Here is a 55,763-nt window from a genome sequence, read left to right on the forward strand (position 1 = left end):
CTGTTTTATACCGTATTGATGCCGATGGTACTGCGGTAAAACGTGGGAGCGGCCGGTCGGTGCCAAATTTTATGCTAAAGCCCTGTTGTTTATTCAACAGGGCTTTTTGCTTTTATGCAAGCGGCGTTAAATCTAATGCTTTTTTTTGCTGATATTTATATCAAAGCAGCATCCGTCCTTATGAAAGCATTTCATTATATCGCCTACATATATTTATTGACACTAGCGGCGTGTACATCGAATTCTAAAAAGAATAATGGTTCACCGGGTGATTCTTTGCCAGAGTCTGTCAATTTGCGTGTTGATACCAGTATAATGTTTAAGGACACTTTCTTTATTAATAGGGCCACAGATTCTAAAGGACGGATTTTGCACGCTATTTACATTGATCCTAACAAAAATTCACGCGCTCATGACTGGATTTTTGATTGGAGCGACAATGATCAATCTAACCTTGAAAATTATCTTACCCAACTAAAAAAAGGTAAATACGCGCTAATTCATGTTGCTCTTGGACACTTCCCTGCAGACTGGAGGCCCGTTTATCAATATCGTGGCAAATATTATCTGTATGATCCGGCCGATGGGGCTAATAACAATACTATAAAAGTAACAGATTCCTTATTAATGCCCTATTATTTTGGTGACGGTTATACGCCTGTGGCAATGCAATCTTTCAAACGCAACAGTAGTAAATGGGTTACTATAAAAACCACGCATTATCCCGAAACAGAAGACACTGCATTCGGCGACGTTAATGTCTACAATATTGATCCGAAAACAGGTTTGTCGGTTTGGATCATAGGTGATGAGGCAGAATTAATGGTTCCGCGGCAAGGTGTAAATAATTATCCTGTTATTGTTAACCGCTCAGCCTTCCAGAAATACGATGAATTGGATTTTGATAAGATCGACGCTAAGAAACTCATCAGTAAATAAATCCTGACTAATCAAAAAGCCCCTCGATAACTCGAAGGGCTTCTATTTTTTCTTAGCAATCCAGTTATTGGTACTGAATATAAATAGGGTAAGGCTTTTTCTTTAATACTTCCTCTGGTGTCAACATGTGATGAGGCGCCTTTTTGATGTCGTTTTTGTAAAATAATTTGAAGCCGGTAAACTGTACAGGCTCGTTATGAATAAAATAGCGCCAGGTGCCTTCTTTCAGGTCGGGCTCACCCCAGCCGTCCATGTCCATTACCAACTGAACTTCGGGACGTAGTTTGATGTTCTGATAGTTAGTCAGCATCTTTTTAGTGAAGCGGTGAACGATCAAAATTTTAGGTGGCAGGTTGTATTTTCTAACCAAACCAGCCAAATACCCTGAAACATAGTTAACATCCGCAGCATCATAAGTACCGATCTTCCTGCCCGGCAGGCTGCCGTCCTTCATCGAGAATTCAGGATCCATACCAAAATGTACTTGCGGCATGCTTAAGTATTTCTCTAACAGTGGCAACTCTGTGTGTATATTGCTCAAAGCAACCTGTACGTCCAAAAATACAATAGCATGTGCCTTTTTTGCCAACACTAATACACTGTCTATTTGTTTAAACGGCATGCGGTTGCGGTATTTACCATCCTTGCCTGCACTACCGCTGGCTACCACTGCTATATAGTGTAAAGCCGGTTGTACCGGTGTCTGCGGATCGGCTTTTTGCCAGTTTTTAACTTCGCCTTTTAACTTGGCCAGCATTTCGTTTGGAGGCAGTTCGCCTAAAATGCCCATTTTTTTAGCATACAGGTTTCCATAAAAAGCAATTACGCGTTTAAATGGCAAAATGGCTCCAGGCAGCGGATAAGGCGCATTCTTAACAGGCCACTTACCGGTGGTGTCGCCATGAGCCAGCCGTTTCATTAATGAATCATATAACTTTTTATCTATCGGTGGATAAACTACTTTAGTGGTGGTGTCTTCGGCAGCAGTTTCAGCATTCTCGCCGGCAGTGGCTGCAGTCTTCGCTGTTGCCTTAGCTTCCGGCGCTCCGGGTTTACTTTGCGTGCAGTTAGAGAACAGCCCTAACGATGATAGCATTAATAGTGCAGATAAAAATATATTTTTCATTTAATAAGTTTGTTTGCTTGTTATTACAACGTTGTGAAGTATAGGCCAGGAGGTCTTATCCAAGCTGCAAAGTAACATGATTTAATTTACCCGATAAGCTAAAATTATCCACAAAATGCCTATTTGTGTTTATAAAATTTACCGAATACGCCTAATGGTAATTTAATGCCTGATGTTGCCTGTAAATAAAGTTCGCCTATCTCCAGATTTTCCACTTCAGGCAATGCGCTTTTAATGAGATTTTCGACTATAACTGCCGAAAAACCAAGCGAATAGGTATTCAATATCAGGAAATGTTCTTCGGGGTCAAGTAGTTGAACTACGTCTTGCATCATTTCATTGATATGATCTTCCAGCTTCCATTTTTCGCCATTGGGGCCATGTCCGTAAGCCGGCGGATCGAGGATAATGCCGTTATATTTCTTTCCGCGTTTTAGTTCGCGTTTTACAAATTTCAGCGCATCCTCAACTACCCACCGTATATCTTTCAGGCCGGATAACTCCTGATTCTCATTTCCCCAGGTAACTACCTGCCTGATAGAGTCTACATGCGTAGTATCGGCACCTGCGCCACGGGCAATTAATGATGCGCCGCCGGTATAAGCAAAAAGGTTAAGCACTTTTGCATTTGGCGTTTTAAATTTTTTTATGTTCTGTGAGATATAGTCCCAGTTAACAGCCTGTTCGGGAAAAATACCAACATGTTTAAACGAGGTAAGCGCCAACCTGAATTTAATGGCCGCCTCAGGGTTTTTATATTCGATATGCCAACGATCAGGAGTTGATGGGCTTTTCTTGATCCATTCGCCCGATGTAGCTGAGCGTCCTTTAAAGCGAATATGATGCAAACGCTGCCACTCAGATTGAGGCAAAATTTTATTCCAGACTGCCTGCGGCTCGGGTCGTATTAAAATCAAGTTGCCAAAGCGCTCCAATTTTTCAAAATCGCCGCAGTCAATCAGTTCGTAATCTTTCCAATAGGTGGGAGTAAGTAGTTGAATCATTGCTGTTTAGCGAATTTTATCAGTATAAGCTTGTAGCGCAAATATAGGCATTCAGCCCTACTTAATCAGGCTTTGGCCTTTACTATTTCTGAAAAAGCGTATCAGGCCACCGGGTAACATATTTGATAGAATAGCTAAAAAATTTTTATGCCAAAGAGATGATCTGTAATTTTATTTACCAATACAGATTTGTGTGAAAAAGATAACTACAAAAAACTTCAAGCTGCTTTTGCCGGCTTTACTGATAACTATAACTGCAACTGCACAAAAGTTACCCAAAGTTCAAACCGCAAGTGTGTTTGCACCTGCTGACATAAAAGTTGATGGCAAAACAACTGAATGGAACAATAAATTCCAGGCATTTAACCGCACTACCGAAGTATATTATACACTGTCAAACAGTGCTACCAAGTTGTATCTTACGGTGCAGTCCAACGAGCGCCGCATCATTAGAAAGATCATCTCAAATGGTGTTACGCTAACTATCGTGGCAGACCCTAAGCAGAATAAAAACGGCCTGGCGGTTACTTTCCCGGCTTACGGTAAAACCGAGCGGCCGCCTTATTATAATTTAAGAACCCCGTATGATGAAGTAAAGGACACAACCGTAAACAACGCTATGGCCGACTCTGTAATGAATACCTATAATGCTGATATGTCTTCAAGATTGAAAATTATAGGTGTAATTGGCGAGCCAACTATTCCCGACAGTACATTATCTGTATTTAATACAGAGGGTTTTAAGGCTGCGGCCAAATTTGATAAAAAGCTTACTTTTACCTTTGAGCTCGCGATACCGCTTAGTTACATCAAGTTTGCAGCCGATAAACCGGGCACTTTTAAATATACATTACAGGTAAATGGCCCTCCGGGCGAAGTTCAGAGCGACAATAACCGGCTATATTACATAGCAGGCGATGGTAGCCGGGTGAATATTGGGTATGCCGGGCCAGATAATCTTGGCTTTGCTAACCCGACAAGTTTTTCGGCAGAGTATACCCTGGCTAAGTAGTTTTTTGCCAATACAATTTGCGGCGATAGTATCGCAGATTTATCTGCGATAATTATTTGCTTATACTATCATATAGTAGTAAATTTAGTATAACTAATTATCTCCGCAATCGTGAAAATATCTAACTGTAAACTGTTCGGGCTAGTATTGCCGGCGCTGTTATTGTCGGCTTTTGCCAATGCTCAAAAATTACCCAATATCCAAAAAGGCGGTTTAAGGGCGCCTGCCAATATCAAAGTTGATGGCAAAGCCTCCGAGTGGAACAATGAGCTTCAGGCTTATAACCACGCTATACAAGCATCATATACGTTGTCAAATGACGATAATAAGCTGTATCTTACGGTAAGCTCAGACCATAAGGAGGTGATTAACAAAATGATCAATGGTGGGGTATCATTAATAATCAATAAGGTTAAAAGATCCGTATCAGGAGCAGCGTCTGTTACGTACCCCGTTTTTAATATCCAGGATGCACCGGTGATAAGTCTTAATACCATGTTTGATATAAAGACCGGCACACCCGACACCGATGCAAAAATGGATTCATTAGTTAAAGCAAGTAATTCGGCATTAAACAATAAAGCTAAATTTATCAGGCTGAGCGGCTTACAGGGTGATGAAGATACGTTGATATCGGTTTACAACAAAGACGGGATCAAAGGCCATAGTGCGTTTAATAATAAAAAAACTTACACGCTCGAAATGTCCATCAACCTAAAATTATTGGGCCTTTCCATTCAAGATCAATCGTCGTTTAATTATAACATCAGGTTTAATGAAACCAAGATAGATTTTGTGCCTGGTATATCCATTATGCGCAATGCCGACGGCACTGTCACGCAGATGGTTGTAAAAGACGCCAAGTTGGCCAACTCCTATATCAGCGCGTTAAATACTACCGACTGTTGGGGGGAATATACTCTGGTTAAATAGCCCGGAAAAAGAGGTACTTATAGCTTGGTGCGCGCCGCCTGCATAAATTTGCTGGCAAATACAAAGTCGTTCAATTCTTTGTTATCGGTTTTTGCAATTTCTTTATTGCTGCCTTCCCACCATTTTTCGCCGTTGTGCAAAAAAATAATATGTTCGCCTATCCCCATCACCGAGTTCATGTCATGCGTAACAACAACGGTGGTCATATTGTACTCCTGGGTAAGCTCATTGATCAGGTCGTCAATTAATATAGACGTTTTAGGGTCAAGCCCCGAGTTAGGTTCGTCGACAAACAAGTATTTAGGTTGCATGGATATAGCTCTTGCAATACCCACGCGTTTTTTCATTCCACCCGACAACTCAGCAGGATAAAGCTTGTTTTTTCCGGCCAGGTCAACGCGCTCAAGACAAAAGTTAGCGCGTTCCAGTTTTTCGGCATGCGATTGGCCGGTAAACAAGTTCAACGGAAACATAATGTTTTCTTCCACGGTCATTGAGTCAAACAAGGCCGAGTTTTGAAACAACATACCAATGTGCGTTCGGATTGGCACCCGCTGCTCAAAATCCATTTCGGTAAAGTTTTCATTGTCGAAGTATACGGCACCTTTGGTAGGTTCATGTAAACCGACTATACATTTAAGTAAAGTTGTTTTACCCGATCCGGACCCTCCTATAATAAGGTTATTTTTACCTTGCTCAAAACTGGCTGATATGCCTTTCAGTACTTCGTTTTCGCCAAATGTTTTATAGATATCCTTAATCTCGATCATAGCATCATACGGGTTATCACCAGATCGGCAAATAATATCATAACGCAGCTGTAAACCACGCCGCGGGTTGACGACTGGCCAACCTCAAGGGCGCCGCCCGAAGTATAAAAGCCTTGATAGGCACAAATAGACGCAATAATAAATCCGAAAACAACAGCTTTAACTAAGGCCACTTGAACAGTCAACCCATCAAAGCCGTCGCGTACACCAATGAGGTAATCATCAGGAGTAATATCGCCCGATAAAACACAAGCCAGATAGCCACCGCCTATACCAAGAGTAATAGACACAATAACCAGCAGTGGTATCATGCTCATGCTGGCAATAATTTTGGGCGATATCAGGTAGCCGGGAGCATTTACGCCCATGATCTCTAAAGCGTCAATTTGTTCGGTTACGCGCATGGTGCCTATCTGCGAGGCTATGCTCGAGCCTACACGGCCCGCCAATACCAGTGCGCAAATGGTTGGGCTAAATTCAAGAATGGTCGAGTCGCGCGCAATTTTTCCGGCAATACTCATAGACACCAGCGGGCTGCTTAACTGAAAGGCCACCTGTATGGTAGTTGCCGCACCGATGAATACAGAAATGATGGCAATAATACCTAACGACCCTAAACCAATAGAGACCATCTCGCGCATTACTTCATTCCAGTATACCCCAAATTTTTCAGGCCGGCGAAAGCTTAAACGCAATAAAAGTATGTACTTGCCTAAACTATTAAACATGCTATCATAAGTAAAACCGGGTTAAAAATACATTTACTTTTTGTAACCGATTGTTTTAAATGTAGTATTTTAACGGAATAAGGGGTTAATTGTTTAGAGCTTGTTCAAACACAACGTCGTGATGATAAGGATTCATAATGCCTGCTGCATCTTCCTCAAGATTAAAATTTATCGGAACGGTAAACGACACCCTTACAGGCTTGCCATCCTGAGTTCCGGGTTGCCATTTGGGCGACTTTTTTAGAACTCTTATGGCTTCGTTCTCAAGAATTCTACCGGGTGACCTAAAAACTTTAAAATCTGTAAGTGTGCCATCTTTTTCAACAACAAATGTGGCATACACACGCCCGGATAAGCCACGGTCTCTGGCTGCTGCCGGGTAGTGTAGATTCTTGCCCAAAAAATCGACAAAGGCCTGGAGCCCTCCTGGGAATTCTGGCATATGTTCTACCTTAACCTGTACTAATGTATCAGTTCCGGTTAATTTGAAATTAATAGGTAGTGTGAACACTACTCGTACCGGTTTATTATTTATTGAACCAGGTATCCAGCCAGCAAATTGTTTTATAACTTTTTCTGCGGCTTCTTTCATGGTTTCACTCGGGCCAGAAATAGCATGAATATTCGATGCATGTCCGTCTTTTTCAATTACAAATTGAACATAAACTTTACCCTCACGATGTTGTTGTATATCCTCAATAGGGTAGCGCAAACTAACACTCAAAAATTTCCTCATTTCAGCTATACCACCAGGAAATTGCGGCTTTATATCAACGTTGCCGACAAAAAAAGTGGAATCTGATCTGTTATATAGAGAATCGACTAAAACTGGACTAATATCTGAGTCAACATACACAATAACGTTAGGAACCATTTTACCTCTGGTATCGGCTTTAAAAACAAATTTAAAACCAATGCTGGTTTGAATTCGTACCGGCGTACCGTCGGCCGACCTACCGGCTCCCCAAGGTGCAGATAGTTGTACAACTCTGGTTACTTCGTCAGCTAATGCTTTACTAATAGTATGGGCAATTTTTATATGCGTAAGGGCACCATTTTTTTCAACAATCATAGTTAAATCAACTTCGCCTTCGATTTTATTTTTGAGATCCTCTTTTGGATACTCGAAATTATCTTCAACAAAATTTACAAAATTGAATCTGGCCCCACGATAAACAATGGTTCTTTCAAGCGCCGCATCTGCGTTATTAAAATACGGCATATTAGGTGCCAGCTTTTCAGCAGGTCCTGTTTTATCAAAACGCGCTTCCGCTGTTGAATCAACAATAGGTTGCCAATTACCAGATATTTCTCCGTCTTTTAGTTTTATCTGTTTAATAGCAGTTTTAAAATCATTGGTATATACTATTAGCTTGCCATTACCGTGTTTTGCCAGCACTGTACCCGTCGAATCTCTGCATTCAATGTAATTGTTGGCCACAGCATAGAAAAGATCTCTGATCAAATAAATATTACCATTAGGGAAATATTTAGTAGAAATGCCCTTTCTTGTTTTTGCATTATACCTGTATATCTCCTTAAACCCACCATTCATGTAAAATTCGGTAACATTGCTCTGTCTTTCTCCATCTTCGTTTTTATCAAAAAAACTTACTCTTGAACGTTTTCCATTCGAAAAAAAATCGGTGAACTCGCCTATAATTTCACCATCTTGATAGGTTACAATACGTTTTTTATTACCGTTGGGATAATAGCTGGTAGCCAAGCCTTCAAATCTATTAGATAAGGCCGGTGTTTTTAAAAAGGCTGTTAAACTTACGTTACCACCTTTATAGTATCCTATTATTGGATACAGCCCCCCATCTTTTTCACTTTTAGGCAAAATAAAAATAGAATGATCAGCAATTTCCTTTGAGGTCTCTATATCATTAATATCAAAATAATATTTAAGCGTATCAGATTTCGCGCTGTCTTGCGCCCGGACATTCTGAAGCATGCATATCCCCAGTAAAACAAGTAATAAGGTTCTAAACATCACTAATAAAACAAAGCTGAAGATAGTACCAAAAAATGTATTACACAAAACGCCACCCCATCCAAAGGCATTTTCACCGACTATTCGCCCCCATTCCCCGATTTCTGTGAGCGGTATATTTTAAATATATCTACTTTTAGATCATGAAAACTATTATGATCTGCAGTTAACACACCGAAACTGATACAGATCATGATAGCTTCAGCACCGCTAAAAAACAAATAATAGGGATGAAAAGTGCTTTAATAACCGGAGCAACTAAAGGCATGGGCCGGGCAATAGCAATAGCCTTTGCCACCGAGGGCGTCAACCTGGCTATAAACTCACGCAATGCGGATGATCTGGCAACTTTTAAAACAGAGCTGCTGCAGATCAATCCGGCTATAAAGATTTTTACTGCTGTAGCCGACGGCAGCAAACGCGAAGAGTTGTTGCAATTTGCAGAAGGCGCACGCCGGGAGCTAGGCCAAATATCTATCATCGTCAATAACCTGGGTATGTATAAATACTCCAAAATATTAGATGATGAACAAGGGCTGTTCGGCAAAATGATTGATACCAACCTGATGCCTGCCTATGAGCTTTACCGTTTTTTTGGTAAAGAGATGATAGCAACCGGCCGGGGTCATATCTTCAATATTTGCTCGGTGGCTTCATTGAATCCGGTGGTTGAGGCAGGCATTTACAGTGTAACAAAAGCAGCCTTGCTAAGTCTCACAAATACTATGAGGCTCGAAATGCAGGAGCACGGAATAAAAGTAACTGCCGTGATTCCGGGCTCAACATTAACCGACTCATGGAAGGGCCAACAGGTAGACAAAGACCTGATGGTTTTACCTGAAGACATAGCATCGGCAATTATTAATATATATAAAATGAGTGTCGGCGCCAATGTCGACCAAATCATTATTAAACCCGCAAAAGGGCAACTATAAACTGATTCAAAAATTAAGATTATGGAACGAAAATTAGAAAGAGACCAGCAGCACAAAATGATAGCAGGTGTATGCGCGGGCTTAGCAAATTATTTAAATATTGATGTCACTGTAATAAGGGCGATATTTCTGGTGTCGTTAGTGTTACATGGTTGTGGTATTCTACCCTATATCATCCTATGGATAGTTATGCCAAAAAGAATCGCTTATCCCTTTAATGCCCCGGGTTTTGACCCGACGGTAGACTATACCGTGCCGCCACAAACCGGACCGGTAGATTACATGGTACCCAACAGTCCGTTTAGTAATGCCGGCGATATGCCGTTTGCCCCTAAACGAAAGTCGAACGCAGGCATGGTAGTTGGCCTGGCGCTGGTAGCCTTTGGCACTTTTTTCCTGCTTGATAATTTCGACCTGCTGCCTAACTGGGAGTTTGACCGCCTTTGGCCACTAGTATTGATAGCACTTGGTGCTTTGCTGTTATTTTCGCGCAGAGAAGTTAAACCGTGGGAAAAGCCAGACTGGAACGCTGGTGACAAACCGGCAGCCGAAACAAAAACCGAAGATAAAACAGAGGATATTCCTCCAACTGAATAATCACAAAAAATTAAGATCATGAGAAACGATAAAATAATTCCGGGCGTAGTCCTGATATTAATAGGGACAGCATTTTTGCTGCACAACTATGGCGTAATTCACTTTCATTGGGGTAATTTTTTCCACCTGTGGCCAATATTCATTGTAATTGGCGGTATCAACCTGATATTTGCCAATAACAGATCTGCTTGGGCAACAACCCTAAAACTAGCGGTAATTATCGTAGGCTTTGGGCTGATTGTGTTTGGCAACTTTGGTCGCTATAATTCGCCTTTTCCGGCTTTCTCTTATTATGATGATGACGACTACGATGACAGCGGTAAAACCGGAGTAACTAAGGTTGAAGGAAACAGCGAATTTAATGCACCTTTTGCGGCAGACGCCAGAGTGGCAACCCTTAATATTAGCGGTGGCGGAACGGTATATCGTTTAAGCGATACTACCAGCCAATTGTTTAGCGCATCGACCAAAGAATTTAAAGGACGATACGTATTTACTCATTCTAACCAGGATTCTGTTTATACGCTGAACTTTAATATGCGCGGCCATCATGATTTAGATTTCAATTTTGATGACGACAATGATAAAGGCAAAGACACCAGCCGCACCAACTCGGCTACTTTTAGATTAAACCCAAACCCGGAGTGGAACATCAATGTTAAAACCGGGGCTACAAGTTTAGATTTCGACTTATCTAAATTTAAAATACGCTCGGTTAAACTGGCCGGCGGCGCAGCAGCATTCGACGTAAAATTGGGTCAGCCCCTGGCAATAACCAATGTAGATGTGGCCACGGGGATGTCTGACGTTACCATACGTGTGCCTGCAACTGCGGCCTGCCATATTAAAAGCAGTACCGGCTTGTCATCAACTACTTTTGACGGCTTCGCCAAAATGGCTGACAACACCTATGAAACTCCTGGTTTCAGTGCTGCAAAAAATAAGATGTTTATAAAGATCAGCGGCGGCATGGCCGATATTAAGGTTAAGAGATACTAATCTCTCAACCTTAATTGGTTTTTATAACATAGGTTTTAGCCCAGCTATCATACCACGCCTGACGATGCTCGCTAAAAAGCACGCTTAAAAAAGGTATCCAGATGGTAATAGATAATACCACGCCCAAATTGCGCAAGAAAGCGCGGGCGAAAGACAGGCGTTGCCCATCAATATCAACTACCATTAATCTTAATATCTTTTTGCCAAAGCTGCCTTTCAAACCGGTGGCCTCGCAGATAGTATTGTATACTAAGAAAGAGCCAAGCATCAGTAATGAAAGCTTTAACATTTCAGGCGGAACCGGGTCGCCGAATCGGTATGCTGCCGGTAATGCTACAATGCTGGTGCGCAAAATGATATTCGACAGCAGGATGTACCAGCCTACGTAATCAATAAAAAAAGCGCCCGCCCTTTTACCGAAGCCGGCTAAATTATCCACGGTAGGGAAGTAAATACCCTTGCTTTCAAAGTATTCGTTAAGCTCTGACAGCTCTGATGCATACTGAGTTTTGTCGTTCGAGGCAGTGATAACCTCGGTATGGATATCAATATCCATCTGCATGATCTCACTGAAAGTATATGGGCCTTTTTTCAGGCCGCGTTCAATTATGTAATATTCTTCGTTCATGTCGGTTACAAAAATACATCGAAAGGTAATAAATAGTGTTTATTGGCTGATACTTTTAATTTTTACCCGTATCTGCAACAACATATTCGTAATTTTGCGTCAGATTATTTTTTACCTGCATGGATGTTTCTGCTTTAAAATTATTGCCCGGCCGTTATTGTAACTCGTTAACAGAATATTCTCGTTTCGTTACCCGCGAGGTAATGATCGGCGATCTGGCTATGGGTGGCGATAATCCTATCCGTATACAAAGCATGACCACTACCGACACCATGGACACCATCGGTACGGTCGAGCAGTCCATCCGCATGATCAACGCCGGTTGCGAACTGGTTCGTATCACTGCCCCAAGCATTAAAGAAGCGCAAAACCTGGCTGAAATAAAGAAGCAACTGCGTCAGCGTGGTTATGATACGCCCTTGGTTGCCGACATTCATTTTACACCTAACGCTGCCGAGGTAGCGGCCCGCATAGTAGAAAAAGTGCGTGTTAACCCCGGCAACTATGCCGACAAAAAGAAATTTGACCAGATAGATTATACCGATGCAGAATACCGCGCCGAACTGGAGCGCATTTATCAAAAGTTTGCGCCGCTGGTCAAGGTGTGCAAAGAGTATGGCACCGCTATGCGCATTGGCACAAACCATGGATCTTTAAGCGACAGGATCATGAGCCGCTATGGCGATACGCCGCAGGGCATGGTTGAGTCGGCTATGGAGTTTATGCGGATGTGCGAGACGCTGAACTATTATAACCTGGTGATATCGATGAAGTCGAGTAATCCGCAGGTTATGGTGCAAGCTTATCGCTTGCTGGTTGAGACCATGGTAGCCGAAGGCATGAACTATCCGTTACACCTGGGTGTTACTGAAGCCGGTGATGGCGAAGATGGTCGTATTAAATCGGCTGTAGGAATAGGTACCTTGTTAGAGGACGGGCTTGGCGACACCGTCCGTGTGTCCCTGACCGAAGAACCTGAGGCCGAAGCACCGGTGGCTATTGCATTGGTGAACAGATATTCGGAGCGGAAAGCAGCCTCTCCCAAACCCTCACCGCAAGCGAGCGTTTTAAATAGTCAAGCCACTAAAGAGGCTTCCCAAACCGGGGGAGATGCAGAGGGAGCTTATCTCTACAAAAAACGCCAAACCTATGAGGCAAATGCCTTCATTGGCGGGCACATGGTGCCGCGTGTAGTAGTCGACCTATCGAAAGCCAATCTGAAGGACGCCGCTGTATTGAATGACGCAGGTTACATTTACGCTCCGATGCTGGATAAATACAACATGGCTGAGCAGTCGGTTGATTTTGTTTATTTTGGCGATGAATTGCCGTCGTTTAACCTGCCGTCTAACTTAAAACAACTTTATAATTATAATACCTGGAAAAAGCTGACCAGCAAAACGCTTTGTCACCCCGTATTTACTTTGCAGGAATTTATTGAGGCGGATGACCGATCGTCAGCCCTAAACCTGGTACGTTTAAAGCCCGCCGACATTGATTCGGATGCTTTTGGGTCATTGCCGTTCAGTAATTCACTGGTTTTTGTTTTGGAGACCGATGCACTGCATGGTATGGCCGATCAGCGCCAGTTTTTCTTTAAAATGGAAGAACTTGGACTTGATGTGCCCGTGATCATCAAACGAACATATGCATTTGAGACTGAAGACATAGAACTTCGGACTCAGAACTTACAGTTATACGCGGCAACAGATCTGGGCGCTTTACTGATAGATGGCTTCGGCGACGGTATATGGATCGACACGGTGCAGGTGGAAACCAAAGTCATCACCTCTACTGCTTTCGGTATTCTGCAAGCCACCCGGTCACGTATCTCAAAAACAGAATACATATCATGCCCCAGCTGCGGCCGAACATTGTTTGACCTAATGGTTACTACCCAAATGATCCGCAGCCGTACCAGCCATCTTAAAGGATTGAAAATCGGAATTATGGGCTGCATCGTAAACGGCCCGGGTGAAATGGCCGATGCCGATTACGGTTATGTGGGCTCGGGTACCGACAAGGTTACCCTTTACCGTGGTAAAGAAGCCGTTAAGAAAAACATCAGCGCAGCCAACGCGCTTGATGAACTGATTGGCATTATCCGTGAGGATGGCAATTGGATCGAGCCGGTAGAAGGGTAAGCCCTTTCTTATGGTCATATCGAACAATAGTGAGAGGTCTATGCACCGTCTTCGGATTTGTACATGTGCATAGATTTCTCCTCGTTCCTCGTCGTAATGACAGGGTTTTATAATTACCTTTAACCCATGTCAAACATCGTCTACATCGCAACCAGTATTGACGGCTATATCGCTGGCAAAGACGGGGATATCAAGTGGCTTATAGAGTTTCCTAATCCTGAAGGCAGTGACTATGGTTTTTCGGATTTTATCAAAGGCATCGACGCGCTCATTATGGGCCGGCATACCTTTGAAACGGTAAATGACTTTGATACGTGGATGTATCCGGTACCGGTATTTGTATTAAGTAATACCTTAACGGCATTGTCGGGCAAATGGGCCGCAAAAGCCGGATTAATAAAAGGCGACCTGAAAGATGTGCTATCTCAGCTAAATGCGCGCGGGATAAATAATATATATGTCGACGGTGGTAAAACCATTCAAAGCTTCCTGGCGCAGGACATGATCGACAAGCTGATCATTACTACCATCCCTATTGTTTTAGGCGGAGGGATACCCTTATTCGGCGATAGCGCTCAGCTTAAATTCAAACATGAATCAACAGATATCTATGCCGGCGGCCTGGTGAAAAACACTTTTATCCGCGACAGAGGAATTTAACCAACAGGCGCAAAATCGGCAAATAGTTTTCCGGTTTCGGGCAGGCGGTTTAATGGCGTGTAAGTAGATACTTCCGCATAATCGCGCCACATTTGCTGCACTTGCGGATGTTTGTGCGCAGTTTTCATAGCTTGTTCAGACTTCCACTCAAAAACTTCAACTATCGTTCCATCTTTGGTTTCTAATACAAATGATTCTTTATTAGTAATGAGCCCGGCTTGTCTTAAGCAGGGCGTGTGTTTCTTTATCAGCGCTCGTAGCGCTTGCTCTTTGCCAGGGTTCGGCTTATAGGCAACTATTGCTACTCGTTCCATATCTCCATCTAACTTTTTTGCAAATTACGAATTTTAAAGCTAAATCGTTGTTAAATTAATAATAAATTAATTAATTTGTTGCAATAATTTGCACTAAAAAGATGACTTTTATATCACAGATCATATTTTTCGGATGGTTTTATATCACTTAAATAAGCCATCCACCAATATGAATTATAGGGCCCGTTAACTTCGGTAGGCACGGCCGGTGCCGGCACAAACAAGTCAACATCTTTTTGTTGAGCGTAGGTCTGTAGCCTTTCAATAGGTTCAAACCAATCATGCAATGCCAGGTTAAAAGTCCCCCAGTGTATAGGCATCATTAGTTTGCCTTTCAGATCAAGAAATGCGTTCGACGCTTTGTCGGGCCCCATGTGGATGTCAGGCCAGTAATCGCCATAAGCGCCAATCTCCAGCATGGCTAAATCAAACGGACCAAAAGTTTTACCTATATTTTTAAAGCCGGGGAAATATCCCGAGTCGGCCCCGTAAAAAATATTGTGCTTAGGCCCCCTGATCACGAACGACGACCATAAAGTTTCATTCCTGCCCAAAATACCACGACCCGAAAAATGTCGAGCCGGCGTGGCGGTGATCACCATGTCATGATCAATCATTACGCTATCGCCCCAATCTAACTCGCTGATGTAATTTTTAACAATACCATACCTTTCCAGGTACCTGCCCACGCCCAACGAGCAGTAAAAGGGAATTGTGGTGCCTTTAAAAAAAGCTATAGTAGCCTTATCCAGATGGTCATAATGATCGTGCGAAATGATGATCGCATCCAGCGGCGGCAGGTCGCTTAATTTTATCGGCGGCTTAAAAAATCGCTTAGGCCCCATCAATTGCGTCATGGACACGCGCCGGCTCCAAACCGGGTCAGTTAAAATGGTGCGGCCGTCAATTTCAATCAATAAACTTGAATGCCCTACCCAGGTTATACGTAAGCCGGTTTTAGGCGGCGTTTGATAAACAGATACATCCGTTTTGAAAGGCCCCAATGTTTTTTTAGGGACAACTTCGGCTTTGTTGGTGGCATACGCTTTAAGCAGCGGAATAATATCGCCCGATTTAACTTCGCCGGTGGTTATAGTATTAAGGTATTTGCGCCCTTGTTTTTTGGATGGAGATATGCCCATGATTGGTATTAATGTAAATGCCGGCTATGGGGTTTAGCCTTTGGTTTAGTTATTTATTAAGAAATTCAATAGCCTGCTCACAAAAATCAAGTAAATGCGGCGGCAAGCTGTTTTTAGCATACGGATGCGTGCCGCCAAAGGTATGGTCGGCGCCTTTTATAACAGAAAGTCGCGCACTTGGTTGTGCTTTGTGCAATTCTTTTGCGTGGCTAAGGGGGACGGTCTTATCCTCGGTGCCATGTACAATAAGCCACGGCTGGGTAATTTGCATAGCCTTTGCTGGAATATCTAATCGACCCGGATTGCGCTCCAGGTCATCCAGCAAAGTCGATTTTAACGGCATCTGCTGGTTAGTGCGGCTATTAAGCATGTACATTACTCCTTGCAATCTCCATTGTTGTTCGGCAGTTTTTGGCCAGAGGTTATGAAAGTTGGATATAGATGCCATGGTCACCAGCTTTTTGACGCGCTTGTCCTCGGCTGTTTTAATGATATTGATGCCTCCGCCCATGCTGTGCCCTATCAAATAAACATGATGAGTGCGTGGTATAGCAGTGCCATTGCAGGCAAAATCTATTACCGTATTCAGGTCGTCAAGCTCAATGCTGAAGGTGTTATCAGCAAACGCTATCAGGTCGGTAAAGTCAACCGGGTTATCAGGTGTAGTGCCGTTGTGGCTAAAGTTAAATTTTAAAAAGCGATAGCCATTTTGCGCAAAATGCCGTGCAACCAGGTTGTGCGTTCCCCAGTCTTTAAAACCTTTAAAACCGTGGGAAAAGATAACCAGCGGTGCTGTTTTATGCCGGCTGTCATAGGTCAGGTCCATTAACATGGCTCTGCCTTTGCTGCCCGGTAAGGTAAAGTGTTCTTGTTTAATCATTGCAGATAGTCAATATTACCACAATAGGTTATAGCAACCAAATAATAGGCCATTTTTAGGCCGGCTTGTTACATTTTGTCTGCTCAAATAATTAACACAGCTTACAAATCATTCATCCCCTGGCAACCGGAGTACCAAGCGTAAACGTATCTGATTAAAGCGATTCAAAATAAAATTTCAAGAATTCGTGATAAATAACGGGATAATATGTGGAGCTGGGTATAAGGCAAAATGATACTAATGTAAGCTGCCGGATAAAAAGAATAATAAGCAAAGGTGAGTAAGTAACCGGAAATGAGATTGTTAAATAAAATCTTTTTGCCATTTTTATAATTTTGACGGCTGATTTATTGGTTAGGTTATGTTTTTTTTATTTAAACAGATGTTTAATTATAAACACGGTGTTTATTTATAAACATTCTAAATACAACTGTATGACAAAGTCTTGACAGATGATGTGGTTCAAGATGCTATTTTTGTTGGGTCAAATTTAAAATGCTTTGGAGTATTTAAAAGTAATAGCTTTTACGCACAAACAGATAGAACTGAAGGAACTGGGAAAGTTGGTTATCTGTGAGGAGAATTTAACGGATAAGCTTCACCTGGTTAAAGCCGAGTTTGGCATAGCTGAATTATTTTACGTTGCAACCTGTAACCGCGTTGAGTTTGTAATGATAACTGCGCAAGAGGTTGACAAAGCATTTGCCCAAAAATTTATTCAGACATTAAATATTGGTCTTTGCTCGCATCATACCGGTTTGTTTGTTGATGCGGCCTCTATTTACGAAGGACGTGAAGCACTGAACCACCTGCTGCGAATGTCCTGCTCTCTGGAAAGTCTCGTCGTCGGAGAGAAAGAGATCCTGGCTCAGCTGCGAAGAGCTTACGACAACTGCCGCGAGGCCGGCCTTACCGGCGATGGATTACGAATGTTCATGAACTGTGTCGTCAAAACAGCTAAAGAAGTTTACACACATACCAACATCTCCAAAAATCCAATTTCGGTAGTATCATTGGCCTACCGAAAGCTTAAAGACCTTAAGCTATGTTCAAATGCCCGCATCCTCATCGTCGGCGCAGGCGAAACCAACCAAAATATTTCCAAGTATCTTCAGAAACATAAATTCAGCAACTTTGCCGTGTTTAACCGCACACTGTCAAAAGCCCAAAAACTGGCTGCCGACCTGAGTGGGGAAGCGTTTACGCTTGATGCTTTAAAAACATACCACAAAGGCTTTGACGTACTCATTACCTGTACATCAGCAACCGAGCCTATTATCACGCCCGAGGTATATGCAGCGTTATTAAATGACTGCACCAATAAAAAAACCATAGTTGACCTGGCTATCCCTAATGATACCGCTCCTGAAGTTTTAGAGCAGTTCCCGGTCAATTTTATTGAAGTATGCTCATTAAACGAAGTTGCCAAACGTAACCTGCAGGAGCGTTACCAGGAGCTTACCCATGCCGAAGCGATCATTGAAGAAAACATTGCCGAGTTTTGCGTACAGCTTAAACAACGTAAAGTTGAACTGGCCATGCGCCAGGTTCCTGAAAAGATCAAAGAGATACGCAACACCGCGCTTAATACCGTGTTTGCCGACGAGGTACTTAACATGGATGCCCAATCGCGCGAGGTGTTGGAAAAAGTGATCAACTATATGGAGAAAAAATATATCAGTGTGCCAATGGTAATGGCTAAAGATATATTGATCAACAATAATTAAATTCCAATAAATTATATTTTGGCGTCTCGACGAAAGAAGAGATCTATACACATGCAATCATAGTTGTTAAAGCAGATGTATAGATATCTCGCTATCGTTCGATTTGACAGTTATCCGCCAATTATTTACTGAACGTAAAGACAACATAAGCTGTTTTACTGCCCAAAGCAACCGGTAATTTCAGCGTCATAGAACTGCCATCAACTTGTACAACATTTAGCTGATAGCCCTCGGCGATATTTTTGGCCTTGTCGCCCTGGTATATCTTTTTAAACTGAAATAACGGGTTGCTTTTGTCCTGGTCATTATAACTCCAGAATATACTTTGCGAGGTGCCATTAGCCAGAGTGTACATGCCGTTGCCGCTGTTGGTTAGCTTCCAGGTGCTGTTAAGAAAGGCTGCCGGCGGTGCCTGATCAAATATATTCTGTACCGCGCCGGGCAACAGGCCATCATACCTGATATTAGTTAATGTCCACGTGCCATTAATATGGCCATGTGCCGAACCCACCAGGCTTTTTGTAGTTGAGCAAGCCTGCAAAATAAATGTAAGTGCTAAAATGCTAAACGTAAGTTGTAAGATCTTTTTCATGATTGTTGTGTGTTTCGCTTAACTACATACATAAATCTTGCCAAAGAATAATTTGCGCTTATATACTGAACAGGAAAAGGCCGGTGCCCAGGTACCGGCCTTTTCCTGTTCAGTGCATTGCAAACTGCCCAACCTGGTAACTGCCTCCCGGCACGCGGAATGCAATATTGATACGGTTATAGGTATTAATAGTAGTCACGGCAAGTGTAAGGTCAACCAATTCTTCTTCGGTAAATTGCTGGCGGGCCTGCTCAAACACCTCGTCAGGCACATCGTTATTGTTCAATTTAGTTACCGCCTCGGCCCAGGCCAGGGCAGCGCGCTCGCGGTCTGTATACATTGGTCCTTCGCGCCAGGCAGCAAGCATGTACAGGCGTTGCTCGGTTTCGCCTTCGGCACGCAGGTCTTTCGAGTGCATATCCAGGCAATAAGCACAGCCATTTATTTGCGATACCCTGAAATTGATCAGATCTAAAAGCTTACGCTCAACCGGCGATTTTGCCAGATATGCACCTAATCCAAAAAGCGCTTTGATTGCGCCGCTTCCTTTTTCAAAAAAATTGATTCTTGCTTCCATTTTCTATTGATGTTTTTTAGAGCAATGACGACCGGAGAAAGGGGAATTGGACAAGGCGAGAAAAAAGATTTCAAATATATATATGCAGATGCTTTTGGTGCGTTCCCTACGGTAGGGCTGTACATTCAACGCCTGCGAGGCCTTAGGCGCATATTGTAAACCTATTTTAATACTAAATTAAAGGTGTAAATTCAATCCAGTATTAACGATTAAAAGTGTAAATTTTTTAGGGTGGAGCAAATCCGAAAATGACTTAAAAGTCATAAAAAGTGATCCAAGCTGATCCACTTTAAAAACGGCCACGCAATTAAAAACCTTATAATCAATAACTTGAATTTTTAGATTGATCCAACTGATCCAAAGTGATACACATTCGCGTGGATCAGTGCGCTCGCGTAGCGATGATAACGAATACCGGTTATTTATTAAGTCAAGGAAAATCGCAGTATAAATAATATTGAGTTTTGAATATCGTACATCAAATGTTTCCTTCATTATTTGATACCGGGACATCCGGTGTTCGATGTTAATACCAGGTTTAACTAAATGATATGGTTAATTTCTGATCTCTAACCGCTCGCTCATGCACTCAATCGCCCATGCACTCTTTTAAAGATCCGTCACTCAATTTTCATATCCTTAATTAAATCTATAACCATCGGCATAAAAAATTAAATTTGCGGTTGCAAATAGATTAACCTCTTGGAAAGAACATTAATAATAGGAACACGCGGAAGCGAATTGGCGCTATGGCAGGCTAATTTTGTAAAAGACAGCCTGGCGAAAGCGAATATCAACGCCGAGTTAAAGATCATCAAAACCCAGGGCGACCGTATCCTGAACCTAAGTTTCGATAAACTGGAGGGTAAGGGCTTTTTTACCAAAGAGCTGGAGGAGGAACTATTGGCAGGTACTATTGACCTTGCCGTACACAGCCACAAAGACCTGCCGACCGAGAACCCGCCGGGATTGATCATCGCCGCGGTGTCAGAGCGCGAAGACCCGTCGGAGTTGTTATTGATATTGAAAGATTGTGTGGATGTGAAGCAAAAGCTGTCTGTTAAATATGGCGCTATTGTAGGTACTTCGTCTAATAGGCGTAAGGCGCAGTTGCTGGCCTATCGCCCCGATTTAGAGATCGAGGATCTGCGTGGCAACGTGCCCACCCGCATCAATAAACTGCGCGAAGAAGAATACGACGCTATTATGCTGGCAAAGGCCGGTGTTAGCCGCCTGGGTATTGACCTGAGCGAGTTCCATGTGGAAGAACTGACCCCTAACGAAATTGTACCGGCGCCTGCACAAGGTGTACTGGCTATACAGATCCGCGAAAGCGACACTGAATTATACAAAGCGCTGCAAGTGCTGCATCATGCTGATGTAGCCGAAGAACTATCGGTTGAGCGTACGGTGTTGAAGCTGTTTGGCGGTGGTTGCCATTTGCCTTTGGGATGTTATTGCCGTAAGGACGATGGCGTGTTCCAGGTGTTTACCTCAAAAGCCGATGAGGGCGATCAGTTTCCTGACCGCGTTTTTTTAGAAGCTGACAATACCAACGGATTGGCGGAACAGGTAGTAACTAAATTCAACGCCGACCGTAAGTTGCCGGTAAGTGTATTTATCTCGCGCGAAGTGTCTGAGCAAAGTTATTTCAGACGCGCGCTTGAAAAACATAATATACAGATTGACGCCCGCTCGTTGATTCGGACTGTACCGGTAATCAATAAATTAGATTCTTATATATTAAAATATGTCGACTGGATATTCTTCTCGAGCAAGAATGCTGTAGAGTATTTCTTCCAGTTAAACCCGGCTTTGCCTAAAGATGTGAAGTTTGGCGTAATGGGGGCAGGCAGCGAAGAGATGCTGCGCCGTCAGGGCCACTTTGCCGACTTTACCGGTATAGGTAATGACTCTGCCGAAATTGCTGAAGAGTTTGCGAAGGTTGCTAATGGTGCACAGGTGTTGTTTCCCGGAGCAGAAGAGTCACTGCGAAGTGTACAAAAAGGGTTATCTGCGGATACTAAAGTGATAGATCTGGTGGTTTATGAAACGGTATTGGAAGATGAGGTAGAAGGGTCTGGAGCTGATGTGCTGGTGTTCACCAGCCCCTCAAACGTCGATGCTTATTTTGCCGAGAATTTACTTGACCCGTATCAGAAAGTTATCGCTATCGGTAAATCAACCGGTAAAAAATTTGAAGAAATGGGTGTTAAATACATGCTGCCTTTCTCGCCCGATGAAGTAGGGCTGGCCGAGGCGGTGTTTGGATTATAGATTGTTCGCTGGTTCATTAATTCAATGGCTCATTGGTATCGCTTCGTTTAGCTGCCAGGCCAAATAAACTAATGAACAGTGACTAATGAACAAAAAAATGTTACAAAGACCAAGAAGAAATCGCAAGAGCGAAGTGATCAGACAGATGGTGCAGGAGACGCATGTTAGTGCGGCCAACCTGATATTTCCGCTGTTTATTGTTGAGGGTGAAAATCAAAAAAGCGAGGTGGCTTCTATGCCGGGTATCTACCGCTACTCGATAGATAATTTACTGCGCGAGGTTGAGAGCTGCATGAATTTAGGCCTGAAAGCGTTTGATTTGTTCCCGAACATCAGCGAGGAATTTAAGGATAAATATGCGACGGAAAGTCACCGCGAAGAGGGTTTGTATCTGCGTGCTATACGAGAGGTGAAAAAACATTTCCCTGAGGCTTGCGTCGTTACCGACGTAGCAATGGACCCATACAGCAGCGATGGCCATGATGGTATTGTAGAGAACGGCCATATTTTAAATGACGAAACTTTAGAGATATTAGGCAAGATGTCGCTAGCGCAGGCGCAAGCCGGTGCCGATATCATTGCACCAAGCGATATGATGGATGGCCGTGTAGGCTACATCCGCAATGTTTTGGACGATAATGGTTTTACTAACGTGTCTATCATGTCATATTCGGCTAAATATGCCAGCGCGTTTTATGGCCCGTTTAGGGATGCCTTGAACTCTGCACCAAAGTTTGGCGATAAGAAAACTTACCAGATGAACCCGTCCAACCAGCGTGAAGCTTTAATTGAGGCGCGGCTGGACGAAGAAGAAGGGGCAGACTTTTTGATGGTAAAACCAGCATTAGCTTACCTTGACGTTATCAAACTGATAAAAGATGACACCGAACTACCGGTTGCAGCGTATAACGTTAGCGGCGAATATGCCATGCTAAAAGCTGCAGTACAGAAGGGCTGGTTAAACGAGCAACGCGCTGTAACCGAAGTGCTGACCAGCATTCGCCGGGCGGGTGCGACAGCGATATTAACGTATCACGCTAAAGAGGTATTGGAGAATAATTGGCTATAAGCCAACAGTCCATAGCCATGGTCAATAGTTCCATAGGCTTAATAAATTATAAAATAAACTATGGACCATGGATATGGTCTGTTGACTAAAGAGCATGTTAGACTCAATAAAAAAAATGTTTTCGGGCGAGGATGACCTGCCATTGAATACCACGGGTAAACCGGATATCAGCAGGGAAAAATCTGCCGAATTATATGCAAAGGCTAAGACGTTTTTTCCAGGCGGGGTTAACTCGCCGGTAAGGGCGTTTAAGTCGGTTTATGGGACGCCGTTGTTTATTAAGAAAGGCCATGGCAGCCATATTTGGGATGCGGATGACAACGAGTTTATTGACTTTTGCTGCTCATGGGGGCCCCTGATCCTGGGACATAATCATCCAAAAGTTAAGGATAAAGTTATTGATGCGATGCAAAACGGTATGTCGTTTGGCGCACCAACGGCATTAGAGAATGAATTGGCCGAGCTGATCCTTAAAAATAACAAGTACATCCAAAAGCTGCGTTTTGTAAGTTCGGGTACAGAGGCCGTGATGTCAGCTATCCGCCTGGCTCGTGGTTATACTAAACGCGATAAGATATTGAAGTTTGAGGGCTGCTATCATGGCCATTCAGATTCCTTATTGGTAAAGGCAGGCTCGGGCCTGGTAACTTTTGGCGAAACATCGTCAGCCGGCGTACCTAAATCATTTGCTGACGAAACGATTGTTATCGGCTTAAATGATACCGAAGCGCTGCAAAAAGCATTTGCCGAATTTAAAGATCAGATAGCGGCAGTTATTATTGAGCCTATTCCGGCAAACAATGGCTTGCTGCTGCAAACTAAAGAATACTTACAATCGCTGCGCGAAACTTGTACAGCTAACGGTACCTTGCTAATATTTGACGAGGTGATCTCAGGCTTCCGCATAGGGTTTGAAGGTGCCGCAGGTTATTACCAGATACAACCGGATATCATTACTTATGGAAAGATAATAGGTGGTGGTTTACCGGTGGGTATGTATGGTGCTTCTGCAGAGATCATGGGGCAAATTTCGCCCGATGGCGGGGTTTACCAGGCCGGCACGTTGTCAGGCAATCCGGTAGCTATGGCGGCGGGTGTTGCTCAACTAACCGAGTTATTGCGCATGGGCTTTTACAAAGATTTGCATAAGAAGACAGAAGAATTTACTGAAGCCATACAGCGTTTTGCTACTGCGCGTAGTTATAAGTTTAAGGTATTTAGTATTGGTTCGATATTCTGGTTCGCGTTTACCAGTCAGGAAACTATCAGTAAAGCAGATGATATTGACCCGGCCAGCATGGATAAATTCAAGGTTATGCACCGCGAGTTACTAAACCGGGGCATTTACATGGGCCCGTCTGGTTATGAAGTTGGCTTTATATCATCGGCCCATACCAAAATTGATCTGGAGAAAGCAAAAAGGGCTATATTTGATAGTCTTGATTTGGTATTTAAGAAATAGTCCCACCCGAACCCTCCCCGGTAGGGAGGTATAAATGATTAGGTGAAAGTTATTAACTTTAAAAAATAAATCTGAAAGTCTCCCCTGCCGGGGGAGATTTAGAGGGGCTGACCTATGAAACGCTCATTTGTAATCTTTTACGCACTAATAACATATGCGGTAGCAGAGTTAATATGGTGGGGGTATATGCTTATAAAATCACAGCCTGGCCGCACGGGTATGATTATGGGCGAAGGTATGGTGTTTGTGCTGGTTTTCCTGGTAGGCGCCATTTATCTGCATAAATCATTTAACCGTGAAAAAAAGCTGCAAGAGCAGAAGAAAAACTTCTTGTTGTCGGTTACGCATGAGTTAAAATCGCCGCTGGCATCCATTAAACTGATGCTGCAAACAATCCAGAAAAGAGACCTGAATAAAATGCAAATACTGGATTTTATTGATAAGGCCTTGCTTGACATTGAGCGTCTGGATGATATGGTGGAGAATATGTTGCTGGCGTCGAAGATAGAAAACCGGTCTTATTCTTTTCCAAAAGCACATTTTAGTTTGTCAGTTTTGGTAGATAGCATTGTTAACCGCTTACAAATAACCAAGTGTGACGGCAATCAGCAAATTATCAATGCCGAGATTGAACCTAAGATTGAGATCGATGGAGACAAATTCGCTTTAACATCAGTAGTAACTAACCTGATAGAGAATGCTATCAAGTATTCAAAGCCATGTGAGGCGGTTGATGTCAAACTATTTTCAAAAGATAGTAAGATATATCTGCAGGTGGCCGATCACGGTATTGGTATATCTGACGAAGAGAAACCCCGCATTTTCGATAAATTTTACCGCGTGGGCAGCGAAAATACCCGCAATACTAAAGGAACCGGCCTTGGCTTATATATTGTAAAACAAGTTTTAGATAAGCATGAGGCAAGCATCAGGGTAAAGGACAACCGCCCTGTGGGAAGCATATTTGAGGTTGTTTTTGCACTTACTTAAATTCACAACATAATGCCTGGTAGAAAAAGAATTTTATTGGCCGAAGATGAAGAACATCTTTTAGAAGCCATAAAGCTAAACCTTGAGTTAGAAGGGTACAAAGTATCAACTGCTAACAATGGCAAGAAAGCTTTGCAAATATTTAAAGAAGAGCGTTTTAACCTGGTTATACTGGACGTAATGATGCCTGAGATTGACGGTTTTGTGGTTGCAGAAACCATCAGACTTGAAAACTCAGAGGTGCCAATTATGTTCCTGACCGCTAAAAACACGAACGAGGACAAGATTGCCGGCCTTAAAAAAGGCGCCGATGATTATTTAACTAAACCTTTTAACCTGGAAGAATTGATCCTTCGTGTTAATAACCTGGTAAAACGCAGCCTGAAAGGCGACGAATTAAAAGAGTTTAACAGTTACAAGATTGGTGACAAAACCATTCATTTTAACTCATTCGAGTTGGTTAATGGCGATGGCAGCATTACCCCATTAACAAAAAAGGAAACCATGCTGTTGAAGCTGCTGATAGAGCGTAGAAATGATGCCGTATCGCGCGAACAGATATTGGAAACTGTATGGAACTATGATGTTTACCCGTCAACCCGTACCATTGATAACTTTATCCTGACTTTCCGTAAATACTTTGAGCCCGACCCCAAAAACCCGATCTATTTCCATTCGATTCGCGGCGTTGGCTATAAATTTACAGATCAGCACTAATTAATGTTTACCAATAGGGCTCGCATACTAGTTATAGGCGCTTTTGTTATTACGATGGCTTTAGCCATCAAATGGCATGTGTATGAGATCGCCGCTGTCGTCGGGTTGTTTATTTTAATGCTGATATGGGGTTATTTTAAAGAAGGCACCGTAATAATGGCAGCAAAAGCCTTCCATAACAAAAATTATGATAAGGCTGAATCGTTGTTGCAGCAAATAAGTAATCCAAACTGGTTAAGCAAGAAACGCCGTGGTTTTTATGAGTTTATTTACGGCGGAATATGCCTGCAAAGGCAGGATTTTAACGAGGCAGAAAAGCATTATGAGATTGCCGCATTATATCCGTTGCGATCAATAAATGACCATGTAGCAGCATTGGTGCATGTAGCTAATTTAAGCATTCGCCATAATGATTTTGAAAAGGCTAAGATTTTTTTATCTCTGGCTGATAAACACGAGGACAAGATAACCGCCAAAATGAAGGACGTAATTAAGCGTCTTCATCAGGAATTAGATTAAAAATAGAAAGACAACGTAGAGACACAAGGCGTTTCGTCTTTTAGGCATCCGATAAATAATTGCACAGATACACGATTGTATTGCGTATCTACATATATACAAAATGACCGATTCACTATTTATAAAAGCAGCATTTTCACAGAAAACCGAACGCCCACCCGTTTGGATGATGCGGCAGGCAGGCAGATTTATGCCGCAATACTGGGAAATTAAAAACAAATATAATTTCCTGGAGATGTGTAAAACACCAGAAATAGCAGCCGACGTAACCATGTTGCCGGTTGATCTGCTGGGAATAGATGCTGCGATTTTATTTTCGGACATACTGGTTACCGGCGAGGCTATGGGCGGCGACCTGAGTTTTGAACAAGGCGTTGGTCCACGGTTTGCTAATCCGGTGCGTACTCAAAAAGACGTCGACAACCTGAACACCGATTGTCTTGACAGGTTGCAGTATGTGGCCGATGCTATAAAAGTTATCCAGCAACGGCTGAGCGGCAGTATCCCGCTGATTGGTTTTGCGGGCGCACCGTTTACGGTGATGAGCTATTTAGTTGAGGGCGGATCGTCAAAAGATTTCAAGCTCACCAAATTGATGCTGCATAATGAGCCAAAACTGGCGCATCAACTGTTATCAAAAATAGCTACTGTTACTGCCGGTTATTTGAACCTGCAAATTGCTGCCGGTGTAAATGCTATACAAATATTTGACAGCTGGGCTCAGGCTTTAGCCTGGGATGATTATAAAGAATTTTCGCATCGTTACATTGCCGAGATCATTAGCAAACTGAATAGAAAAGATATTCCGGTTATTTCATTCTGCAAAGGCAGTTCAGTATTTGCGCCATTAATGGCCGAGACCAAACCTGATGTTATTTCTATCGACTGGAACGTTGATTTGCTTGATATCAAAAAGCGCTTGCCGCAAAATATTGCTGTACAAGGCAATCTCGATCCGCATATTTTATACGCTGATAAAAAAGTAATAAAAGAAAGAATCTACCGCTTGTTTGATCGCATGAGAGGAGAGAATGGCTTCATATTTAACCTGGGCCACGGCATTATGCCCGACATCCCGTTTGATAATGTAAAGTACGCGGTAGAAGTGATAAAACAATTTAAATACCAATAAACAAAAGAAGTTTTCATACTGAGGCTCTCGCTTGCCGTTTGAGTGCCTCAGGGTGTCACCCGTGGGTATTAAATTATAACATGTACCAATACGTATTAGCCATACATATCATCTTTGTAGTCTGCTGGATGGCAGGGCTGTTTTATATGGTGCGCCTGTTTATTTACCATACCGAAGCACAGGATAAACCCGAGCCGGCGCGTACTATCCTGTCTGAACAGTTCGGGATCATGGAACGCAAACTGTGGTGGATCATCACAACCCCATCTATGTACCTGGTTTTGGCTGCAGGTATCCTGATGCTTTACCTGATGCCGGCTTGGCTCCAAATGGGTTGGCTGCATATCAAACTTTTGTTTGTGGTGGGGTTGATTGCCTACCATTTCATCTGCCAAAACAAAATGAATCAGATGCGCAAAGGCATCTTCAAATGGACCTCAACCCAATTGCGCCTCTGGAATGAACTGGCTACTCTTATTCTTTTCGCCATAGTTTTCCTGGTGGTATTGAAAAACTCGCTTAACTGGATATTTGGTGTAGTAGGGATAATTGCCTTCTCCGTTGTATTGATGATGGCGGTTAAGATTTATAAGCGATTTAGGGAGAAAAGGTGATCACAATGCCGAAATCAAATCGCTAAATTCTGTTATGCGATCGAAATCTTTATCATCATGAAGAATGGCAATATTGTTTTTGGTCGCAATAAATAGCAATAAGACAATTATTAGGTTTACGTATAGTTATGCCATTTTTCTGAGGTCGCGATATAGTTTAGCAGCTTGCCGTGCGTAACCATAACCGTTCGATGGTAAATTAATAATATCGTTAAAATATTCGCTGATGTTTTGGTAGTCTGTATCAGATACTATTCCCTGCAAAACTTCCTGAACGATCGTCGGACAAGTAGCGACCAGTATATTATTGTTCTCTCTTAAAAAAACACTGGCCTTTGTTTCAATACCTTTAAATATATTAATCCAAACGGAGGTGTCGGCTAAAATAGTTTCCATTTACAAAAATGCCTTATCGTCAATCTCAACCTTCCCCCATAGGTCTATTAAATTTTTTTGACCATCAATACTTACCAACAATTGCAAAGCTTTTTCGATTAATGCCTTTTTTGTTTTAAGGTTGCTATATTTTTGAGCTTTTTGCATCAACTCATCATCTATTTCAATATTTGTTCTCATACACATAAAATTTAATAAATACACCAAACTACGTAATCCTACATTTATAGAATATCATTTTAAATATTTATCATCCCGTGCAACCATTTGTCCTTATTCGTCATCTTACCAATAAATGATGTTATTGAAACCTGCTTACACAATTGATGAACTAATAACCCGAAGCAAGGCGGGCGAACGTAAAGCTCAGGAGATGCTGTATAAGCAGTTTGCTTCAAAAATGCTGGGTGTTTGCATGCGCTACGCGACTGACAGGATGGAGGCTGAAGATATGTTGCAGAATGGCTTTATAAAAATCTTTAACAAGCTGGAAGATTATAGAGGTGAAGGCGCTTTTGAAGGGTGGGTAAGACGCATCATGATACATAGCTCAATAGAGTATTATCGTAAACATCATAAAATAATACAGGTGGTAGATATTGCCGAAATTAGCGATGTGCCGTCAGCTAACCCATCTGCAATGGCAAATATGAGTGCGCAGGAGTTGATGGTATTGATTAAACGGTTGTCGCCGGGATACCGTTTGGTGTTTAATTTGTATGCTATTGAAGGCTATTCGCATAAAGAAATCGCGGAAATTGCCGGCATAACAGAAGGTGCATCGAAATCACAATTGTCAAGGGCCCGCGCAATTTTGAGGGATTTGATTGTAAAAATGGAGGAGAAAAAATATGGATATGCAGGATAAGAATTTTGATAAAATATTCAGATCAAAACTTGAGGATTTTGAAGAGGAGCCGTCGCCAATGGTTTGGAACAACATAGCCGATGAGTTGGAAGGAAAAAAAGATAAACGCTCAATGATTTCATATCTGGGTGCAGCTGCCTGTATAGCGGTGGTGTTTACTGCCGGTTTATTGTTTCTTCAAAAAGATACTAAGCCTGAGCACCATCACAACTATGCGAGTCTGGTTTATCGTGATTCAGCGAAGCCAGCGATGCAGACTGTTACTAAACCAGCTGTGAAACCACAGAAATCTGTAATGGTTGATAACTCTTCAGTAGAAAAAGTTGCTTCAAATAGCGGTAGCCCGCATAGCAGATTCTCGCAGCTGAACCCGCCAACCGCCCCGGTTGTAAATAATACAGATAATGAGGTGAAGCATGAGGGAACTGTAAACGCAAATCTGCAATTAATGGCTCAGATTACAAGGCCGGTAACTACTACCATAAAGCCTGTTATGCCTGATATCCGGTTAACACCAAAAACTATCGATGCTATTGCATCGATCCCGGCTGAAAAGCCCGAAAGTATGGCATGGGCCGATAATAAGGAAGCAGAGCCGGAAAGAAAACATACTATACACAATTTGGGTGGTCTGATCAATGCCCTGGTAGCCAAAATTGACAAACGCGAGGATAAGCTAATAGAGTTCAGCGATAGCGATGATGATGACGCCGGATCAAAAATTACCGCCGTAAATCTCGGATTGGTTAAACTTGGAAAACATTAACTAACATATATAAATAGAATCTAAATACACACAATATGAAACGTCTGATAATCGCTGCTTTATTGTGCAATGCTACAAGCCTGAGCTTTGCACAAATTAAAACTGTAAAAACAACTACCACCACAGTCACCGGTAACGATACAACTACAACTGTTAAAAAGTCAACTAACATTGCGAGACAGCGCCATGCTAAATCGTCGGGCTTTAATTTTGGCCTCACATTTTCAAGGTTTGATCTGGGGCTAACTACTTTAATTGACAATGGTAGCTTCACCTTGTCGCCAAAAAACGACTTTTTGAGCTACCGTTCGTGGAAATCAAGCAATGTAGGCTTTGATTTACTGCAATTTGGCTATCGTTTTAGTCCTGGTTTTAAAGTGTATATGTCAGCGGGTTTCGACTGGACCTTGATACGCCTGCGTAATGACATCACCATACAAAGAAATGCTCCGGTATTAACTTATGTTACAGACAGCATCCACTTTAGCAAAAATCGCTTTTCGTCAACCTATTTGCGTGTGCCGCTTTCATTTGAGTTTAGAACTAAAGAATACAGCAATGGTAAACGCTTTCGCTTTATTGTTGGTCCGGAAGCGGGCTTGCTGTTAAACGCTCGTGTTAAGCAGATCAGCGACGAACGTGGCAAACAGAAATTTGATGACGACTATCATTTTGCGAAAGTACGTTACGGCGCTTTTACCCGCATAGGCTACGGTTGGTCGGGTTTGTACGCTAAATATTATTTTAACGATATGTTTGAAAACAGCCCTGCGCAAGAAGGTTTAAGAAATTTTGCGATCGGTTTAACGTTTGGTTTCTAAAACAATAACCCTACATATATCAGGCAAAGGCGGTTCAGTTGGATCGCCTTTTGTTTTTCATAATAAAATACAGGCCATAACTCAAACCATTCTATCTTTGCGGCATGAGCGATACGTCTTTTTTGCAGGCTTTAGCAGTTAGTAAAACTTACCCCGGCGAGCGAGTAGCGGGAGTAAAGCGGATAAGTTTGAACATAAAGCCTCAAAAGATAACGGCCATTATAGGCGAAAGTGGCAGCGGCAAAAGCACATTGCTGCGTTTGTTGTACGGGTTATTGTCGCCGGATGACGGCCGCGTATTATTTAAGGGCGAACGCATCTGGGGGCCCGAAGAAAAGCTGATCCCCGGGCACGATGCCATGAAAATGGTGACCCAGGATACTGATGGACTGAACCTGTATGCTAAAGTTTGGGATAATATTGCTGTATTAATGCCCAATACAGATGTTTCAGCTAAAGAAGAACGTACCAGCCAGGTGCTACAACAGCTTAATATTTTAAAACTGGCCAGTAAGCAAGCTTTCTTTTTAAGTGGTGGAGAAAAGCAGCGTGTGGCCATAGCCCGCGCGCTGATAACCCGTCCGGAAGTTTTGTTGCTTGATGAACCTTTCAACCAGGTAGATACATCTTTCAGAGAGGGCTTGCAACAGGACATCCGGCAGATTGTGCATGATACCGGTTTAACAGTGATCATGGTATCACATGACCCGGCCGAGGTACTCTCGATGGCCGATGAATTGATTGTGCTGAAAGATGGCGAGATCATTGAAGCGGGGCACCCGAAAACTTTATACCAAGCCCCCCAGAACTTATATACCGCCAAACTCCTTACCAATTGCAATGTGCTGAGCCAGGCAAATGCTGCACTATGCGGTATCAGTACCAAAGCTGCAGACGTAGTGATCTACCCCGAATGGGCCGCCCCAACCGGCAGCTGGACCCGCAAAGACTGGACGGTGAAACAGGTGCTGTTTAAGGGTAACCATGAAGACTTGCTGGTTAACAAAGGCGATATCACCTTGCGGGTATTGAATGACGAGCCTGATAAATATAAGTTGGGCGATAAGGTGCATATTAAAATCAATAAGTACCTGGCGTTTGATAACTGATCCACATGCGAGTGTGTATCAATTTGGATCGATTGGATCACTCCTTCGATGTAAATGATTAATAATCAGAATCTTAATAAAACTAAGCTTTTCGTTTGGATCGATTTGGATCACTTTTCCTGACTTTTAAGTGTTTTTTGGATCACTAACTTCGAACTGACCGCTTAAAAACCATTAAAAATTAGACAGAACAATTCCTAAAAAAACCGCAATCGGTACGCAAAAGAGTAATGAAATTTTCGTTGTTTTTTTCGGAGTATGGCATTTACAAGGGAAACCGATATCAATATTACGTCTATCCAAATAGCCAATAGGCAGTATACGCTATCGCTTCGCCAAGTAACTGCCGGGAGGGGAGATTTACGTATGGCATTATACTTGTACCCGGAATACCATACGTAACACCAAAGCAAACCATACAAAACAAAGCTTATATAAGCTATAGGATGTTGTTTAATAATTTGCCAGGTTGTTTTCATTTAGGTTAATTGGTAACTTTAATACAGTTTGTCTAATAAGGTAACCCAAAAAACTGTAGTCCAAACAATTAGGCTATAATCAGCATTATACAATAAACATTACCCCTATGAAAAGCAAGATATTTGGATTTGTACTGCTTGTCGCAGTAATAGGTATGTTAAACACAGGTTGCGGATCGACGAGGGCATTGCCAAAACCGCCTGCGCCCCCCGGAGCTCCCGCGCATCCATAAATTTTAAATGCCCGTCCTGGCTTGGATGGGCATTTTTGTTTTGAGAGATTTGCGCGCCTGCCTTGTTGTGTTGTCTCCACCAATGTAGGGTCAACGGATACTGATATTTAAGCATTTTGTTATTTCGACGATAGGAGAACTTCTCTCTTGAGCGATAGCCAAAAAACCTATACACGGATAGATAGCCGACTTGCCTGTCGCTTCGATAGGCGCTTCACGCACCGGGCTTGCCTCGCTCAATTGCCGCGAATGGCTGTTACTTTGTCTTGGACACAAAGTAACAAAGTCAAGTCAGACGAAATGCTTTCTTTGCCGCACTGTGCCCATTGCGCTGCAAAGCCGGTAAAACCACGGGGCCGGACAGCCTTTGCCCCGCTTCGCACGCTTTAGGCCTGTGCTTCTGCAAATTCTGTAATGCCCCCTGCAGCCGCACCGGCTGGCATTGTTTTACCGTCTTTCGCCCGAAAGCCCCGTCTGACGGGCGCTGACAAAATCCTGCGTTCTTGCGCGTCCGCCTTTGTTATGTGTTGTCGCATACTGGTCTAAGTTTAATGAAATGTAACGTACTTTTTTATAGTCCTGCTCTGCATACTGTACTTCACTGCTCCGGTCGATGATAGGAGCTCCTGCGCCGGGGAATTCTTCGATCTTGAACAGGCCAATGCCGTCTTCACGAGCGGCGATACAAAGAAAATTATCTATAATCAAAATGTCGCTCCAATTATATTTTCCGGACTTAGTTTCCCATCCGAACGATTTTTCTAGCCGGATATAATCTTGATAGTTCCCCGTCCGGAAGATATTAATATATTTTCCACCTCCTGCATCTCCATGCGTAGAAGATAATAAGGCTAAATAAGTAGCAGACATGCTGCCCTTTTTTATAGTTTTATAAGTGCCGTTATTGGGTAACTGTAGAGTATTAACTAGGCAGGGTGCATATGGGTCTTTAAAATCGTAAGTCAGGATATAGGGGTAGACAATATTATCCACAGCTATCACACTATCGCCGTTAAGGAGTAGATCATCTACACATTTACCACTTTTTTGAAAGGGCATTTCCAGCGCTGTAAACTGTCCGCTTAAAAGATTATAAGTCGCGACCAATTCGCGTGAACGTATATTGTTGCCAAAACTTAAATTATTTTCTCCACCGAGTACGATATGATTTTTAATCACCGCTAAAGATTTCGGCGAGATCATTTCCGGAAAATCGACCAGTTTGTAAAAAGCGAAACTGCCGTCGGCCAGCAATTGACCGTAGATAATAAGTTTTCTTTCTTTATCCAAACAAGCAGCCATACCATCTGCTGATATGGCATAACGCATGCCAGTGGGGAATAAGGTCTTCTGAAGGACCTTGATCGCATTGTCTCTGACAATGGCGGTGGACATAACGTCTCCGGCTGGGAGTAAAAAAATAGGATAGGCCGTAGCAATTCGGTCTTAATAAACAAGGCATACAATATCACCATAATTTTAGATTAAATAGTGCTACAACGTGATTTTAAGATTTCGACATTTATAATGCTATTTAGCTTGACCATCGTATCCCAAGCTGGCCAAAGTGAAGGAGGTTCCTCGTCGCTCCTTAATAAATGTATCAATTAATCTTACAAATCATAGTGCAAACAAATGGCCCCAGCGCGTCGGCCGCGTTAAGGATTGCAGCAGATACCGGCTTGTGGCTAAGGCCTGCGCAGTATGAGCGGAAAGCCTGGGCCGCAGGCAACGCCATTGCTCGCCAATCACATCTATACCATCAACCATGTCAAATTACCTACTTAATTAACCCATTAACTACTCACCTAACCCACCAAAACCCCACCAATCTAATTACTCACTATCTTTCTGAATCTTTCGCTCCATATAACCAATCAGCAGCTTACCAACTATCCACACCACCCACCCAATCGCGCCAATCAAATTAATTGAAAAATATTTTCGTATAACCACTTGAAAATCATAAAATAACTCCGTACTTTTGCAGTCCCGAAAACTGCCCGCCAATGTAGGCGGCAGCGGGAATAGAGAAAAACAAAACAAGAAAGCAAGAATGCCTACTATCAATCAATTAGTTAGAAAAGGTAGAGTAGCTCTGGTTGACAAGAGTAAGTCGCCAGCGTTGGACAGCTGTCCACAGCGAAGAGGAGTATGCACCCGCGTGTATACCACTACCCCTAAGAAACCAAACTCAGCAATGCGTAAAGTTGCCCGTGTGCGCTTAACCAACGGTAAAGAAGTAAATGCTTACATTCCTGGTGAAGGCCACAACTTACAAGAGCACTCAATCGTGTTGATCCGTGGCGGTCGTGTTAAAGACTTACCGGGTGTACGTTACCACATCATTCGTGGTGCACTGGACACTTCTGGTGTTGCAGGTCGTAACCAACGTCGTTCAAAATATGGTACTAAACGCCCTAAACCAGGTCAAGCTGCTGCAGCTCCTGCAAAAGGTAAAAAGAAATAATTAAAGGAGGATAGTAACAATGAGAAAATCAAAACCAAAAAAAAGAATCCTTCTTCCTGATCCAAAATTCAATGATGTTTTGGTAACCAGGTTTGTAAATAATATGATGTATGATGGTAAAAAATCTACCGCTTACAGCATTTTCTATAACGCAGTTGATATTGTTGAGAAAAAAACCAGCGAAAATGGTTTAGAGACCTGGAAAAAGGCTTTGAACAACATTATGCCGGCTGTTGAAGTTAAAAGCCGCCGTGTAGGTGGTGCTAACTTCCAGGTTCCAACTGAGGTTCGTCCGGAGCGTAAAATTGCTTTGGGTATGAAATGGTTGATCAGCTATGCACGCAGACGTGGCGAAAAAACCATGATGGAGAAATTAGCAGGAGAGATCATCTCGGCAGCTAAAGGTGAAGGTGCAGCAGTGAAAAAGAAAGAGGATACGCACAAAATGGCCGAGGCTAACAAAGCGTTCTCACACTTTAGATTCTAATTAATGAATTATTGAATTAGTGAATTATTGATTTGGTAATATCAACCTAATCAGTAATTCATTATTTCGGAGATTCAATGAACATTTAAAATATTCATTAATTCAATAATTCAATAACTCAATAATTAATATGTCAAGAGATCTAAGATATACAAGAAACATAGGTATTGCTGCTCACATTGATGCAGGTAAAACTACCACAACCGAGCGTATCCTTTATTATGCCGGCGTTAGCCACAAAATAGGTGAGGTACACGAAGGTGCTGCTACGATGGACTGGATGGCGCAAGAGCAGGAGCGTGGTATTACCATTACTTCGGCTGCTACTACAGTTAACTGGAAATACAGAGGCCACAACTATCACATGAACATCATTGATACACCCGGACACGTGGATTTTACCGTAGAGGTGAACCGCTCGTTACGTGTACTGGATGGTCTGGTTTTCTTATTTAGTGCGGTTGATGGTGTTGAACCACAATCAGAAACTAACTGGAGGCTTGCTAATAACTACAACGTTGCCCGTATAGGTTTCGTTAACAAAATGGATCGCAGCGGTGCCGACTTTTTAAATGTTGTAAAACAGGTAAAAAGCATGTTGGGCAGCAACGCAGTACCATTGCAATTGCCAATTGGTGCCGAAGAGAACTTTAAAGGTGTGGTTGATTTGATCAACTGGAGAGGTATTGTCTGGAATGAGCATGATAAGGGTATGACCTTTACTGAAGTGCCTATCCCCGAAGATATGGTTGACGAAGCTACCGAGTGGAGAGAGAAATTATTAGAGTCGGTTGCTGAGTATGACGAGTCGTTAATGGAGAAATTCTTTGACGCACCGGATACTATTACTGAGCGCGAGGTGCTTGACGCTTTACGTAAAGCAGTATTAGACGCTAAAATCGTTCCGATGGTATGCGGTTCATCTTTTAAAAACAAAGGTGTACAAACCATGCTTGATTATGTGATGGAATTGCTTCCTTCACCTATGGACGTTGAAGGTATCATTGGTACCAACCCTGATACAGGCGAAGAAATATTACGTAAACCGGATGTTAAAGAGCCGTTTGCGGCTTTAGCATTTAAAATTGCTACTGACCCGTTTGTAGGCCGTTTATGCTTTATCCGTGTTTACTCTGGTAACCTGGAGGCAGGCTCGTATGTACACAACATGCGTTCTGACAATAAAGAGCGTATCTCTCGTATATTCCAAATGCACGCTAACAAGCAAAACCCGATCCCTAATGTAGGTGCTGGTGATATTGCTGCCGTAGTAGGCTTTAAAGATATTAAAACAGGTGATACTCTTTGTGACGAAAAACATCCGATCATCCTGGAATCAATGAATTTCCCTGACCCGGTTATCGGTTTAGCTATTGAGCCTAAAACTCAGGCAGACGTTGATAAATTGGGTATGGCTTTAGGTAAGTTAGCCGAAGAGGATCCAACCTTCCGTGTAAACTCTGACGAAGAGACCGGACAAACTGTAATTTCAGGTATGGGCGAACTTCACTTGGATATCATCATGGACCGCTTAAAACGCGAGTTTAAAGTTGAGGTTAACCAGGGTGCTCCGCAGGTTGCTTACAAAGAGTCAATCACAGGTACTATCCAACACCGCGAAACTTACAAGAAACAAACCGGTGGTCGTGGTAAATTTGCTGATATACAGGTTATATTATCACCAAATGACGAAGGTAAAGAAGGTTTACAATTTGTTAACGAAATTAGCGGTGGTGCTATCCCTCGTGAGTTTATTCCATCTGTCGAAAAAGGCTTTGCAGCTTCAATGGCAAATGGTGTGTTGGCAGGTTACCCTTTAACCAGCTTAAAAGTACGGTTAATTGATGGTTCATTCCACGCAGTCGATTCGGACGCGCTATCTTTCGAGTTAGCTGCCAAGATGGCTTACCGTGAGGCATTGCCAAAATGTAAACCGGTATTATTAGAGCCGATCATGAAAATCGAGATCTTAACCCCTGAAGAAAACATGGGTGATGTTATCGGTGACATGAACCGTCGTCGTGGCCAGCTGTTAGGTATGGACTCACGTGCAGGTGCACAGGTAATTAAAGCTACCGTGCCGCTTTCAGAAATGTTTGGCTATGTAACCCAGTTACGTACCATCACATCTGGCCGTGCTACTTCAACCATGGAGTTTGATCACTATGCCGAAGCGCCACGTAACGTACAGGAAGAAGTAGTTGCTAAAGCAAAAGGCAAAAGAGCTGCCGCAAACGCGTAATTAAAGATTAGTTGATTGGTGATTAAAGATTAGTTGCCAATCAACTTTTAAAATCAATAAATCCGATCGCTCCTAATAAATAGCTCTTAGGAATTGTCATTAAAACAAACAAAATGAGCCAAAGAATCAGAATCAAATTAAAATCTTACGATTACAACCTGGTTGATAAATCAGCAGAGAAGATCGTAAAAACAGTAAAGCCGACAGGCGCTGTAGTTAGCGGACCGCTTCCGTTACCAACCGAAAAGAAAATTTTCACTGTTTTGCGTTCACCGCACGTAAACAAAAAAGCACGTGAGCAATTCCAACTATGCTCTTACAAAAGACTATTGGATATCTACAGCTCAAACTCAAAAACTGTAGATGCGCTGATGAAACTTGAGTTGCCTAGCGGCGTTGAAGTTGAGATCAAAGTGTGATAGGACCGGAAGATCCAAAATATATAAAAAGCCATTCGATTGAGGTCGGATGGCTTTTTGTTTGAAATAAGTGTCATTCTGAGCGATAGCGAGGAATCTGCCAGGCGGCACCATACATGATTACACTAACAACCAACACACTATTGCCCCAGCCAGTGTATTCAAAAGGTTAACTGAATTGTTGCCAATAAAGCTGCGTCGCTCCAACGACGCACCCAATATAGAATCAATTAAATTTCCGATAAATCCTGCCAGAGTGATCCAGCAGAAGACAATGCCCCAGCCCGATGCCGCTGAATAGATTGCGGCTATCACTATGGAGCCTGCCAGGCCTATTAAGGTACCCTCAATACTGATTACTCCATCCAGTCCGCAGGTGTCTTTTTTTAAAGTAAGAATATTGAAAAACCTGCGACCATAAATCATTCCTAATTCTGAGGACAAGGTATCGGCTGTAGCTGCAGCCATGCTACCTGCAATCATCAACAAGGCGATGTTTGCTTTATCTGGCGACAGCCAACTCGCCAAACCTAATAAACCAGCTATGCCGCCATTAGCTAATACCTGCCCTGCTGTGCGGCGGCCTTTGTTTTTTTCGGCCATGCCGAGTGCTGTTTTTTTATTGATATGCCATTTCGTAGCCCATGAACCGATGAAGAAAAACGTAGCTAACAGAATAAGTCCGGCAATGCCCGCGCCTTTATAAATGCATAAGCCAACAACATAGCCGGTTACTGCACCGGTGAGCGTTAACTTGCCGGTGCGATAAGCAAGCACTGCGGCCACTAATAAGGCGATGTAAACAATCAGATCAGTAAAGGTCATACTCATTCCCCTGGATTCAGAAAGTCCTGCCAAACGCCCTCTAATTCATCAATCAGTTCGGGGCGGATGGATATGCCTGATGCCTGCGGCGTCCAGGTTTGTGCAGCGAGGTTACCGGTCCTTAAAATATCGAGGCTGAGGATGGGCTCTTTATCCGGATTAAGCAATACATCCAGCGCTATAGTGATCCGGTGATAATGCCGCCCTTTACGGAAAGCCAGGTAAGGCTCTGAGGCAATAATGCCGGATGCAAAAATTCCTTTGGGTTCAACGCCTACACGGACTACATAAGCGCGGTCGCCCGGCTGAATGGTTTTATGGCTGGCCACGCTCCAGTTATCCTCGAGTTTGCCGTTTTTAGCCAGTGTTTTAATATCATTAGCAATATCCGCCCACTCAAATTTAAGAGGGTTCCATCCAAAAAGATAAGCTTTCATTTTCGGGCGACTGATTGATCTATCCCCGCCCGGTTAGCTCATCCAGTTTGTTGCGCTCTGTTTGTAGCTCGCGAGCCAGTTTCTTTTCCTTTTCGTTGGCTTTGGCCTTGAACGTTTTAAACTCCTCCTCTAACTCGTTATACAAGGTAATACGATAAATGGCTTCTTTACGAGAACTACCTGTTCGGGCAATAACTATAGCAGCTATAGCACCTATAACCAGCACCAACCCCCACATGATCAAGTTATAACTACTTTTTGTAAGGTCAATGCCCAAAAAGCTTATAGAATCGGTTTGTGTAAGTGCTTGCTCTTTAGCGGCTACATCGGCCTGCAGCCCGGTAATAGTTTTGGCCTGCTCAGTGATCTTGTCATTAGCAGCTTTCAACTGATTGTGTACGCCGCGTAAGGTATCCGTATAATTCTTCCAAATCGCATCTACAAATGGTCTTTGGTAGTTATACACTTTAGTAAGCAAATATTGGTATTGGCCATACAGGCTCTTGTCTACTTTAGGTGCAGTTGCAGCAGGTTGTGTATCTGCCTGTGTAACCGGCGTAGTTGTAGCAACAGTTGAAGATGTTGAGGCAGCTTTTTTTATACTGTCGGCCTTCAGCCGTTCGCGATAGGTTTTGGCATAGGTGCCGTAACCATATCTGCTATAGGGCTTGCCGGTTTTGGGGTTAATGGGAATGCCACCCGGCTTGGCTGTGGCAGGTTTTGCCACTGTCGCCGGTTTTTTAACAACTGCTTTGTTCACGCTGTCTTGTGCGCTGGCAATGGCTAAATAACCAAATAGCGCCAGCAATAACAGCGGTAGTCGCAACATGAAATAGTTCTTCATAATTGTAAAATTATACAATGATACCTTAAAAAAATAGTAAAGAGCTGGTTTTTTACAGGTTTGCGCTATAAATAGGCATCACTTATTTAACCCTTAGTACGCATTTTTGCTGCACTTAGTTATATTAGCAGCATGAATATCGGAATTATAGGTTTAGGTGACATGGGAAGGCTATACGCAAAGGCGTTTGCGACAGCAGGCTATACCGTTACCGGCTGCGATTTGCCGGCCAACAGACAGCAGTTGGAGCAGGATTTATCGCCCTTTAACATTAAGGTGTTAGATAGCGGTAAAGAGGTATCACAGACCAGCGACCTGATCATTTATTCTGTCGAGGCCGAGCGTATTGCTAAAGTAGTTGCCGAGTATGCCGGATTCACTAAACCCGGTGCCATTGTGGCCGGGCAAACGTCAGTAAAAACACCCGAAATACTGGCGTTTGAAAAATACCTGCCGCAAAGCGCACAGATCATCACTTTTCATGGGATGCATGGCCCGGGGTTTGAGCCGGAAGGCCAAACATTGATACTGATACCACACCGCTATGACGCTGCCGCACGTCAGCGCATGATTGACTTATTTACAGCCATTGGTTCTGACATTGTCGAGTTAGCTGACTACCACGAGCACGATAAAATAGTTGCCGACACCCAGGCCGTAACCCACGTAGGTTTTGAAAGCATGGGCACCGCCTGGAAAGAAGCCGGTTTCTTCCCCTGGGAAAACGCGTCATACATAGGGGGTATTGACAATGTGAAGATTTTAACTACCCTGCGTATATTCAGTTATAAGGCACACGTATATGCCGGGTTGGCTATATTGAATCCCTACGCCCGCCAGCAGGTGAGGCAGTATGCGGTATCTGAATCGGAATTGTTCAAGCTGATGATACAGGAAGAGGAAGCCGCTTTCCGTAAACGGCTTTACCGTGCGCGCGACTTTGTGTTTCATAAAAGCCGCAAACCTATTATGTTAAATGACAAGGTGATGAAAGAGTTCTCGTTAGGCAAGGATCATGACAAGCAGAAACCTAATTCGCACCTGAGTATTCTGAGTATGGTTGATGCCTGGTATCATCTGGGCGTTAACCCGTACGATAACCTGATCTGCCAGACACCGCCGTTTCGCTTGCGGTTGGGTATTGCTGAATACCTGTTTAAAGAAGAAGAACTGCTGGAAGAATCGATACAGGCGGCTTTATACGACAAAACTATCCGTGGCGACGATCTGGAGTTTCACTCGGCTGTACGTGAGTGGGCGTCGATTATTGGTTATGGCGATATGGAGGGCTATAAGAAACACTTTAACGAGGTGCAGAAATTCTTTGATGGCCGGCTGGAAGAGGGTAAGCGGCAAAGCGCAGAGCTGATCAGAAGATTGATGATGGAGTAGTGCGGCACTGTATCGACGCGCGTGAAGTTTTGAAGCAGTTTCAATTATTCCCTTAAACGCTCATCAGTATACGTAATCTCTGTACGACCATGCCTAACCGGTTTGCCGTTTTCGTCGACACTAACAAACACAATCTTATCAACAGTAAGTATTGTTTTTTGCGTGATCTTATTGCGCACGGCGCAGGTCAGAGTAATTGAGGTATGGCCAAAATGAGTAGCCTTAATGCCCAGTTCTATAATGTCGCCCTGACGGGCCGAGTTAACAAAGTTTATCTCAGACATATATTTGGTAACACAGCCGTTGGTGCCTAATTGAATAATGCTGTAAATGGCAGCTTCCTCGTCTATCCAGGCCAACAGGCGGCCGCCAAATAGCGTTCCGTGAGCGTTCAGGTCTTCGGGTTTTACCCATTTGCGTGTATAGAAATTCATTTAGTACTAAATTATGCCGCAAATATACTCACTCTTCGCCATCTTCCATGTCCGGATCATTGCCGGTTTTACTCCAATCTATCCGCAAATCATTTATAATTTGGGTGGTGTTGTTAATCTCCGCGCGATATTTTACCTGGTCGCGGTCGCGGAATTCTTTATATAGCAACGTAAATAATTTACATTCCTGTAAAATCAACCTTGATTTAATATTGGCCAGGGCCTTTTGTTTTTTAGGTAATAACAGTCGATCCATCCTGTTGGCAATGAGCTTTAACGTATCAATTTCGGGCAGTGCTTTATGGTTTAGCAGCAGCATCACCGAATCGCGGCTAACACCATAGTTTCCGTAAAAATCGCGTTGCAGTTTGTCCGATAACTGTTGCGATTGGTGAGTAAGTTGTCTTAAATCTTTAAACTGATAAATAGGAGCAAGAGCCAGGCAGCAGCCAGTATATATAACCGTAGCAGTTGCCGCAAATAGGATGATCAATTTTTGCCTGTTGCTTTTTAATCCCATATAAGCAATCCACCCGAATAAATAGCCCGATACCAGACCGCCAAAATGCGCGGCATGATCCACACGTTTGCCTACCGGGATGATACTATAAGCGACAAATATGGCAGTGCTGATCAGCAACGCACGCCGTGCATTGGCTTCGTAAAAGTTAGTGCTCAGCAGCGCTAACAGTACACCGAATAAGCCAAATATAGCGCCCGAAGCGCCGGCCATTACAACATGGTCATGCCATACTACGGATGTTACACTGGCGCAAATACCCGTTAATAAATACAGCAGCAGGTAATTCCATTTGCCAAGCTTTGATTCAATAAGCGACCCGATGTAGATTAAAACAACCATATTGCCGGCAAGATGCAGTAGCGAGAAATGAGAGAATACGCTGGTTACCAAACGCCATACCTGCCCGCTTAAAACCGCATTGCGGGTACTAAACCCAACCGACAGATACAAGCCTTCAATATCATTTTTAAGATAGTGCATTACAGTACCATGATGGCGTGATGCATTCAGTATGCCGGCCAAGAGCAAGGCCAGCATTATTATACGTGTGGCAAAAAAGGCAGCGATATTAATAAGCACCACAACGGGTGTAATGTAATACCCCGGCTTTGGCGTAAAGGCTGCCAAAAAATCGCGCAGCTTTTCTTTATAGCCCATTGGTGGGTCTTCCAGGGTAATAAACTTGTTTTCGGGTGTGCTGTCTATTAGCTGTTGTGTGGTTTCATGTAAATTCTCTTTAAGGTGGTATTCTACATATTCAATCTCGCCATCTAAAAGCAGCTCCAGGTTTTTGGCATTCTTGCCATAATCAGTAAAGAAAAACTGGTAACCCACGCATTCGCTTTTGATGATGACGTTGTTACCTTCAATGCGGGCCGATACCTCTTCGGCATAGCTTTCCCACGATATAGGCGTGTATCCAATAATGCCGTCCCTGTTAAAATAGCTTATGCGCCAGCCCAGGCTTTTATAGGCATGGTAAAGCAGGGTAAGGTAATAGTCGGGGCTGTAGTTGCCCAATGGGATAGTTATTATTTTTCGGGGTGATATGCCAAAGGCCATAACAGGTTTAAATTGATGTTTAAATATAGGTTTTATAGTAATTAGTTAATTAGTGGTTGGTGATAAAAAAGAAGTATTGTAGTGTGTTATCTGTGGTGAGTTTGCGTTAGGGATTGAAGCGGATACCGGCTTTGCGGTTAAGGCCTTGTGCAGTATGAGCGTAAAGCCCGGGCCGAAGGTAACGCCCTCTTAATGCCGGCTAAGTGAGTAGCCGGAGCATTGATTCGCCCGGTCAGCCTTTCTTCTGCCAGGGGGCAGGCGCTTATTCTTGATTACGGATATTTTAATTTTTCAAATGTCTGTGAAACTGAATCGGTGCTTATTTAAAAGTTGACGACCTGCGAGTTAATATAACGGACAATTGCATGCGCGGCGCCCTTTACCACACATATAATCAACTTTTTATCGGTTTTAAATATTTATTAAAAAATAAGCTGGTAACTATTTGACAATTAAAGTAAAGTTGCTATCTTTGCCGTCCCTTTCGAGGGGAAAATATAATGCCTTGAACGAAGCCCTACTGCTTCGATGGGCACAAACACATAAAAAAATGTCAGGAATAATTGGTAAAAAAGTAGGAATGACCAGCATATTCGACGACTCAGGGAAAAACATCCCTTGCACAGTTATCGAAGCTGGCCCTTGCGTAGTAACACAAGTAAGGTCTGTTGAAACAGACGGTTATGCAGCAGTACAGCTAGCATACGGCGAGAAAAAGGAGAAAAACACTTCTGCACCTCTTAAAGGCCATTTCCAGAAAGCCGGAACAACCGCAAAACGTAAACTTGTTGAATTTAAAACTTTCGAAGACCAAAAATCTTTAGGTGACACTGTTACTGTAGAAATTTTTGCTGAGGGAGATTTTGTCGATGTAGTGGGTACGTCAAAAGGTAAAGGCTTCCAGGGTGTGGTTAAGCGTCACGGTTTTGGTGGTGTGGGTATGCAAACTCACGGTCAGCATAATCGTTTACGTGCTCCGGGTTCATTGGGTGCTTCATCTTGGCCGTCAAGAGTATTTAAAGGCATGCGTATGGCAGGCCAAATGGGTAATGAGAGTGTTAAAATTCAAAACTTAGAAGTATTGAAAGTTTACGCAGAGCAAAACCTGTTAGTAGTTAAAGGTTCCATCCCAGGGGCTAAGGGTTCATTCGTTATAGTGGATAAATAAGATGGAAGTTAAAGTATTAAACGTATCAGGTAAAGAAACAGGTGCCAAGGTGCAACTTCCTGAAGCTATATTCGGTATAGAGCCCAATGATCATGCAATATACTTAGACGTTAAGCAATTTTTAGCTAACCAACGTCAGGGTACGCATAAAGCAAAACAACGTAATGAAATTGCTGGTTCAACCCGCAAATTATATAAACAAAAAGGTACAGGCGGTGCACGTGCCGGTAGCGTAAAATCTCCATTGTTTAATGGTGGTGGTCGTGTATTCGGTCCGCAGCCGCGCGATTACAGCTTTAAGTTGAATAAAAAACTTAAAGTATTGGCTCGCTACTCTGCCTTAACTTACAAAGCTCAGGAGAGCAATGTAATCGTTTTAGAAGATTTTAGCTTTGACTCAATCAAAACTAAAAGCTACATAAAACTGGTTGCCGACATTAACGCTAGTGATGTTAAAACATTATTAGTATTGCCTGCAGCAAATAACAATGTGTATTTATCAAGCAGAAACCTTAAAAAGACAAAGGTTACCACCGTTGACCAAATTAACACTTATGATGTGTTAAATGCTGGTAAATTGGTGTTGACAACCGGTGCTGTTAAAATTTTGGAGGAAGCATTAGCTAAGTAATATGGAAATTTTAAGAAAACCCTTACTTACTGAAAAGGTAGCTCAAATCACTGAGAAGCTTAACCGTTATGCTTTTATAGTTGACCCAAGGGCTAACAAAATTCAGATCAAAACAGCAATCGAAACCATGTATGGCGTTAATATCACTGCTGTTAATACAATGAGATACGTTGGAAAACTGAAAAGTCGTAACACTAAAGCAGGTTTGGTACAAGGCCGTTCTGCAACCGTGAAAAAAGCGATTGTGACGTTGAAAGACGGTGAAACAATAGATTTTTACAGCAATATATAATTAAGACATGGCAGTAAAGAGATTTAAACCGGTTACGCCGGGTACCCGCTTCAGAGTTGATGTATCTAACTCAGATATTACAACAAACGTTCCTGAAAAGTCGTTGGTTGTATCGGTAAACACCAGATCTGGTGGTCGTAACCACAGTGGTAAAATGACTATGCGCTACCTGGGCGGTGGCCATAAAAAAGCATATAGACTAATTGACTTTAAACGCAATAAGTTTGACATCCCTGCAAAAGTTGCTACTATCGAGTATGATCCTAACCGTTCTGCACGTATAGCTCTGCTACACTTTGCAGATGGTGAGAAAAGATATATGATCGCTCCTGAAGGTTTAACTGTAGGCATGACCGTAGTGTCAGGCGTATCAGTAGCACCTGAAGTTGGTAACACAATGCAGTTGAAATCTATCCCGTTGGGTTCAATCATTCATAACATTGAATTGAATCCTGGTCAGGGTGGTGTGATAGCACGCTCTGCTGGTACTTATGCACAGCTTTCAGCACGTGATGGCAAATACGCTATCATCAAATTGCCTTCAGGCGAAACCCGTATGATCTTAGCTACTTGTTTAGCTACTATCGGTACCGTTTCAAATGGTGAAAAAGCAAACGCGGTATTAGGTAAAGCTGGTCGTAACCGCTGGTTAGGCCGTCGCCCAAGAGTTCGTGGTGTAGCCATGAACCCGGTAGATCACCCTATGGGTGGTGGTGAGGGTAGAGCCTCAGGTGGTCATCCACGTTCACGTAAAGGTTTGTTAGCTAAAGGCTACAAAACCCGTGACAAGAAAAAAGGGTCTGATCGTTATATCATTGAAAGAAGGAAGAAATAATAATGGCACGTTCAATTAAAAAAGGACCTTATATTGACCATAACCTTGACAAAAAAGTCTTGACGTTAAATGAGTCAAATAAAAAATCGGTTGTAAAAACATGGTCACGTCGTTCCATGATTTCTCCTGATTTCGTTGGTCATACATTCGCGGTACACAACGGTAACAAATTCATCCCTGTGTATGTAACAGAAAATATGGTTGGTCATAAGCTGGGAGAGTTTGCGCCAACCCGTACATTCCGCGGTCACGCAGAAAAGAAAAAATAAGCAATGGAAGCAACAACTAAAATCAAAAAGTCTGTATTGATCAGACAACGCAAAGAGCAAGAGAAGGCTCAGCAAGGTGGCGCTTCTGTTGCGAAACTGCAGAACTGTCCAACTTCACCACGCAAAATGCGTTTGGTAGTTGACTTGATCCGCGGTGTTGAAGTTGAGAAAGCGTTAAACACTTTGAAGTTCTTAAATAAAGAAGCAGCAATCCGTGTTGAAAAGCTTTTGGTATCAGCTATCAAAAACTGGGAAGCTAAAAATGAAGGTCAACGTGTTGAAGACAGCAACCTGGTAGTAAAAGAAGTATCAGTAGGCGGTGGTCGTCAAAACAAAAGAATGCGTCCGGCTCCTCAAGGCAGAGGTTACCGTATCCGCAAACGTTCAAACCACGTAACGCTAATTGTAGGCTCTAAAAACGATATCAATTAATTAAAATGGGACAGAAAGCACATCCAATAGGTAACAGATTAGGAATCATCAGAGGTTGGGATTCTAACTGGTTCGGTGGCAACAACTACTCCGATAAATTAGTTGAAGACGAAAAGATCCGCAAATACTTATCAGCACGTATCAACAAAGGTGGCGTGTCTAAAATAGTTATCGAGCGTACTTTAAAACGTATCACTGTAACTATCCACACTGCCCGTCCGGGTATTGTGATTGGTAAAGGTGGTGCAGAGGTTGATAAAATTAAAGAAGAGTTGAAAAAACTTACCAAGAAAGAAGTTCAGATCAACATCTTTGAGATTAAACGCCCCGAGCTTGACGCACAACTTGTAGCTGAAGGCATAGCAAAACAACTTGAAGCACGTATCTCTTTCCGTCGTGCCATGAAAACTTCAATAGCTTCAACCATGCGTATGGGTGCTGAAGGAATTAAAGTAATGACATCAGGCCGTTTAGGTGGCGCTGAGATGGCACGTAGCGAACAATATAAAGAAGGAAGAATCCCATTGCACACTTTCCGTGCAGACATTGATTATGCATTAGGCGAAGCCTTAACAACTTATGGTAAAATAGGTGTTAAAGTTTGGATATGCAAAGGCGAGGTTTATGGCAAACGCGATCTGTCACCAAACATTGGTGGTACCAGCAGCGCCAGCGGTAAAGGTGGTCGTCCGGAAAGCTCAGGCGGTTACGGTGATCGCAGAGGCAATGAAAGAGGTGGTGAACGTGGTGGCGAGCGCAGAGGCGATCGTAAACCAGGTGGTAACAACCGCCCGGGTGGCCAAAACAGAGGCGGTAACAACCGCGGTGGTGCACCAAGAAGATAATAACAGAAGGTTAGATTAATATATCGAGACGATATAAAAGCTTAAGAAAATGCTACAGCCAAAAAGAACGAAGTTCAGAAAGATGCAAAAAGGCAGAATGAAAGGTTTAGCCACTCGTGGTGCTGAACTGTCATTTGGATCTTTCGGTGTAAAATCACTCGAAGCGGCCTGGATTACCAGCCGTCAGATCGAGGCTGCACGTATTGCTGTAACACGTTACATGAAACGTGAGGGCCAGGTGTGGATCAGGATTTTCCCTGACAAACCTGTAACTAAAAAACCAGCAGAGGTACGTATGGGTAAAGGTAAAGGTGCTCCGGAATATTGGGTAGCGGTAGTTCGCCCCGGAAGGATCATTTTTGAAGCAGAGGGTGTACCTTTGGAAGTTGCAAAAGAGGCATTACGCCTTGCAGCCCAAAAGTTACCGGTACAAACAAGATTTGTTGTACGTAAAGATTACGTAGAAGCATAAATAAAAGTTAGCAGTTTTGAGTTTGCGGTTGTCAACTAACCATATGTGAGCTTGGAACTAAAAACTCAAACACTAATAGAATAATTGAAAATGAAGAACTCAGAAATTACAGGCCTCGCAACTGAAGAGTTGGTTGCAAAGATCAGCGAGGAGAGAGCAAATCTTACCAAGCTTAAATTTGCACATGCGGTTTCAGCGATTGAGAACCCGAGCCGCATTACAAAAGTGCGCAAGGATATTGCTCGTTTAAATACTGAATTAACTAAGCGTAAGGCAGCGCAAGCTTCTGAACAAAATTAATTTTACGCGTCGAGGAAAATGGAAAGAAATTTAAGAAAAACACGTACCGGCCTGGTAGTAAGCAATAAGATGCAAAAATCTATTGTGGTTTCTGTGGAACGGAAGGTGAAGCACCCGATTTATGGTAAGTTTATTAAGAAAACTACCAAATTTATAGCTCATGACGAGGAGAATACCTGCGGTATCGGCGATACGGTAATGATCATGGAGACTCGTCCGCTGAGCAAGAGCAAAAATTGGAGATTAGTTCAAATTTTAGAAAGAGCTAAATAAGATGGTACAACAGGAATCAAGATTAAATGTAGCTGATAACAGCGGCGCTAAGGAAGTTTTAGTGATCCGTGTGTTAGGCGGTACCGGTAAAAGATACGCCTCCATTGGTGATAAGATTGTAGTGACCGTTAAAAGCGCGCTGCCTTCTGGTAACATCAAAAAAGGTACAGTATCAAAAGCCGTTGTGGTTAGAACCAAAAAAGAGATCCGCAGAAAAGATGGTTCATACATCCGTTTCGATGATAACGCGGCTGTTTTGTTAAACAACCAGGATGAGCCGAGAGGCACACGTATCTTTGGCCCTGTTGCAAGAGAATTGCGTGAGAAACAATTTATGAAAATTGTATCATTAGCACCGGAGGTATTGTAACATGGAAAAGAAAACACAAGCAAAATTAAAGATCCGTAAAGGTGATTTAGTTAAAGTTATAGCCGGCGATTCAAAAGGGTCACAAGGTAAAGTAGTAGAAGTATTAGTAGCCAAAAACAGAGCTATTGTTGAAGGCGCTAACATGGTATCAAAACATACCAAACCTAATGCTGCTAACCCTAACGGCGGTATCATTAAACAAGAAGCTGCCATACACATTTCAAACCTGGCTTTGGTTGATCCAAAATCAGGTGCTGCAACCCGTGTAGGCCGTAAATTGAATGGTGCCGGTAAACTGGTAAGAGTAGCTAAAAAATCAGGGGAGGAAATCAAGTAATGGAATACACACCACGATTAAAATCGAAATATAAATCAGAGATACGCACCGCGCTGAAAGATAAATTTCAGTACAAAAGCGTAATGCAAGTGCCAAAACTGGAAAAAATTGCAATTAACCAGGGTGTTGGTGGTGCTACTACCGATAAGAAACTGATCGAGAACACCATTACTGAGTTAACTACTATTACTGGTCAGTTAGCTGTTGCTTCAAAGTCTAAAAAAGATATCTCAAACTTCAAATTGCGTAAAAACATGCCGGTAGGCGTACGTGTAACTTTGCGCGACAATAATATGTATGAGTTCTTAGATCGTTTGATCTCTGTTGCTTTACCACGTATCCGCGATTTCAAAGGTATCAACGATAAAGGTTTTGACGGAAGAGGTAACTATACTTTAGGTATTACCGAGCAAATCATTTTCCCTGAAATCAATATTGATAAAATTAACAAAATTCAGGGTATGGATATTACCTTTGTAACCTCTGCTACCAACGATGTTGAAGCATTAGAGTTACTTAAGCAATTTGGTTTACCATTTAAAAATCAAACTCCAACTAACAATGGCTAAAGAAGGTGTAAAAGCGCGTGAAGTAAAACGTGCTAAGTTAGTAGCAAAATATGCTGAAAAAAGAGAGGCTTTAAAAGCAGCCGGTGATTATGTAGCTTTAGATGCGCTTCCAAAAGCGGCGTCGCCTGTAAAACTGCATAACCGTTGCAAATTAACTGGCCGTCCTCGTGGTTATATGCGTCAGTTTGGTATTTCGCGTGTTACATTCCGCGAAATGGCATTAGCCGGCAAGATCCCGGGAGTAAAAAAGGCTTCTTGGTAAAAAGCGTAAAGCTGAAAGACTAAAGCAGAAAGCTTGAGCCTTCGGCTTTTTGCTTTAAGCTTAAATAAAAGAATTAACCGATGGCAGGTCGTCTCTGGTGTTAGGAGAAGGAAACCACTATCACAAACAATAAATAATGAATACAGATCCAATCGCAGATTATCTTACCCGGGTAAGAAATGCTATTAAAGCCAACCACAGGGTTGTTGAGATTCCTGCATCTAATCTTAAAAAAGAAATAACCAAAGTTCTTTTTGACAAAGGTTACATTGCAAACTACAAGTTTGAAGAGAATGGTCCGCAAGGCACAATTAAAGTAGCTTTAAAGTACCACCCAATCACCAAAATTTCTGCTATCCGTTCAATTGACCGTATCAGCAGACCAGGTTTCAGAAAATATGCAGGCACAGGCAATATGCCACGCGTATTAAATGGTTTAGGTATCGCTATCCTGTCAACTTCTCACGGTGTAATGACCGATAAAGAAGCGCGTCAACAAAACGTAGGTGGCGAAGTTTTATGCTACGTTTATTAATCAGGAGGAGGAATTAAGCAATGTCAAGAGTAGGAAAATCACCAATACCAGTACCTGCAGGCGTAACTATTACCGTATCTGAAGATAATGTAGTTACAGTAAAAGGCCCTAAAGGCGAACTGCAGCAAGCGGTGGATAAAGATATTAAAGTTGTTCAGGAAGGTACTGAAGTTTTAGTTCAACGTCCAACTGATCAAAAGCGCCACAAAGCATTACATGGTTTATACCGTGCTTTGTTAAATAATATGGTTGTTGGCGTAACAACCGGTTACAAAATTGAGCAAGAATTAGTAGGTGTGGGTTACCGCGCAACTAATAATGGTAATACCTTAGATTTAGTGTTGGGTTTCTCTCACCACTATGTATTTGAGTTACCAAAAGAAATTAAAGTTTCAACTACTGCTGAAAAGGGTAAAAACCCAACCATTATTCTGGAATCAAACGATAAGCAATTGATTGGCCAGGTAGCAGCTAAAATACGTTCGTTACGTGCACCGGAGCCTTACAAAGGTAAAGGTATCAAGTTTGTTGGCGAAGTATTGAGAAGAAAAGCAGGTAAATCAGCATCTAAAAAATAATCGTCATGGCAGCTAGAGCGAAATTATCAAGAAGAGACAGAATTAAAATGGGTATCAGAAAGCGCCTTTCAGGCTCTGCAACCCGTCCTCGTTTGTCAGTGTACAGAAGCAATAAAGGTATTTATGCACAGATCATTGACGATGTAACAGGAAAAACATTGGTATCAGCATCATCTTTGTCAAAAGAATTTAGCGCTGATGGTACTAAGTCAGATCAGTCGGTAGCAGTGGGTAAATTAGTTGCCCAAAAAGCTGTTGCAGCTGGCATTAAAGATGTAGTTTTTGACAGGAACGGATATTTGTATCACGGTCGTGTTAAATCACTGGCTGAAGGTGCACGTGAGGGTGGGTTAAATTTCTAATTAGTGAATTAATGAATTAGCGGATGAGTGAATGTTTGAATAAATAGTCAAGAAATCACACATTCACTAATTCACTCAATCACTCAATAAAAAAAGAAAATGTCAACAATCAACATAAAAAGAGTAAAAACCAGCGAGATCGAATTAAAAGATCGTTTGGTAAGCATACAGCGTGTAGCCAAAGTAACCAAAGGTGGCCGTACCTTTAGCTTCTCTGCCATTGTGGTAGTAGGTGATGAGCACGGTGTTGTAGGTTACGGTTTAGGTAAAGCAAAAGAGGTTACTGAAGCTATTGCAAAAGGTATTGATGATGCTAAAAAGAATCTGGTAAAGGTTCCGATCATTAACAACACTATACCTCATGAGCAAATAGGTAAATTTTCTGGCGGTTTTGTATTCTTAAAACCTGCAGCAAACGGTACCGGTGTAATTGCCGGTGGTGCGATGCGTGCAGTATTAGAATCTGCAGGTGTACATAATGTACTTGCAAAATCAAAGGGATCATCAAACCCCCACAACGTGGTTAAAGCAACCGTATCTGCATTATCACAATTACGTGATGCACATACTGTAGCACAACAACGCGGTATTAGTTTAGGTAAAGTTTTTAACGGATAATTATCATGGCGAAGATCAAAATTACCCAGATTAAGAGCGTAATCGATAGAACCGAGCGCCAAAAAAAGACAGTGCAGGCACTGGGCTTAAAGAAAATTAACCACAGCGTGGAAGTTGAAGCTACTGCGGCTATTATAGGTATGGTTAGAAAAGTTAATCACCTGGTAGCGGTAGAAAATATTTAATATCATGAATTTAAGTAATCTAAAACCTGCAAAAGGTTCAACTAAAAATAGAAAGAGAATTGGTCGCGGTACAGGTTCTGGCCGTGGTGGTACATCAACCCGTGGCCATAAAGGTGCCGGTTCACGCTCAGGTACAAGCACTAAGATAGGTTTTGAAGGTGGCCAGATGCCATTACAACGCCGTACTCCAAAGGTGGGCTTTAAGAACCCTAACCGTGTTGAGTATGTTGGTGTTAACCTTGACGTGTTACAGCAACTGACTGAAAAATATACGCTGTCAACTATCGACTTTGCTACGTTAAGAGAGCATGGTTTGGCATCAAAGAACGACTTAGTGAAAATCTTAGGTCGTGGCGAATTAAAGGCCAAGTTAGAAGTTTCAGCACACGCATTTACTGCTACTGCCCAAAAAGCTATTGAAGCAGCAGGCGGTTCTGTAGTTAAGCTTTAATCATAAGCTATAAATCTAAATGAAGAAGTTTTTCACCACAATATCCAATATCTGGAAAATTGAAGACTTAAGAGTGCGTATTATTAACACACTCTTATTTCTTTTAATATATCGCGTAGGATCTTTTGTTCGCTTACCGGGAGTTAGTGATGCTGTTGCATCAAAAGGCAAGGCTGAAGGTCTGGTAGGTTTGTTAAACATGTTCGCAGGAGGTTCGTTTTCACGGGTCTCTATTTTCGCGTTAGGTGTTATGCCTTATATCTCTGCTTCTATTGTGATGCAGTTACTGGGCATAGCAGTTCCTTATTTTGCCAAAATGCAAAAAGACGGCGAAAGCGGACGTAACAAGATCAACCAGTGGACACGGTATCTGACCATCGCTATCACTGCTTTACAAGCTGCTGCTTACTTGCAATCGCAAGTAACGGCCGATGAGATGCTGATCAGCAACCCACTGTTTACCGTGATGAATACGTTTGTATTAACCTCAGGCACTTTATTTGTAATGTGGTTAGGTGAAAAAATTACTGATAAAGGTATTGGTAATGGCATTTCATTAATTATCATGGTGGGTATCATTGCCCAATTGCCAGGTGCGTTTGTGGCCGAATTCCAGAACCGTACAAGCGGTAGTGGTGGTTTAATTACCTTTATTGTTGAGTTGGTAGCTTTGTTAGGTGTGGTGATGTTTACTGTATTAATTGTGCAAGGTACCCGTAAGGTAGCTGTACAATATGCGAAGCGTATTGTAGGTAACAAACAATATGGTGGTGTACGTCAATACATCCCTTTAAAGGTAACAGCTGCAGGTGTTATGCCTATCATCTTTGCGCAGGCATTGATGTTCTTGCCGGCAACATTTGCCTCATACTTCACAAGCTTGTCTTCTAACAGCATAATGATAGCCTTGTCAAATTACAATTCGTGGTTACACAATTTGTTGTTTGCCATACTAATTATTGTGTTCACTTATTTCTATACAGCTATTACGGTTAACCCGAAACAAATGGCTGAGGATATGAAAAAGAACAATGGTTTTATACCGGGTGTTAAGCCGGGTGAAGCGACAACCAATTATATTGATGATATCATATCAAAGATAACGTTGCCAGGTTCTATATTTTTGGCAATAGTAGCTATCATACCAGCGGTTATAAGTATGTTTGGTGTTAACACCTTGTTTTCAAGATTCTTTGGCGGGACATCGCTGATAATTCTGGTACAAGTTGTTTTGGATACTTTACAGCAGATAGAAAGCCATTTGTTAATGCGCCATTACGATGGTTTAATGAAAACCGGCAGAATTACCGGCCGTACATCAATACCTGCTGCTACCGGAATTACGCCGACAGCAATATAATTCAGAATGTCGAAAATTTACTATAAGTCTGCCGAGGAGATAGAGCTTATCAGAGAAAGTTCTTTGCTGGTTGCAAAGACACATGGAGAGATAGCGAAAGTTATAAGACCAGGCATACAGACTATAGAATTAGACAAACTTGCAGAAACTTTTATACGTGATAATGGTGGGGTTCCGGCCTTTTTAAACTACGGAGGTTTCCCTTATTCGCTTTGTATCTCATTAAATGATCAGGTAGTACACGGTTTCCCTGGTAATCATATTTTGAAAGATGGTGATCTGGTATCTGTCGACTGCGGCGTGATACTGAATAAGTACTATGGCGACTC

At 42.5% G+C, this 55,763-nt stretch carries 68 protein-coding genes (1 of these 68 running past the window's edge); 49 read left to right on the top strand and 19 right to left on the bottom strand.

The features are described 5' to 3' along the window. The first annotated feature begins 180 nt into the window (after positions 1-180). Complete coding sequence (locus tag ABD772_RS09155; protein ID WP_345103118.1) at positions 181-939, top strand: hypothetical protein; 759 nt, start codon at positions 181-183, stop codon at positions 937-939. 64 nt (positions 940-1,003) lie between these two features. On the opposite strand, the gene ABD772_RS09160 is transcribed toward ABD772_RS09155, so the two are convergent. Together ABD772_RS09160 and ABD772_RS09165 are read right to left on the bottom strand one after the other, a co-directional pair. Next, positions 1,004-2,065, bottom strand: coding sequence for a hypothetical protein (locus tag ABD772_RS09160; RefSeq protein WP_345103120.1), 1,062 nt, complete (start codon positions 2,063-2,065; stop codon positions 1,004-1,006). A 119-nt stretch (positions 2,066-2,184) separates the two neighbouring features. After that, on the bottom strand, positions 2,185-3,069 hold the full coding sequence (locus ABD772_RS09165) for a class I SAM-dependent methyltransferase (RefSeq protein ID WP_345103122.1): 885 nt from the start codon (positions 3,067-3,069) through the stop codon (positions 2,185-2,187). A 193-nt stretch (positions 3,070-3,262) separates the two neighbouring features. On the opposite strand from ABD772_RS09165, the gene ABD772_RS09170 reads away from it, so the two are divergent. Together ABD772_RS09170 and ABD772_RS09175 are read left to right on the top strand one after the other, a co-directional pair. Next, positions 3,263-4,081, top strand: a complete 819-nt coding sequence (locus ABD772_RS09170) for a hypothetical protein (RefSeq protein ID WP_345103124.1) — start codon at positions 3,263-3,265, stop codon at positions 4,079-4,081. Between the two features lie 111 nt (positions 4,082-4,192). Further along, a complete protein-coding gene (locus tag ABD772_RS09175) occupies positions 4,193-5,014 on the top strand; it encodes a hypothetical protein (RefSeq protein WP_345103126.1) in 822 nt (273 codons plus the stop codon). A 17-nt stretch (positions 5,015-5,031) separates the two neighbouring features. Here ABD772_RS09175 and ABD772_RS09180 read toward each other — a convergent pair whose 3' ends face one another. From ABD772_RS09180 to ABD772_RS09190, 3 genes are all read right to left on the bottom strand, one after another. Next, on the bottom strand, positions 5,032-5,784 hold the full coding sequence (locus ABD772_RS09180; protein WP_345103128.1) for an ABC transporter ATP-binding protein: 753 nt from the start codon (positions 5,782-5,784) through the stop codon (positions 5,032-5,034). Next, the gene (locus ABD772_RS09185) at positions 5,781-6,512 is read right to left on the bottom strand and encodes an MlaE family ABC transporter permease (RefSeq protein ID WP_345103130.1); all 732 of its coding nucleotides are present in this window, start codon (positions 6,510-6,512) and stop codon (positions 5,781-5,783) included. Before ABD772_RS09185 ends, ABD772_RS09180 begins: the two co-directional genes overlap by 4 nt. An 85-nt stretch (positions 6,513-6,597) precedes the next feature. After that, positions 6,598-8,508 carry a TonB family protein gene (locus ABD772_RS09190; protein WP_345103132.1) on the bottom strand — a complete coding sequence of 637 codons (1,911 nt, stop codon included), beginning with the start codon at positions 8,506-8,508 and terminating at the stop codon, positions 6,598-6,600. A gap of 230 nt (positions 8,509-8,738) precedes the next feature. On the opposite strand from ABD772_RS09190, the gene ABD772_RS09195 reads away from it, so the two are divergent. From ABD772_RS09195 to ABD772_RS09205, 3 genes are read left to right on the top strand one after another with little or no spacing between them, the layout of a single operon-like run. Next, positions 8,739-9,443 carry an SDR family oxidoreductase gene (locus ABD772_RS09195; RefSeq protein WP_345103134.1) on the top strand — a complete coding sequence of 235 codons (705 nt, stop codon included), beginning with the start codon at positions 8,739-8,741 and terminating at the stop codon, positions 9,441-9,443. A gap of 21 nt (positions 9,444-9,464) precedes the next feature. Then, a complete protein-coding gene (locus tag ABD772_RS09200; protein WP_345103136.1) occupies positions 9,465-10,040 on the top strand; it encodes a PspC domain-containing protein in 576 nt (191 codons plus the stop codon). Between the two features lie 18 nt (positions 10,041-10,058). Next, positions 10,059-11,039 carry a LiaI-LiaF-like domain-containing protein gene (locus ABD772_RS09205; RefSeq protein ID WP_345103138.1) on the top strand — a complete coding sequence of 327 codons (981 nt, stop codon included), beginning with the start codon at positions 10,059-10,061 and terminating at the stop codon, positions 11,037-11,039. 10 nt (positions 11,040-11,049) lie between these two features. Here ABD772_RS09205 and ABD772_RS09210 read toward each other — a convergent pair whose 3' ends face one another. Further along, positions 11,050-11,667 carry an RDD family protein gene (locus tag ABD772_RS09210; RefSeq protein ID WP_345103140.1) on the bottom strand — a complete coding sequence of 206 codons (618 nt, stop codon included), beginning with the start codon at positions 11,665-11,667 and terminating at the stop codon, positions 11,050-11,052. Between the two features lie 119 nt (positions 11,668-11,786). Here ABD772_RS09210 and ispG point away from each other — a divergent pair, with 119 nt between their 5' ends. Both ispG and ABD772_RS09220 read left to right on the top strand, forming a co-directional pair. Then, on the top strand, positions 11,787-13,811 hold the full coding sequence (gene ispG / locus ABD772_RS09215; RefSeq protein ID WP_345103142.1) for a (E)-4-hydroxy-3-methylbut-2-enyl-diphosphate synthase: 2,025 nt from the start codon (positions 11,787-11,789) through the stop codon (positions 13,809-13,811). A 126-nt stretch (positions 13,812-13,937) separates the two neighbouring features. Further along, entirely contained in the window at positions 13,938-14,471 is a 534-nt protein-coding gene (locus ABD772_RS09220) for a dihydrofolate reductase family protein (RefSeq protein ID WP_345103144.1), read from the top strand. On the opposite strand, the gene ABD772_RS09225 is transcribed toward ABD772_RS09220, so the two are convergent. The 3 genes from ABD772_RS09225 to ABD772_RS09235 all read right to left on the bottom strand — a co-directional run bounded on the left by ABD772_RS09225 (position 14,468) and on the right by ABD772_RS09235 (position 16,807). Then, positions 14,468-14,785, bottom strand: a complete 318-nt coding sequence (locus ABD772_RS09225; RefSeq protein ID WP_345103146.1) for an antibiotic biosynthesis monooxygenase family protein — start codon at positions 14,783-14,785, stop codon at positions 14,468-14,470. The two genes, ABD772_RS09220 and ABD772_RS09225, sit on opposite strands and share 4 nt — an antisense overlap. 113 nt (positions 14,786-14,898) lie before the next feature. Next, positions 14,899-15,927 carry an MBL fold metallo-hydrolase gene (locus ABD772_RS09230; RefSeq protein ID WP_345103148.1) on the bottom strand — a complete coding sequence of 343 codons (1,029 nt, stop codon included), beginning with the start codon at positions 15,925-15,927 and terminating at the stop codon, positions 14,899-14,901. A gap of 49 nt (positions 15,928-15,976) precedes the next feature. Continuing rightward, on the bottom strand, positions 15,977-16,807 hold the full coding sequence (locus ABD772_RS09235) for an alpha/beta hydrolase family protein (RefSeq protein WP_345103150.1): 831 nt from the start codon (positions 16,805-16,807) through the stop codon (positions 15,977-15,979). A 500-nt stretch (positions 16,808-17,307) separates the two neighbouring features. Here ABD772_RS09235 and hemA point away from each other — a divergent pair, with 500 nt between their 5' ends. Further along, positions 17,308-18,534, top strand: a complete 1,227-nt coding sequence (gene hemA, locus ABD772_RS09240) for a glutamyl-tRNA reductase (protein WP_345103152.1) — start codon at positions 17,308-17,310, stop codon at positions 18,532-18,534. A gap of 121 nt (positions 18,535-18,655) precedes the next feature. Here the strand turns inward: hemA and ABD772_RS09245 are convergent, their stop codons facing one another. Together ABD772_RS09245 and ABD772_RS09250 are read right to left on the bottom strand one after the other, a co-directional pair. Continuing rightward, positions 18,656-19,126, bottom strand: a complete 471-nt coding sequence (locus tag ABD772_RS09245) for a hypothetical protein (RefSeq protein WP_345103154.1) — start codon at positions 19,124-19,126, stop codon at positions 18,656-18,658. 109 nt (positions 19,127-19,235) lie between these two features. Beyond that, positions 19,236-19,703 (bottom strand): carboxymuconolactone decarboxylase family protein, encoded by a 468-nt coding sequence (locus ABD772_RS09250; RefSeq protein WP_345103156.1) that lies wholly within the window; start codon positions 19,701-19,703, stop codon positions 19,236-19,238. A 24-nt stretch (positions 19,704-19,727) separates the two neighbouring features. On the opposite strand from ABD772_RS09250, the gene ABD772_RS09255 reads away from it, so the two are divergent. The 9 genes from ABD772_RS09255 (at position 19,728) to ABD772_RS09295 (ending at position 28,483) form a co-directional block, all read left to right on the top strand. Then, on the top strand, positions 19,728-19,862 hold the full coding sequence (locus ABD772_RS09255) for a hypothetical protein (RefSeq protein WP_345103158.1): 135 nt from the start codon (positions 19,728-19,730) through the stop codon (positions 19,860-19,862). A 543-nt stretch (positions 19,863-20,405) separates the two neighbouring features. Further along, on the top strand, positions 20,406-21,980 hold the full coding sequence (gene hemC, locus ABD772_RS09260; protein ID WP_345103160.1) for a hydroxymethylbilane synthase: 1,575 nt from the start codon (positions 20,406-20,408) through the stop codon (positions 21,978-21,980). A gap of 97 nt (positions 21,981-22,077) precedes the next feature. After that, complete coding sequence (gene hemB, locus ABD772_RS09265; RefSeq protein ID WP_345103162.1) at positions 22,078-23,049, top strand: porphobilinogen synthase; 972 nt, start codon at positions 22,078-22,080, stop codon at positions 23,047-23,049. A 94-nt stretch (positions 23,050-23,143) separates the two neighbouring features. After that, entirely contained in the window at positions 23,144-24,511 is a 1,368-nt protein-coding gene (gene hemL / locus ABD772_RS09270) for a glutamate-1-semialdehyde 2,1-aminomutase (protein ID WP_345103164.1), read from the top strand. Between the two features lie 114 nt (positions 24,512-24,625). Further along, positions 24,626-25,501 carry a sensor histidine kinase gene (locus tag ABD772_RS09275; RefSeq protein ID WP_345103166.1) on the top strand — a complete coding sequence of 292 codons (876 nt, stop codon included), beginning with the start codon at positions 24,626-24,628 and terminating at the stop codon, positions 25,499-25,501. 12 nt (positions 25,502-25,513) lie between these two features. Further along, positions 25,514-26,218 (top strand): response regulator transcription factor, encoded by a 705-nt coding sequence (locus tag ABD772_RS09280; protein ID WP_345103168.1) that lies wholly within the window; start codon positions 25,514-25,516, stop codon positions 26,216-26,218. 54 nt (positions 26,219-26,272) lie between these two features. Further along, a complete protein-coding gene (locus ABD772_RS09285) occupies positions 26,273-26,737 on the top strand; it encodes a tetratricopeptide repeat protein (protein WP_345103169.1) in 465 nt (154 codons plus the stop codon). 103 nt (positions 26,738-26,840) lie between these two features. Beyond that, positions 26,841-27,869 (top strand): uroporphyrinogen decarboxylase, encoded by a 1,029-nt coding sequence (gene hemE, locus ABD772_RS09290; RefSeq protein WP_345103171.1) that lies wholly within the window; start codon positions 26,841-26,843, stop codon positions 27,867-27,869. Between the two features lie 80 nt (positions 27,870-27,949). Further along, positions 27,950-28,483, top strand: coding sequence for a CopD family protein (locus ABD772_RS09295; RefSeq protein ID WP_345103174.1), 534 nt, complete (start codon positions 27,950-27,952; stop codon positions 28,481-28,483). Positions 28,484-28,609: 126 nt separating this feature from the next. Here ABD772_RS09295 and ABD772_RS09300 read toward each other — a convergent pair whose 3' ends face one another. Continuing rightward, on the bottom strand, positions 28,610-28,879 hold the full coding sequence (locus ABD772_RS09300; RefSeq protein WP_345103176.1) for a PIN domain-containing protein: 270 nt from the start codon (positions 28,877-28,879) through the stop codon (positions 28,610-28,612). Continuing rightward, positions 28,880-29,059 carry a type II toxin-antitoxin system VapB family antitoxin gene (locus ABD772_RS09305; protein WP_345103178.1) on the bottom strand — a complete coding sequence of 60 codons (180 nt, stop codon included), beginning with the start codon at positions 29,057-29,059 and terminating at the stop codon, positions 28,880-28,882. 115 nt (positions 29,060-29,174) lie between these two features. On the opposite strand from ABD772_RS09305, the gene ABD772_RS09310 reads away from it, so the two are divergent. The 4 genes from ABD772_RS09310 (at position 29,175) to ABD772_RS09325 (ending at position 32,443) form a co-directional block, all read left to right on the top strand. Further along, entirely contained in the window at positions 29,175-29,747 is a 573-nt protein-coding gene (locus ABD772_RS09310; protein ID WP_345103180.1) for an RNA polymerase sigma factor, read from the top strand. Further along, positions 29,731-30,513, top strand: a complete 783-nt coding sequence (locus ABD772_RS09315; protein ID WP_345103182.1) for a hypothetical protein — start codon at positions 29,731-29,733, stop codon at positions 30,511-30,513. Before ABD772_RS09310 ends, ABD772_RS09315 begins: the two co-directional genes overlap by 17 nt. Positions 30,514-30,548: 35 nt before the next feature. Further along, complete coding sequence (locus tag ABD772_RS09320; RefSeq protein ID WP_345103184.1) at positions 30,549-31,334, top strand: outer membrane beta-barrel protein; 786 nt, start codon at positions 30,549-30,551, stop codon at positions 31,332-31,334. A 104-nt stretch (positions 31,335-31,438) separates the two neighbouring features. Next, complete coding sequence (locus ABD772_RS09325) at positions 31,439-32,443, top strand: ABC transporter ATP-binding protein (RefSeq protein ID WP_345103186.1); 1,005 nt, start codon at positions 31,439-31,441, stop codon at positions 32,441-32,443. Positions 32,444-33,602: 1,159 nt separating this feature from the next. Here ABD772_RS09325 and ABD772_RS09330 read toward each other — a convergent pair. After that, positions 33,603-34,550 (bottom strand): hypothetical protein, encoded by a 948-nt coding sequence (locus tag ABD772_RS09330; protein ID WP_345103188.1) that lies wholly within the window; start codon positions 34,548-34,550, stop codon positions 33,603-33,605. A 661-nt stretch (positions 34,551-35,211) separates the two neighbouring features. Here ABD772_RS09330 and rpsL point away from each other — a divergent pair. The 4 genes from rpsL to rpsJ all read left to right on the top strand — a co-directional run bounded on the left by rpsL (position 35,212) and on the right by rpsJ (position 38,773). Further along, positions 35,212-35,625 (top strand): 30S ribosomal protein S12, encoded by a 414-nt coding sequence (rpsL, locus tag ABD772_RS09335; protein ID WP_230545452.1) that lies wholly within the window; start codon positions 35,212-35,214, stop codon positions 35,623-35,625. Between the two features lie 19 nt (positions 35,626-35,644). After that, positions 35,645-36,112 carry a 30S ribosomal protein S7 gene (gene rpsG, locus ABD772_RS09340; RefSeq protein ID WP_345103190.1) on the top strand — a complete coding sequence of 156 codons (468 nt, stop codon included), beginning with the start codon at positions 35,645-35,647 and terminating at the stop codon, positions 36,110-36,112. Positions 36,113-36,242: 130 nt separating this feature from the next. Next, entirely contained in the window at positions 36,243-38,354 is a 2,112-nt protein-coding gene (gene fusA / locus ABD772_RS09345) for an elongation factor G (protein WP_345103192.1), read from the top strand. Between the two features lie 113 nt (positions 38,355-38,467). Beyond that, the gene (gene rpsJ / locus ABD772_RS09350) at positions 38,468-38,773 is read left to right on the top strand and encodes a 30S ribosomal protein S10 (protein WP_022830652.1); all 306 of its coding nucleotides are present in this window, start codon (positions 38,468-38,470) and stop codon (positions 38,771-38,773) included. A gap of 120 nt (positions 38,774-38,893) precedes the next feature. On the opposite strand, the gene ABD772_RS09355 is transcribed toward rpsJ, so the two are convergent. Genes ABD772_RS09355 through ABD772_RS09365 form a run of 3 tightly spaced genes read right to left on the bottom strand, consistent with a single transcriptional unit; the run spans position 38,894 to position 40,879 of the window. After that, positions 38,894-39,598: a DUF92 domain-containing protein gene (locus ABD772_RS09355; protein WP_345103194.1), complete on the bottom strand. Its 705-nt coding sequence runs from the start codon at positions 39,596-39,598 to the stop codon at positions 38,894-38,896. A 2-nt stretch (positions 39,599-39,600) separates the two neighbouring features. Then, on the bottom strand, positions 39,601-40,035 hold the full coding sequence (locus ABD772_RS09360) for a hypothetical protein (RefSeq protein WP_345103196.1): 435 nt from the start codon (positions 40,033-40,035) through the stop codon (positions 39,601-39,603). A gap of 19 nt (positions 40,036-40,054) precedes the next feature. Beyond that, a complete protein-coding gene (locus ABD772_RS09365) occupies positions 40,055-40,879 on the bottom strand; it encodes a hypothetical protein (RefSeq protein WP_345103198.1) in 825 nt (274 codons plus the stop codon). A gap of 132 nt (positions 40,880-41,011) precedes the next feature. Between ABD772_RS09365 and ABD772_RS09370 the strand changes: the two genes are divergently transcribed. Continuing rightward, positions 41,012-42,271 carry an NAD(P)-binding domain-containing protein gene (locus ABD772_RS09370; RefSeq protein ID WP_345103200.1) on the top strand — a complete coding sequence of 420 codons (1,260 nt, stop codon included), beginning with the start codon at positions 41,012-41,014 and terminating at the stop codon, positions 42,269-42,271. Positions 42,272-42,315: 44 nt separating this feature from the next. Here ABD772_RS09370 and ABD772_RS09375 read toward each other — a convergent pair whose 3' ends face one another. Continuing rightward, a complete protein-coding gene (locus ABD772_RS09375) occupies positions 42,316-42,705 on the bottom strand; it encodes an acyl-CoA thioesterase (RefSeq protein ID WP_345103202.1) in 390 nt (129 codons plus the stop codon). Positions 42,706-42,733: 28 nt separating this feature from the next. Further along, complete coding sequence (locus ABD772_RS09380; RefSeq protein ID WP_345103204.1) at positions 42,734-44,290, bottom strand: rhomboid family intramembrane serine protease; 1,557 nt, start codon at positions 44,288-44,290, stop codon at positions 42,734-42,736. 550 nt (positions 44,291-44,840) lie between these two features. Between ABD772_RS09380 and rplC the strand changes: the two genes are divergently transcribed. The 22 genes from rplC to map all read left to right on the top strand — a co-directional run. Further along, positions 44,841-45,458 carry a 50S ribosomal protein L3 gene (gene rplC, locus ABD772_RS09385; RefSeq protein WP_345103206.1) on the top strand — a complete coding sequence of 206 codons (618 nt, stop codon included), beginning with the start codon at positions 44,841-44,843 and terminating at the stop codon, positions 45,456-45,458. A gap of 1 nt (position 45,459) precedes the next feature. After that, positions 45,460-46,089 (top strand): 50S ribosomal protein L4, encoded by a 630-nt coding sequence (rplD, locus tag ABD772_RS09390; protein ID WP_345103208.1) that lies wholly within the window; start codon positions 45,460-45,462, stop codon positions 46,087-46,089. Position 46,090: 1 nt separating this feature from the next. Continuing rightward, the gene (gene rplW, locus ABD772_RS09395; RefSeq protein WP_345103210.1) at positions 46,091-46,381 is read left to right on the top strand and encodes a 50S ribosomal protein L23; all 291 of its coding nucleotides are present in this window, start codon (positions 46,091-46,093) and stop codon (positions 46,379-46,381) included. A gap of 7 nt (positions 46,382-46,388) precedes the next feature. After that, positions 46,389-47,216 carry a 50S ribosomal protein L2 gene (gene rplB, locus ABD772_RS09400; protein ID WP_345103212.1) on the top strand — a complete coding sequence of 276 codons (828 nt, stop codon included), beginning with the start codon at positions 46,389-46,391 and terminating at the stop codon, positions 47,214-47,216. Between the two features lie 2 nt (positions 47,217-47,218). After that, positions 47,219-47,485: a 30S ribosomal protein S19 gene (gene rpsS / locus ABD772_RS09405; RefSeq protein ID WP_194107141.1), complete on the top strand. Its 267-nt coding sequence runs from the start codon at positions 47,219-47,221 to the stop codon at positions 47,483-47,485. A 3-nt stretch (positions 47,486-47,488) separates the two neighbouring features. After that, on the top strand, positions 47,489-47,917 hold the full coding sequence (rplV, locus tag ABD772_RS09410) for a 50S ribosomal protein L22 (protein WP_345103215.1): 429 nt from the start codon (positions 47,489-47,491) through the stop codon (positions 47,915-47,917). Positions 47,918-47,922: 5 nt separating this feature from the next. Beyond that, positions 47,923-48,762 carry a 30S ribosomal protein S3 gene (rpsC, locus tag ABD772_RS09415; protein ID WP_345103217.1) on the top strand — a complete coding sequence of 280 codons (840 nt, stop codon included), beginning with the start codon at positions 47,923-47,925 and terminating at the stop codon, positions 48,760-48,762. Between the two features lie 49 nt (positions 48,763-48,811). After that, entirely contained in the window at positions 48,812-49,234 is a 423-nt protein-coding gene (gene rplP / locus ABD772_RS09420) for a 50S ribosomal protein L16 (protein WP_345103219.1), read from the top strand. Positions 49,235-49,324: 90 nt separating this feature from the next. Continuing rightward, positions 49,325-49,534: a 50S ribosomal protein L29 gene (rpmC, locus tag ABD772_RS09425; RefSeq protein ID WP_345103220.1), complete on the top strand. Its 210-nt coding sequence runs from the start codon at positions 49,325-49,327 to the stop codon at positions 49,532-49,534. Positions 49,535-49,552: 18 nt separating this feature from the next. Then, complete coding sequence (gene rpsQ, locus ABD772_RS09430) at positions 49,553-49,807, top strand: 30S ribosomal protein S17 (RefSeq protein ID WP_345103222.1); 255 nt, start codon at positions 49,553-49,555, stop codon at positions 49,805-49,807. Position 49,808: 1 nt separating this feature from the next. Further along, on the top strand, positions 49,809-50,177 hold the full coding sequence (rplN, locus tag ABD772_RS09435; RefSeq protein WP_066006038.1) for a 50S ribosomal protein L14: 369 nt from the start codon (positions 49,809-49,811) through the stop codon (positions 50,175-50,177). 1 nt (position 50,178) lies between these two features. Continuing rightward, positions 50,179-50,514, top strand: a complete 336-nt coding sequence (rplX, locus tag ABD772_RS09440; protein WP_345103225.1) for a 50S ribosomal protein L24 — start codon at positions 50,179-50,181, stop codon at positions 50,512-50,514. Then, positions 50,514-51,083, top strand: a complete 570-nt coding sequence (gene rplE / locus ABD772_RS09445; protein WP_345103227.1) for a 50S ribosomal protein L5 — start codon at positions 50,514-50,516, stop codon at positions 51,081-51,083. Before rplX ends, rplE begins: the two co-directional genes overlap by 1 nt. Continuing rightward, positions 51,076-51,345 (top strand): 30S ribosomal protein S14, encoded by a 270-nt coding sequence (gene rpsN / locus ABD772_RS09450; protein ID WP_345103229.1) that lies wholly within the window; start codon positions 51,076-51,078, stop codon positions 51,343-51,345. Before rplE ends, rpsN begins: the two co-directional genes overlap by 8 nt. Before the next feature lie 136 nt (positions 51,346-51,481). After that, on the top strand, positions 51,482-51,880 hold the full coding sequence (gene rpsH, locus ABD772_RS09455) for a 30S ribosomal protein S8 (protein ID WP_425562824.1): 399 nt from the start codon (positions 51,482-51,484) through the stop codon (positions 51,878-51,880). A 20-nt stretch (positions 51,881-51,900) separates the two neighbouring features. Next, a complete protein-coding gene (gene rplF / locus ABD772_RS09460) occupies positions 51,901-52,458 on the top strand; it encodes a 50S ribosomal protein L6 (RefSeq protein WP_345103231.1) in 558 nt (185 codons plus the stop codon). Between the two features lie 5 nt (positions 52,459-52,463). Continuing rightward, positions 52,464-52,820, top strand: a complete 357-nt coding sequence (rplR, locus tag ABD772_RS09465) for a 50S ribosomal protein L18 (RefSeq protein WP_345103233.1) — start codon at positions 52,464-52,466, stop codon at positions 52,818-52,820. Between the two features lie 99 nt (positions 52,821-52,919). Next, positions 52,920-53,438 (top strand): 30S ribosomal protein S5, encoded by a 519-nt coding sequence (gene rpsE, locus ABD772_RS09470; RefSeq protein ID WP_345103235.1) that lies wholly within the window; start codon positions 52,920-52,922, stop codon positions 53,436-53,438. Positions 53,439-53,443: 5 nt separating this feature from the next. Next, positions 53,444-53,623: a 50S ribosomal protein L30 gene (rpmD, locus tag ABD772_RS09475; RefSeq protein WP_345103237.1), complete on the top strand. Its 180-nt coding sequence runs from the start codon at positions 53,444-53,446 to the stop codon at positions 53,621-53,623. A 4-nt stretch (positions 53,624-53,627) separates the two neighbouring features. Next, positions 53,628-54,074 carry a 50S ribosomal protein L15 gene (rplO, locus tag ABD772_RS09480; RefSeq protein ID WP_345103239.1) on the top strand — a complete coding sequence of 149 codons (447 nt, stop codon included), beginning with the start codon at positions 53,628-53,630 and terminating at the stop codon, positions 54,072-54,074. 19 nt (positions 54,075-54,093) lie between these two features. Continuing rightward, on the top strand, positions 54,094-55,434 hold the full coding sequence (gene secY / locus ABD772_RS09485; protein ID WP_345103241.1) for a preprotein translocase subunit SecY: 1,341 nt from the start codon (positions 54,094-54,096) through the stop codon (positions 55,432-55,434). Between the two features lie 6 nt (positions 55,435-55,440). Beyond that, positions 55,441-55,763: the 5' end (the start) of a type I methionyl aminopeptidase gene (map, locus tag ABD772_RS09490; RefSeq protein ID WP_345103243.1), read on the top strand. It continues 466 nt past the right edge of the window; the window shows 323 of its 789 coding nt (coding positions 1-323); it begins with the start codon at positions 55,441-55,443; its stop codon lies beyond the right edge, outside the window.

This window comes from Mucilaginibacter panaciglaebae (assembly GCF_039539265.1).
GTDB classification, from domain to species: domain Bacteria; phylum Bacteroidota; class Bacteroidia; order Sphingobacteriales; family Sphingobacteriaceae; genus Mucilaginibacter; species Mucilaginibacter panaciglaebae.

Coding starts and splice junctions, on each gene's coding strand:
- ABD772_RS09295 (WP_345103174.1), top strand. CDS start 27,950: ATGTACCAATACGTATTAGCCATACATATCATCTTTGTAGTCTGCTGG.
- ABD772_RS09165 (WP_345103122.1), bottom strand. CDS start 3,069: ATGATTCAACTACTTACTCCCACCTATTGGAAAGATTACGAACTGATT.
- secY (WP_345103241.1), top strand. CDS start 54,094: ATGAAGAAGTTTTTCACCACAATATCCAATATCTGGAAAATTGAAGAC.
- ispG (WP_345103142.1), top strand. CDS start 11,787: ATGGATGTTTCTGCTTTAAAATTATTGCCCGGCCGTTATTGTAACTCG.
- ABD772_RS09305 (WP_345103178.1), bottom strand. CDS start 29,059: ATGAGAACAAATATTGAAATAGATGATGAGTTGATGCAAAAAGCTCAA.
- ABD772_RS09255 (WP_345103158.1), top strand. CDS start 19,728: ATGACGACCGGAGAAAGGGGAATTGGACAAGGCGAGAAAAAAGATTTC.
- rpmC (WP_345103220.1), top strand. CDS start 49,325: ATGAAGAACTCAGAAATTACAGGCCTCGCAACTGAAGAGTTGGTTGCA.
- rpsH (WP_425562824.1), top strand. CDS start 51,482: ATGAATACAGATCCAATCGCAGATTATCTTACCCGGGTAAGAAATGCT.
- ABD772_RS09355 (WP_345103194.1), bottom strand. CDS start 39,598: ATGACCTTTACTGATCTGATTGTTTACATCGCCTTATTAGTGGCCGCA.
- ABD772_RS09360 (WP_345103196.1), bottom strand. CDS start 40,035: ATGAAAGCTTATCTTTTTGGATGGAACCCTCTTAAATTTGAGTGGGCG.
- rplP (WP_345103219.1), top strand. CDS start 48,812: ATGCTACAGCCAAAAAGAACGAAGTTCAGAAAGATGCAAAAAGGCAGA.
- fusA (WP_345103192.1), top strand. CDS start 36,243: ATGTCAAGAGATCTAAGATATACAAGAAACATAGGTATTGCTGCTCAC.
- rpmD (WP_345103237.1), top strand. CDS start 53,444: ATGGCGAAGATCAAAATTACCCAGATTAAGAGCGTAATCGATAGAACC.
- ABD772_RS09180 (WP_345103128.1), bottom strand. CDS start 5,784: ATGATCGAGATTAAGGATATCTATAAAACATTTGGCGAAAACGAAGTA.
- rplE (WP_345103227.1), top strand. CDS start 50,514: ATGGAATACACACCACGATTAAAATCGAAATATAAATCAGAGATACGC.
- rpsN (WP_345103229.1), top strand. CDS start 51,076: ATGGCTAAAGAAGGTGTAAAAGCGCGTGAAGTAAAACGTGCTAAGTTA.
- rplC (WP_345103206.1), top strand. CDS start 44,841: ATGTCAGGAATAATTGGTAAAAAAGTAGGAATGACCAGCATATTCGAC.
- ABD772_RS09380 (WP_345103204.1), bottom strand. CDS start 44,290: ATGGCCTTTGGCATATCACCCCGAAAAATAATAACTATCCCATTGGGC.
- ABD772_RS09250 (WP_345103156.1), bottom strand. CDS start 19,703: ATGGAAGCAAGAATCAATTTTTTTGAAAAAGGAAGCGGCGCAATCAAA.
- ABD772_RS09235 (WP_345103150.1), bottom strand. CDS start 16,807: ATGATTAAACAAGAACACTTTACCTTACCGGGCAGCAAAGGCAGAGCC.
- rplB (WP_345103212.1), top strand. CDS start 46,389: ATGGCAGTAAAGAGATTTAAACCGGTTACGCCGGGTACCCGCTTCAGA.
- rpsS (WP_194107141.1), top strand. CDS start 47,219: ATGGCACGTTCAATTAAAAAAGGACCTTATATTGACCATAACCTTGAC.
- ABD772_RS09155 (WP_345103118.1), top strand. CDS start 181: ATGAAAGCATTTCATTATATCGCCTACATATATTTATTGACACTAGCG.
- ABD772_RS09210 (WP_345103140.1), bottom strand. CDS start 11,667: ATGAACGAAGAATATTACATAATTGAACGCGGCCTGAAAAAAGGCCCA.
- ABD772_RS09220 (WP_345103144.1), top strand. CDS start 13,938: ATGTCAAACATCGTCTACATCGCAACCAGTATTGACGGCTATATCGCT.
- ABD772_RS09245 (WP_345103154.1), bottom strand. CDS start 19,126: ATGAAAAAGATCTTACAACTTACGTTTAGCATTTTAGCACTTACATTT.
- hemL (WP_345103164.1), top strand. CDS start 23,144: ATGTTAGACTCAATAAAAAAAATGTTTTCGGGCGAGGATGACCTGCCA.
- ABD772_RS09375 (WP_345103202.1), bottom strand. CDS start 42,705: ATGAATTTCTATACACGCAAATGGGTAAAACCCGAAGACCTGAACGCT.
- ABD772_RS09195 (WP_345103134.1), top strand. CDS start 8,739: ATGAAAAGTGCTTTAATAACCGGAGCAACTAAAGGCATGGGCCGGGCA.
- rplF (WP_345103231.1), top strand. CDS start 51,901: ATGTCAAGAGTAGGAAAATCACCAATACCAGTACCTGCAGGCGTAACT.
- ABD772_RS09370 (WP_345103200.1), top strand. CDS start 41,012: ATGAATATCGGAATTATAGGTTTAGGTGACATGGGAAGGCTATACGCA.
- rplX (WP_345103225.1), top strand. CDS start 50,179: ATGGAAAAGAAAACACAAGCAAAATTAAAGATCCGTAAAGGTGATTTA.
- rpsC (WP_345103217.1), top strand. CDS start 47,923: ATGGGACAGAAAGCACATCCAATAGGTAACAGATTAGGAATCATCAGA.
- rplR (WP_345103233.1), top strand. CDS start 52,464: ATGGCAGCTAGAGCGAAATTATCAAGAAGAGACAGAATTAAAATGGGT.
- ABD772_RS09200 (WP_345103136.1), top strand. CDS start 9,465: ATGGAACGAAAATTAGAAAGAGACCAGCAGCACAAAATGATAGCAGGT.
- ABD772_RS09205 (WP_345103138.1), top strand. CDS start 10,059: ATGAGAAACGATAAAATAATTCCGGGCGTAGTCCTGATATTAATAGGG.
- rpsJ (WP_022830652.1), top strand. CDS start 38,468: ATGAGCCAAAGAATCAGAATCAAATTAAAATCTTACGATTACAACCTG.
- ABD772_RS09280 (WP_345103168.1), top strand. CDS start 25,514: ATGCCTGGTAGAAAAAGAATTTTATTGGCCGAAGATGAAGAACATCTT.
- ABD772_RS09330 (WP_345103188.1), bottom strand. CDS start 34,550: ATGTCCACCGCCATTGTCAGAGACAATGCGATCAAGGTCCTTCAGAAG.
- rpsL (WP_230545452.1), top strand. CDS start 35,212: ATGCCTACTATCAATCAATTAGTTAGAAAAGGTAGAGTAGCTCTGGTT.
- rplN (WP_066006038.1), top strand. CDS start 49,809: ATGGTACAACAGGAATCAAGATTAAATGTAGCTGATAACAGCGGCGCT.
- ABD772_RS09185 (WP_345103130.1), bottom strand. CDS start 6,512: ATGTTTAATAGTTTAGGCAAGTACATACTTTTATTGCGTTTAAGCTTT.
- hemE (WP_345103171.1), top strand. CDS start 26,841: ATGACCGATTCACTATTTATAAAAGCAGCATTTTCACAGAAAACCGAA.
- ABD772_RS09320 (WP_345103184.1), top strand. CDS start 30,549: ATGAAACGTCTGATAATCGCTGCTTTATTGTGCAATGCTACAAGCCTG.
- ABD772_RS09325 (WP_345103186.1), top strand. CDS start 31,439: ATGAGCGATACGTCTTTTTTGCAGGCTTTAGCAGTTAGTAAAACTTAC.
- ABD772_RS09300 (WP_345103176.1), bottom strand. CDS start 28,879: ATGGAAACTATTTTAGCCGACACCTCCGTTTGGATTAATATATTTAAA.
- rpsQ (WP_345103222.1), top strand. CDS start 49,553: ATGGAAAGAAATTTAAGAAAAACACGTACCGGCCTGGTAGTAAGCAAT.
- hemB (WP_345103162.1), top strand. CDS start 22,078: ATGTTACAAAGACCAAGAAGAAATCGCAAGAGCGAAGTGATCAGACAG.
- rplW (WP_345103210.1), top strand. CDS start 46,091: ATGGAAATTTTAAGAAAACCCTTACTTACTGAAAAGGTAGCTCAAATC.
- ABD772_RS09225 (WP_345103146.1), bottom strand. CDS start 14,785: ATGGAACGAGTAGCAATAGTTGCCTATAAGCCGAACCCTGGCAAAGAG.
- ABD772_RS09310 (WP_345103180.1), top strand. CDS start 29,175: ATGATGTTATTGAAACCTGCTTACACAATTGATGAACTAATAACCCGA.
- rpsE (WP_345103235.1), top strand. CDS start 52,920: ATGTCAACAATCAACATAAAAAGAGTAAAAACCAGCGAGATCGAATTA.
- rplD (WP_345103208.1), top strand. CDS start 45,460: ATGGAAGTTAAAGTATTAAACGTATCAGGTAAAGAAACAGGTGCCAAG.
- rplV (WP_345103215.1), top strand. CDS start 47,489: ATGGAAGCAACAACTAAAATCAAAAAGTCTGTATTGATCAGACAACGC.
- rpsG (WP_345103190.1), top strand. CDS start 35,645: ATGAGAAAATCAAAACCAAAAAAAAGAATCCTTCTTCCTGATCCAAAA.
- ABD772_RS09190 (WP_345103132.1), bottom strand. CDS start 8,508: ATGTTTAGAACCTTATTACTTGTTTTACTGGGGATATGCATGCTTCAG.
- ABD772_RS09285 (WP_345103169.1), top strand. CDS start 26,273: ATGGCTTTAGCCATCAAATGGCATGTGTATGAGATCGCCGCTGTCGTC.
- ABD772_RS09160 (WP_345103120.1), bottom strand. CDS start 2,065: ATGAAAAATATATTTTTATCTGCACTATTAATGCTATCATCGTTAGGG.
- ABD772_RS09315 (WP_345103182.1), top strand. CDS start 29,731: ATGGATATGCAGGATAAGAATTTTGATAAAATATTCAGATCAAAACTT.
- ABD772_RS09230 (WP_345103148.1), bottom strand. CDS start 15,927: ATGGGCATATCTCCATCCAAAAAACAAGGGCGCAAATACCTTAATACT.
- ABD772_RS09365 (WP_345103198.1), bottom strand. CDS start 40,879: ATGAAGAACTATTTCATGTTGCGACTACCGCTGTTATTGCTGGCGCTA.
- rplO (WP_345103239.1), top strand. CDS start 53,628: ATGAATTTAAGTAATCTAAAACCTGCAAAAGGTTCAACTAAAAATAGA.
- ABD772_RS09275 (WP_345103166.1), top strand. CDS start 24,626: ATGAAACGCTCATTTGTAATCTTTTACGCACTAATAACATATGCGGTA.